The sequence below is a fragment of the Lampropedia puyangensis genome, assembly GCF_004833285.1.
In the GTDB taxonomy this organism is placed as follows: Bacteria; Pseudomonadota; Gammaproteobacteria; order Burkholderiales; family Burkholderiaceae_C; genus Lampropedia; species Lampropedia puyangensis.
The window spans coordinates 1-57,671 of sequence record NZ_STFG01000020.1 but is presented as its reverse complement, the minus strand read 5'-3'; the positions used below and the strand labels follow the sequence as shown (position 1 = coordinate 57,671).

Sequence of the window (57,671 nt, the reverse complement as noted above, 5' to 3'; positions counted from 1 at the left end):
ACTTGGCGCGGCCTTCTGGTTTCAGGGTGGCTTTGTCAAAGTCGAAGAATGCATCAGCAGAAACAGTGATTTTTTCTGTTTTCACAACTGGTTCTGGTGCTGGAGCTGGTGCTGGAGCTGGTGCTGGTTCAGCTTTTTGAGCAACCAAGGCGCCATCGCAACCTTCAGCTGCTGTAGCAGGTGTCCAGAAAGCATCACGCCAGCACAATTCGTTAGTGCCGTTTTTCCAAACCAGCTCGCCAGAGCCGTTTTGCCAGTTGTCGACAACATTGCCACCATCGGCAGCTTTAATTTGAGCGCTAGCGGCTGTTGCAATTGCAGCAGAGGCAAACAAAACCGCCACTTTGTTGAGTTTCTTCATGGTTCTCCTCTTGGGGAAAGGGCCGCAGCCGCGCTGCGATAAAAAGGGACGTCGCTGATGGCGTGCATCAAAAACGTTGAAGCCGATTGTGCCATAGCCATGGGGTCAGGCGCCACTGTCACAGCGTCACAAATCCAAACATTGCCACATTCCTTCTCTGGATGTTGCGATATAGCTACAGCGCGTCCCACGGCATACAATATCTGCTTTTGTTTGCTGGGGCCTTGTGACAGGCTTTCGATCCTATGACCGAATTCGCTAAAGAAACCCTACCGATTAGCCTTGAGGAGGAGATGCGCCGCAGCTATCTCGATTACGCCATGAGCGTGATTGTGGGGCGGGCGCTGCCGGATGCGCGTGATGGGCTCAAGCCTGTGCATCGCAGAGCCTTGTTCGCCATGCGTGAATTGGGCAATGACTGGAACAAGGCCTATAAGAAGTCTGCCCGTATTGTGGGTGATGTGATTGGTAAGTACCACCCGCACGGTGATACAGCTGTGTACGACACGATTGTGCGTATGGCGCAGCCTTTTTCATTGCGGCACATGTTGGTTGACGGGCAAGGTAACTTCGGCTCAGTCGATGGCGATAACGCTGCGGCTATGCGATACACCGAAGTACGTCTGACCAAGATCGCGCATGAACTGCTTACCGATATCGACAAGGAAACGGTTGATTTCGGCCCTAACTACGACGGCAGTGAGCAGGAGCCTTTGGTTTTGCCTGCGCGTTTCCCGAACCTGTTGGTTAACGGCTCGGGTGGTATTGCGGTGGGGATGGCGACAAATATTCCACCGCATAACCTGTCAGAGACCATCAACGCTTGTTTGCATCTGCTGAACAATCCAGAGGCAAGCGTGGATGACTTGATGGAATTCATTCCTGCGCCTGATTTCCCCACTGGCGGGATTATTTATGGCATGAATGGCGTAAAAGACGGTTACCGCACAGGGCGTGGCCGGGTGGTGATGCGTGCCAAGGTGCACTTTGAAGATATTGATCGTGGCCAGCGCCAGGCGATCATCGTTGACGAACTGCCCTACCAAGTCAACAAGAAGACCTTGCAAGAGCGCATGGCTGAGCTGGTGCACGAGAAAAAGATTGAAGGCATCAGTCATATTCAGGATGAGTCGGACAAGTCCGGCATGCGCTTGGTGATTGAACTCAAGCGCGGAGAAGTTGGCGAGGTCGTGCTTAATAACCTCTACAAACAGACCCAGCTGCAAGACACTTTTGGCGTCAATATGGTGGCCTTGATTGATGGCCAGCCACGATTGTGCAACTTGAAAGATTTGCTGCAGGTGTTCTTGCAACACCGCCGCGAAGTGGTGACACGCCGCACAATTTTTGAGCTGCGCAAAGCGCGTGACCGTGGCCATGTGCTGGAAGGCCTGGCTGTAGCGTTGGCCAATATTGATGATTTCATTCGAATCATTCGCGAGTCGCCCACGCCGCCAGTGGCCAAGGCAGAGCTGATGACCCGCGGCTGGGACAGCCAAGTGGTCAAGCAAATGCTCACGCGTGCCCGTGAGGATGGTGGTGTGGTCAATGCCGATGACTACCGGCCTGAAACGTTGGGCAAGCAATATGGGTTGGGCAAAGACGGGCTTTATCGCCTCTCGGATACCCAGGCATCAGAAATTCTGGCGATGCGTCTCTCGCGCTTGACCGGATTGGAGCAAGACAAGATCGTGGCCGAATACAAGGAGGTCATGGCGCAAATTGAAGACTTGCTGGATATTCTGGGCAAGCCTGCGCGTGTCTCGACCATCATCAGTGAAGAGCTGGTCTCGATCAAAACCGAGTACGGTGAAACCAAACTGGGGGCACGCCGAAGCGAGCTCGAATATAGCGCGCAAGATTTGTCGACCGAGGACTTGATTACCCCAACGGATATGGTCGTCACGCTCAGCCACACTGGCTATATCAAGAGCCAGCCATTGTCCGAGTACCGCTCACAAAAACGTGGCGGCCGTGGCAAGCAAGCGGCTGCGACTAAAGAGGACGACTGGATCGATCAGCTCTTCATTGCCAATACGCATGATTACATTCTGTGCTTCTCTGACCGTGGTCGCCTGTACTGGCTTAAGGTCTGGGAAGTGCCAGAAGGCTCGCGTGGCTCGCGGGGGCGCCCTATCGTCAATATGTTCCCGCTGGAAAATGGCGAGAAGATCACCGTCGTTTTGCCATTGACTGGCGAAGCCCGCACCTTCCCGGCCGACCAGTATGTGTTCATGGCAACCGCCAAAGGCACGGTTAAAAAGACCGCGCTGGACGAATTCAATAATCCGCGCAAAAAAGGCATTATTGCCGTCAACTTGGACGAGGGCGACTTCCTGATTGGCGCGGCGCTGACCGATGGCAAACACGATGTGATGCTGTTCTCTGACAACGGTAAAGCTGTACGTTTTGACGAGAACGATGTGCGTCCTTTGGGCCGCAATGCGCGCGGTGTGCGCGGCATGAACTTGGAAGAGACCCAAAGTGTGATCGCCATGCTCGTGGCTGAGGCTGAGGGCGATCCGTCGGCGCAAAGCGTGTTGACTGCTACCGAAAACGGCTATGGCAAACGCACGGCGATTGCCGAGTACACGCGCCACGGCCGCGGCACCAAAGGCATGATTGCGATTCAGCAGTCGGAGCGCAATGGCAAGGTGGTTGCTGCTACCTTGGTGGGCCCGGAAGACGAGATCATGCTGATCACGGATACCGGTGTGTTGGTGCGCACTCGTGTGGCTGAAATCCGTGAGCTCGGCCGTGCCACACAAGGCGTGACGTTGATTGCGCTGGATGAGGGCGCCAAGCTCATAGGCCTACAACGCATTGTGGAGAACGATGCGAATGAGGGGGGTGAAGATGGCGGTGTCGCAGAGGATGTAGCTGCGACTGAGAATGGTGCTGCGCCAGCGCAGGACGATTCACCCAAGCCAAGCGATGATGGGGCTCAGGTGCAATGAGTTTGTTAGCGCAAGCTCGGCAGCATGTCTGCCGAGTCGGTGGTGCCGAGTTGGTTGTTTATGAGCTTGGGCAGTCACAGGCACAGCCGTTGTTGCTTTTGCACGGCGGAATGGGGAGCTCCCATGATTGGGACTCTGTTGTAGATGCACTGGCGCAGTCTTTTCGTTTGTTGCTTCTTGATTTTCGTGGCCACGGTAGATCGTCCATGGGGGCGCTGCCGCTGAGTTATGCGCAGCACGCGGCCGATGTGGTTGCTGTCCTTGACCATTTGAAGCTCGCTAGCGTGAATATTCTGGGGTTTAGCGATGGCGGTATTACCGGGTATCGCTTGGCTTTGCAGTGCCCTGTGCGTGTGCAGGCGCTGGCCACAGTCGGGGCGCAATGGCGTTTGTTGGATGGTGATCCGTCGATTCCTTTTTTGCAGGGGTTAACGCGTCAGCGTTGGGAGCAGTTGTTCCCGCATGCGCTGTCTAGCTATGAGCAAGAGAATCCACAGCCAGATTTTGATGCGCTGCTTGGCGCAGTGAAGGCGCTTTGGCTCGATAGAACAGCAGATGGATACCCGAGTGAGGCGGTCAGAGGCATTCAGGCGCCACTTTTGCTGATTCGGGGAGATAACGATCCGCTTTTGAGTCTGGCTGAGGTGAGTGCATTGCAAGATGCGTTGCCGCATGCGCACTTGTGGAATCAGGCTTTTTCAGGGCATGCAGTCCATGATGATGCAGCAGAGGCATTTTTGAAGATGGTGGTTGATTTTTTCTGTGCGCCATCACGGCGGCGCACAAACTAGTGTTTTTTCGATTCCAGTTTTGTGGGTTTTTCATGACCATTCCTCGCCCTTTTAATTTTTCTGCCGGCCCAGCCGTGCTGCCCGAAGAAGTGCTGCAAACCGCCGCTGCTGACATGCTCGATTGGCATGGCAGTGGCATGAGTGTGATGGAGATGAGCCATCGTGGTGCGGAGTTCATCTCGATTTACGAAAAAGCAGAGCGTGATTTGCGTGCTTTGCTGGCGGTACCAGCTAACTACCAGATTCTGTTTATGCAAGGTGGTGGCATTGGAGAGAATGCCATCGTCCCCTTGAATATCTCCCGCGGAGGGGTCGCGGATTTTGTGTTAACAGGCAGTTGGACAGAGAAATCTTTTAAGGAGGCGGGTAAATATGCCACTGCCCATGTGGCAGCGACTGCCAAGGCCAGCGGCTTTACTGAGATCCCGGACCCGGCGAGTTGGAGCTTGTCCAAAGATGCGGTGTATCTGCATATCTGCAGCAATGAAACCATTCATGGCATTGAGTACCAGACGTTGCCGGATTTGAAGGCTTTAGGCTCGAGTGCTGATTTGGTGATCGATTGCTCGTCTCATATCGCGTCTCGTCCCATCGATTGGAGCAAAGTAGCCTTGGCTTTTGCTGGTGCGCAGAAAAACCTCGGACCTTCCGGTTTGACCATTGTTATCGTGCGAGAGGATTTGATTGGCCACACACTGGATATTTGCCCAAGCGCATTCAATTACGAGTTGGTCGCGAAGAACCAGTCTATGTACAACACCCCACCCACTTGGGGTATCTATGTGGCGGGCTTGGTGTTTGACTGGGTCTTGCGCCAGCAAGAAGGCGGACTGACTGGTCTTGCCGCTGTTGAGGCGCGCAATATTCGCAAGGCGAAAAAACTCTACGATTATTTGGATAGCAGCAGCTTCTACAGCAATAAGGTTGCGGCCACAGCACGCTCACGCATGAATGTGCCATTTTTCTTGGCTGATGAGAGCCGCAATGCAGACTTTCTGTCTGGTGCCAAGGCACGAGGCCTGCTGCAGCTCAAGGGTCACAAGTCTGTTGGCGGTATGCGTGCCAGTATCTATAACGCCATGCCTGAGGCAGGTGTGGATGCGTTGATTGCTTATCTGCGTGAGTTTGAGAAGACGGCTGCTTGATCGGCGATAACTGCTGCTGGCTGGTTGATGGGTACTGGTGTTGGTGCTGGCTAGCTGGCAGCGGTTGGTTTCGATGTTTTCTTCTGGATTGAATACTTTCTTCGAATGTGCGCCCCATGACAAATAAACCCAATGAACCTGTTGCCACCCCTGAATTGTTGGCATTGCGCGATCGCATTGATGCCCTGGATCGGCACCTGTTGGATACCTTGAATCAGCGTGCCCGTGTGGCGCAAGAAGTAGGGGAACTGAAGAAAAAAGAGGGTACTACTTTTTTCCGTCCAGATAGAGTTGCACAAGTCATTGAGAAAATGCAGCGAGCCAATCAAGGGCCTCTGAAAAATGGGCATGTTGCGGCAGTCTGGCGTGAAATCATGTCTGCATGTCTGGCGCTTGAATCGCCTCAACGTGTGGCGGTTCTTGGGCCTGCTGGTACTTTTTGCGAACAGGCTGCGGTTGAGTATTTTGGTGGCGCTGCAGACATTGTGTATTGCAACAGTTTTGATGAGGTGTTTCACGCCACCATGTCAGGCAACGCGCAGTTTGGGGTGGTTGGGCTGGAGAATTCAAATGAAGGCGTAGTCACGCGCTCGCTCGATTTGCTGCTGCAGTCGCCTGTGCACATGGTCGGTGAGGTGATTTTGCAGGTGCGGCACAATTTACTGCGCCTGAACAACAGTATCGATGGCATTGAGGCCGTGTTGGCTCACCCCCAAGCTTTGGCGCAATGCCATGCATGGCTGGCCAAGCATTTACCCCATGCTGAGCGCCGCCCAGTGGCCAGTAACGCTGAAGGGGCGCGCTTGGCTGCGACCAATCCGGCATGGGCAGGACTTGCCAGTGAGCGTGCGGCTACGCAGTTCGGTTTGCATATTGTGGCTCCGGCCATTCAAGACGATGCGTACAACCGCACCCGTTTTGGCATCATCACACTGCCAGAGACCATGGCGATGCCTGAGCCAACTGGGCGTGATGCCACCAGTTTGGTGATTGCAGTACCCAACCGCCCAGGTGCTGTGCATGAGTTGCTCACACCGCTGAAAAAGCACAATGTGTCGATGACACGCTTTGAATCGCGTCCAGCACGTACCGGGCAGTGGGAGTATTACTTTTACATTGACTTGGACGGGCACCCAACACAGGCGCATGTGGCCGCCGCGTTGGCTGAGCTGCGTAGCTTGAGTGCCTTCTTCAAGCTCTTGGGTGCGTACCCACTCAAAGCCTGAGTTTGTAAACCTTCCTTGTTGTGTGATGAAGGCGTGTTGTGTGCGACGCGCGAAGTGATCGAGAAATGACGAAAACATACAATCAAATGGGCCTCATTGGTTGTGGCCTGATGGGTGGTTCACTGGCTTTGGCATTAAAGCGTGCGAAGCTGGTCAAATCGGTCGTTGGCTACAGCAAGTCGCCTTCCACTACGGCGCGGGCGAAGGCGTTGGGGGTCATTGATCAAGAGGCCAAGTCAGCCATGCAGGCGTGTGCCGGGTCCGATTTGATTGTGATTGCCGTTCCTGTGTCGGCTACGAGCGAGACTTTTAAAAGTATCCGCCAGTTTGTGCAATCGAACGTACTGACTATGGATGTGGGCTCCACCAAGCAAGACGTGGTGCAGAACGCCGAGAAATATTTGGGCTGGAACGGCCAGTATTTCGTTCCAGCGCATCCCATTACAGGCAAAGAAGTTTCGGGCGTTGAGCATTCTGAGGCCGCGCTTTACCAAGATGCCAATGTAGTGCTTACACCTACGCCTGCCACCGATCTCGACAAGGTGCAGGAGGCGCAGGCGTTATGGACAGCCGTGGGAGGGCGCGTACACGTGATGCCTCCTTGTGAGCATGATGCGCTTTTGGCTGGAATCAGCCATGCGCCGCATTTGGTGGCGTTTTCATTCATGAATAGTTTGCTTTCACAGGAAAGTTACGCCTCGTTCATGAAGTTGGCTGGCCCGGGGTTTAGAGATTTTTCGCGTATCGCGGGTGGTGATCCTGTACTTTGGCGCGATGTGTTATTGGCCAATCGGACCGAAGTTATGGGGCAGTTGCGCCAGTTGGTGCTGTCCATGCAAGCGTTTCAAAAAGCGCTGCATGCACAAGACGGTGATGCCCTGGAGGCATTGATTGTCAAAGCCAGCAAGGCGCGTAACGCCTGGCGCCCATAAACCTGTGCCGCACAGGCAATCGAGATATTGGCGTGGCGTATGCCATTGCGGTGCGTTCCGCGCCGCAACGCATGCTTCTTGTATTGCGTCACTCTCCTCTTGATCATTTTGAAAGACTGCATGTATTCCATCCCGTTTCTTGACCTTCCTGCTCTTGAGAGTGCCAGCGGTAGCGTATTGTTGCCAGGCTCCAAAAGCATTTCAAACCGTGTGCTGTTGTTGGCTGCGTTGTGCGAAGGTCAAACCACGGTGCTGCATGACGTGTTGTCTTCAGACGATACCGACGCCATGCTGACTGCATTGCGTAGCTTGGGCTGTGCAATTGAACATAAGCAAAACACCGTAACCATCAAAGGGCTGGATCGCCATGGTTTGCCTGAGCAAGCATTGCTGCATTTAGGCAATGCGGGAACAGCGATTCGCCCATTGACTGCCGCATTGGCTTTGTTGGCGGCCCCAGGACAGCGTTTTGAGCTCACAGGGGTTGCGCGTATGCAAGAGCGCCCCATCGGCGATTTGGTGGATGCATTGCGACAGCTTGGCTGTGATATTTCTTATCAAAAAACGCAAGGCTATCCGCCGTTGGTACTGCAGGCTGCTAACCGCGCGGAGCTAGAGCGCAATACATGCATTCGCATACGTGGCGATGTTTCCAGTCAATTCTTGACTGCCATGCTGATGGCATTGCCTTTGATTGCGCAGCAGCGCGATTATGTGATTGAGGTGGTGGGGGAGTTGATCTCCAAGCCTTACATCGCCATCACCCTGAACTTGCTGCAGCGCTTTGGCATCAACGTATGTAACGAGAATTGGCAGCGGTTCACCGTGACGGCAGGTTCACGTTACCAGTCTCCCGGTGTTTTGTATGTGGAAGCGGATGCCTCTTCAGCCAGTTATTTTGTTGCGCTGGGCGCGATTGCCTGTGATCCTGCGGTTGGCCACGCCATTACCATTCAAGGTGTTGGCGAAGATTCAATTCAAGGTGATATCCGTTTTATCGAGGCGGCCCGTCAAATGGGGGCTCATGTAGAAACTGGGCCGAATTGGCTTAAGGTGCAGCGTGGTAGTTGGCCGTTAAAAGCCATTGAACTGGATGCGAACCACATACCTGATGCGGCCATGACTTTGGCGGTGATGGCTTTGTATGCAGAAGGTACGACACGGATTACCAACATTGGCAGTTGGCGTGTCAAGGAAACAGACCGCATTGATGCCATGGTGGCCGAGTTGGGCAAGCTGGGCGCAACAGTAGAGAGTGGCGCAGACTGGTTGACGGTGACGCCGCCTGCGCAGGCACAGTGGCGCAGTGCTTCGATTGGCACGTATGACGACCACCGCATGGCCATGTGTTTTGCTCTGGCAGCATTCAATCCGGCTGCGGTCATGGTGCGCATAGAAGACCCGCGCTGCGTGGGGAAAACCTTTCCTGATTATTTTGAGGCGCTGTTTTCTGTGACCCGCCCGAAAGCGGGTGCTGTGCCTGTGATTTGTATTGATGGGCCCAGTGCATCAGGCAAAGGCACGTTGGCAGCTATGGTGGCAGAGCGTTTGGGGTACCACGCGCTCGATTCCGGCGCGCTGTATCGCATCGCAGGAGTGGCTGCGCGTCGCCAGGGGTTGGACATTGCGGCCGAGCACGCAGATGCCTTGGCAGATGTTGCGCGCTCGCTACAGTTGGTGTTTGATGGGGAGAAGGTGTTGCTAGAAGGCGACGATGTGACTGCCGCCATCCGTTCAGACCAAGGAAGTCGTGATGCGTCGCTGATCTCTGCCATCCCCGCTGTGCGCGATGCGCTGCTGCAGTGGCAGCGCGGCTGTGCTCATGTGCCGGGTTTGGTTGCAGACGGGCGTGACATGGGCACGGTGGTGTTTCCGCAAGCGCCACTCAAGGTGTTCTTGACCGCAAGCGCGGAGAAGCGGGCCGAGCGTCGCTATAAGCAATTGATTTCGCAAGGCTTTGACGTTACACTTACCACCCTTCGCGAAGAGCTAGAAGCGCGTGACTTGAGGGATACGACGCGTACAGTGGCGCCCCTCAAACCCGCTGCAGACGCTAAGGTGTTGGATAACTCTGACATGAGCGTGGATGCTGCGGTTGAGCAAGTGCTCCAGTGGTGGGCACAAGTGCGCAGCGTGGCTTGATACAAGCCTCGCAACACGGGCCTTTCACCTCCATGGCGTGCAACATATAGGTGAGACTGCTGAGTGCAGTTGCCTATTGATGTTCGAGGGTGCCTTTTGAGTTGCTTTCTTTGGCACACGCGAAGTTCGCCCAGCAAGCTTGATGACAAGCGTGCTGGTTTTTTCACTACCCAACTGGTGGTGGCTTGGGCCCACAAGGGCAAGAGCGCACCACACACTGCCAACTGTCGAGATAAAAACGTTCAGCAATAGGGCTGACGGAAGCCGATAGTCTGGTCAAGGAAACACATGTCTGAATCTTTTGCCGCCTTATTTGAAGAATCTCTGCAGCGTACGGAAATGCGCCCAGGTGAGGTCATTACCGCTGAAGTCGTGCGTATCGAGCACAACTTTGTGGTGGTGAACGCTGGTTTGAAGTCTGAGTCCTTCATTCCACTGGAAGAGTTCAAGAACGATCAAGGCGAAGTTGAAGTCCAAGTCGGTGACTTCGTTTCGGTGGCCATCGGCTCTATCGAAAACGGTTACGGCGACACCATCTTGTCGCGTGACACCGCCAAGCGTCTGGCCTCATGGCTGTCGCTGGAAAAAGCTTTGGAATCTGGCGAGTTCGTCACTGGTGTGACTTCTGGTCGCGTCAAAGGCGGTTTGACTGTGCTGGTCAATGGCATCCGCGCCTTCTTGCCAGGTTCTTTGGTCGACACACGTCCTGTGAAAGACCTGACTCCATACGAGAACAAGACTTTGGAATTCAAAGTCATCAAACTCGATCGCAAGCGCAACAACGTCGTGCTGTCGCACCGTGCTGTGGTGGAAGCTTCCATGGGCGAAGAACGCGCCAAGTTGCTCGAAACGCTGCACGAAGGCGCGATCGTGACTGGTGTTGTGAAAAACATCACCGAGTACGGTGCATTCGTGGACTTGGGCGGTATCGACGGTCTGTTGCACATCACCGATATGGCATGGCGCCGTGTGCGTCACCCATCCGAGGTGGTGCAAGCTGGTCAAGAGATCACAGCCAAAGTGCTCAAGTTTGACGCTGAGAAGAGCCGCGTTTCTCTGGGCCTGAAGCAAATGGGTGAAGATCCATGGGTGGGTGTGGCACGTCGCTACCCAGCCAACACACGTCTGTTCGGTAAAGTCACGAACATCGCTGACTACGGTGCATTCGTTGAGCTGGAGCCAGGTATCGAAGGTTTGGTGCACGTCTCCGAAATGGACTGGACCAACAAGAACGTTGCTCCATCCAAAATCGTTGCTTTGGGTGACGAAGTCGAAGTCATGGTGCTGGACATCGACGAAGACAAACGCCGTATCTCCTTGGGCATGAAACAAACCAAGGTTAATCCTTGGCAAGATTTCGCTCAGCAAACCAACCGTGGCGACCGCGTGAAGGGCCCAATCAAGTCCATCACTGACTTCGGTGTGTTCGTGGGCTTGGCCTCCGGTATCGACGGTTTGGTGCACTTGTCTGACCTGTCTTGGAACGAGCCTGGCGAAGCCGCTGTGCGCAACTACAAGAAAGGCCAAGAAGTCGAAGCGATCGTGTTGGCTGTGGACGTTGAGCGTGAGCGCATCTCCTTGGGTATCAAACAGCTCGACGCTGATCCATTCACAACATTCGTGTCGATCAACGACAAAGGCCAATCCGTGACAGGCAAGGTCAAGACTGTTGATGCCAAAGGCGCTGAGATCGAACTGGGTGAAGACATCATCGGTTACCTGCGCGCTTCTGACATCTCTGCCGACCGCGTGGAAGATGCCCGTAACGTGCTCAAGGAAGGCGATGAAGTCACTGCTGTGATTACCAATATCGACCGTAAGAGCCGCAACATCCAGTTGTCTATCAAGGCTAAGGATGCTGCTGACCAACAAGAAGCGCTGGACAACCTGTCTCAGCAATCCGTTGGAAATGCCGGTACGACTAGCTTGGGCGCATTGCTCAAAGCCAAGCTGGACAACGCAGAAGAGAAGTAAATCGGCATCGCTGGTATGCAGAGTTTGGGCTCTGCCAGCGTTGAAGATTCTCTGATGCACAACCCCTGCACCTTGGTGTCAGGGGTTGTTGCTTTCACAGCAAGCATTGGTTAATGCTCCATCATCGGAGTCCATCAAAGCAATGCTGACATTGTTTACTGCAATGCCATGCCATCTTTATTGATGGGACATGTGCACTCACTCCATCTCCAACCATGACACGATCTGATCTTGTTGAAGAGCTTGCGGCGCATTTCACCCAATTGAGTCAGACGGATGCTGAATATGCCGTCAAAGTCCTGTTGGAGTCGATGGGCGATGCCTTGGAGCAGGGCCATCGGATTGAAATCCGTGGTTTTGGCAGTTTTACCGTCAATCGCCGCGCGCCTCGTATTGGGCGCAATCCGCGCAATGGCGATACAGTTGAAGTCCCTGAAAAACGGGTGCTGCATTTCAAACCAGGTAAAGCCTTGCGTGAAGCAGTGGATCAAGGGTCAAAGGGCCGTTCGGAGTAAGAACACCCCTAGGGTATGATGGCAGCGCTTGGTGGTATTACCAGCCGTTGCCTTACAGTGTTTATGAAATATTTGATTTGGCTGCTACGTGCAGCCTTTTTCTTTCTGCTGTTTGCCTTTTCGCTCAATAACCAGCATCCCGTCACGGTGCATTGGTTTTTTGGCATGCAGTGGCATGGGCCCATGGTGTTGGCCATGTTGGTCGCATTTGCGCTGGGGTTGGCCATCGGCTTGGCCACAGTCATTCCGCGCTGGCGCCAGCTACGCAACCGTGAAGCGCAAATGGCCTCAGCGTTTCAGGCCAGTGCCTATACGCCAACGCAACAGGAGTAATACATGGATTTTGAATGGGCATGGTTGCTCTTGGGGTTGCCCATTGCTTTTATTTTGGGATGGTTGGCATCGCGTTTAGATTGGCGTCAAATGCGCATTCTTCAGCGTAGTGCGCCTCGGGCTTATTTCCAAGGCCTGACGTATTTGCTCAATGAGCAGCAAGACCAAGCCATTGATGTTTTTGTGCAGGCCGTGCAATCAGACCCTGATACGGTGGAGCTGCACTTTGCTTTAGGCAGTTTGTTTCGTCGGCGTGGCGAATACGACCGTGCCGTGCGCGTGCATGAGCACTTACTCGCGCGCGCTGATTTGAGCGCGGTGGACCGAGCAAGAGCGCAGTGGGAATTGGCACAGGATTTTCTTAAGGCAGGTTTGCTCGATCGGGCAGAAAACGCATTGCGACCGCTTGAGGGGACCACTTTGGAGAGCCAGGCGCAGACGGCGCTGCTGTATATCTACGAGCGCACCCATGATTGGGAGCAGGCTTTGCGTTTGACTGCACGCATGACGAATGAGCATGAGCGTGCGCAGCTTGCAGGCAAACAAATGCACTATTTGTGTGAGCAGGCCAACGAAGCCATGCGCCAACAAGCATTCGATCGTGCTGCTGCGCTTTTGGCACAGGCCAAGGCCGTTGATGCGGCTGGTGTACGGCCAGGTATTGAGCAGGTCAAGCTGTTGCTGGCCCAAGGCCAGCATCGCCAAGCGGTAGAGTGGGCGCTGCAAGTGTCTGAGAAAATGCCGCAAACCTTGCCACTTCTTGCAGGCATGTGGGACGGAACGATTTTTGATGCCCTGCAAGACGATCAATTGCTTTTGCAGCAGGTGCATACGGCATTGCGTGTGCATTATGAAACTGAAGCCAGTCTGGATGTACTGCTGGCGTTGGTGGCCATTGAACGTCACATGGGGCTGCCGCGTGCGGGTGCATGGTATGTTGAACATATTCGCAGGCACCCATCTTTGGTGGCTGCTGCTAACTGGATGGAGTTGCAGCAGCAAGATCCAGTGATCGAGCGGGCTTTGGATAAGGCCATGCAGCCATTGTTGAACTACCGCTGCTTGCACTGCGGCTTTGAGGCGCGCAATTATTTCTGGCAATGTCCCGGCTGCCAGAGTTGGGAAAGCTTCCCGACCAAACGCGTTGAAGAGCTGCATACATAGGACCTGCATTCAACGGCTCCGTGGTTCGTGTGCTTGGTATATGCATTCACCCTGCTTCCATCACACGGTTAACATGCGTTGAATCAGGTCGGGTGTGGAGTGCGCGTGGAATTTACGCATCAACCGGGCGCGGTACAACTCAACCGTGCGGTGGCTAATTCCTAATTCTTTGCCAATTACTTTGGATGTTTTGCCCTCCAGTAGGCGAGAGGCAACCTCGCGTTCACGGCCAGTTAGGTGGTGCTGTGTGACGGGGCGTTGCGCGCTGATGTCCTCGAAACTCCAGATTCCAGCTGCATGTGGATCACTGCGATCCAAGGCTTTGCCACTGACATGGCACCAAAATACTTGGCCATTGGCCCGTTTCATGATGCGGCTGTCGGCATAGTGGCCTTTGGCATTGAGGATGGGGGCAATGCGGGCACCTAAACGTTCAAACTCTTCGGCGCTGGGGTAAAGCTCTTGAAAAGAGCGTCCCATGAGTGTTTCTTTGCTGGTCATGAAAATATCGCACAGCTGTTGGTTGCAATCGATAATCGTGCGTCGCTTTGAAATGACCAAACCAACCGGGGCCATCTCGAATGCCATGCGGTACTCATCGGGTTGTGGCATAGGGGTTTTCTTTAGGAAAAACTACGTACATATTTACGTAGTATCGTAGCGTGTTGGCAGTTGCAATGGCCGCATATGAAGCCAAGTTGCCTGACGTGTACTTTTCCTGTTCCAGATCACAAGGAGATCAACTTGAACAAACTCTATCCTTCGGCTGAACAAGCCTTGAAGGGGCTGGTGGCTGATGGCCAGACCCTTGCCGTTGGTGGCTTTGGCCTCTGTGGTATTCCAGAAGCGCTGATTGATGCGTTGCGCGATAGTGGTGTGAAGAACTTGACGGTGATTTCGAACAATGCAGGAGTTGATGGTTTTGGTTTAGGCAAGTTGCTGGAGACACGCCAAATCAAAAAAATGATCTCTTCCTACGTGGGCGAGAACAAAGAGTTTGAGCGCCAGTATTTGGCTGGTGAATTGGAGCTCGAATTCACGCCGCAAGGCACTTTGGCTGAAAAGTTGCGTGCAGGTGGCGCAGGCATTCCAGCTTTCTTTACCAAAACAGGCGTAGGCACTATGGTGGCCGAAGGTAAAGAGCTGCGTGAATTTGATGGTCAAACCTATGTGATGGAGCATGCATTGGTGCCCGATGTATCGTTGGTCAAAGCGCATCGTGCAGACAAAAGCGGTAACCTGCAATTTCGATTGACGGCGCGCAACTTCAACCCTGCAGTAGCCACTGCGGGCAAGGTGTGCATTGTGGAGGTGGAGGAAGTTGTTGAGATTGGTGACATAGCGCCCGATGACATTCATCTGCCAGGCATTTATGTGAACCGCATCGTGCATAACCCCAATCCTGAAAAGCGCATCGAAAAGCGCACCATTACTGAAAAGCAAGGAGCCTGATCATGCCTTGGACACAAGACCAAATGGCCGCACGTGCGGCGCAAGAACTCGAAGACGGTTTTTATGTGAATCTCGGCATTGGCATTCCTACACTGGTGGCCAACCATACTGGTGATAAAGAGGTGTGGTTGCAATCAGAAAATGGCATGCTGGGCATTGGCCCGTTCCCAACCGATGATCAGGTCGATGCCGACTTGATCAATGCAGGCAAGCAAACTGTGACGACTTTGCCCGGCTCTTCCATTTTTGGCAGTGATCAGTCATTCGCGATGATTCGTGGCGGCAAAATCAACCTGTCGATTTTGGGCGCTATGCAAGTGTCGGAAAAAGGCGATCTGGCCAACTGGATGATTCCCGGCAAGATGGTCAAAGGCATGGGGGGCGCGATGGACCTTGTTGCAGGCGTGAAGCGCGTGATCGTGTTGATGGAGCATGTAGCCAAGAAAAAAGATGGCACAACGGATTTAAAAATCTTGCCATCGTGTACCTTGCCTTTGACTGGCGTTGGCGTGGTGGATCGCATCATCACTGATTTAGGTGTGATGGATGTGACGCCGCAAGGTTTGAAGCTCGTCGAGTTGGCCGACGGCGTGAGCTTTGAAGAAATCCAGACCAAAACAGGCGTTCCATTGCTTCAGTGAGCTTGGCTTGCATGTGCTTATAAACCGCTCTTTTGAGTGGTTTATTTATTCCAGCATAGAGTTGGCTTGGGCAGTGGCATTACGCTGCGTCCAGCCACCACCCACCGCTTTATACAAATTCACGGTTGCAATCAATCGATCGGCTTGCAGTTGCAAAACGGTTTGCTGAGCGCTGAATAGGTTGCGTTGCGCATCCAGTGCTTCAAGGTGGGAAGCGTAGCCTTCGCGGTAGCGGTTATTGGCCACGTGTGAGGCTTTTTGCAGTGCTTCTTGCTGAGCTTTGGCTTCGCTCAGCTGCGCTTGTGTTGACTGTACTGCACTGAGCTGGTCTTCGACTTCGCTAAAGGCCGTCAGTACGGCTTTTTCGTAGTTGGCGAGGGCTTGCTGGCGTTGTGCGTCGGAAGCATTCACCATGGATTGCAGTCGGCCACCATTGAAGAGCGGCGCCAGCACGCTGCCGCCCAAGTTCCAAAGGCTATACGGGTCGCCAGGCAATAAGCTGGAGCTGATCGCTCCAATCGATGCGGTCAGCTGCACCGAAGGCAACAGCCGGGCTTTGGCAGCCGCCAAACTGGCATCGCTGCCAATGAGTTGCTCTTGCGCGGCAACGAGATCTGGCCGGTGCGCGAGCAGATCTGAAGGCAGGCCTAAGGCCGGAATATGGGGCGCTTGCAATTGCTCAATAGTCAGCCCGCGAGCCACAGGCCCCGGGGCTTGGCCTGCCAGTAGATTGAGTGCATGCTCTTGTCGCGCAATGACTTGCTGCAGTTGCGGAAGGGCTTGCGCGGTGGCATGGTATTCGGCTTCGCTTTGCTGCGTGTCAAGTGTGGAGCTGTAACCGGCTTGTTCGCGTGAACGTGCCAATGTGAGCGCTTGCTTACGCACCTGCAAAGTGTCTTGCGCCAATGCCAGGCGTGCATCCAGTGCGCGCAACCCCAGATACGTGCTGACAGTGGTGGCGGTGATGCTCAGTTGTACGCTGTCTTGTGCTGCGGTGCTGGCGAGCCATTGTGCTTGTGCTGCATCGCGTTGGTTTTGAATGCGCCCCCACAGGTCCAGCTCATAGGCGGCCTGAAACTGCGGTTGTACGGCGCTACCCACAACGGGAACTCCGCGCGCAGCACTGATGCTGCGACTGTGTTGCGCGCTGCTTGAAAAATCCAGCGTCGGCCAGCGTGCGGCGTCTTGCACATCGGCCATGGCACGTGCTTCTTGTACGCGCGCGGCGGCTACGCGCAAATCCCGATTCTGGCTTAGTACTTGGTCGACCAGATGATTCAAAGTCGGGTCGTTGAAGCTCTTCCACCAGGCCGTGTGAACGGGGTCGGTGGCAGCCTCTGGGTCGTGCCTAGTCCATTGAGTTGGCACATCAACGCTCAGGCTGGTAGTGTTTGATGTGAAGTTGGCGCAGCCTTGCAGCAGCATGGCGCAGGCGATGCTACTGATTAGAAAACCGTGATGGGAGAGTCTTTGGGCCATGATCAGCCTTCCTGTGCCGGATGTGAGGTCTCGATGTGACCATGCTGATTCGTATCAACGTGGACCACCACGGACATGCCTGGGCGCAACCGTTGTGCTGTTTCTTGGTTGGGATCCACTGCAATGCGAACGGACAGCCGCTGCGGAATTTTGATGAAGTTGCCCGTGGCGTTGTCTGGTTTGATGACGCTGAATTCCGAGCCGGTTGCCGGCGAGAGTTGCTCGACCTGACCGGTCAATGCCGTGTTGTCTAGCGCATCAACTTCAAAGCGTACTGGTTGACCCGGTTGCATGTGGCTGGTTTGGGTTTCTTTGAAATTAGCCACTACCCACACTTGCGAAGGCACAACCGCCAGCAATTGCGTTCCAGGAGCGACATATTGCCCCAGCTTGACGCCGACTTCGCCTAAGTGACCATCACGCGGGGCGCGGATTTCGGTATTGTCCAAATCAATTTGCGCCAGTTCAACGGCAGCCTCGGCGGATTGCACAGCTGCTTTTAGTGCATCTTGGTTGACATGGGCAGACTGTAAGTCTTCGTTGGCCACCACTTTGCCTGCGCGGGCTTGTTCCCGTGCAGCTTGGGCGCGTTTGAGCGTGGCTTCCGCCTGTCTCAGCGCAGCCTCTGTCTGATCGCGCTCGCGTTGCGAAAGTGAGCCGTCTGCGGCTAAGGGTTCTGCACGTCGCATGTCCGCGCGTGCTCGGGCCAGTTGGGCTTGGGCGTTACCCACTTCAGCTTCTGCTGCGGCAATTTGAGCTTGTGCACTACCGGTGACGGCTTCTTTGGCGCGTTGCGTTTGCGCGGCATTGGCCAAATTGGCTTGCTGCACGGCCAGCTGCCCACGTGCTTGCTCGAGCTTTTGCTGGTAATTGCGGCAGTCAAGGCGCACCAGCACTTGGCCTGCTTTGACTGCGTCATAGTCTTGCACCAGTACTTCGGCAACGTAGCCATCAACCTTGGGTGCTACTACGGTGACTTGGCCGCGAACGTAGGCATTTTCTGTCGATTCGATCCCGGTATGAAAAGGCGGTAGGCGCCAAGCGTACAGCACCATTGCGGCGGAAATGAATGCGGCAATGAGGAACAGCCAGTGGCCGCGTGCGCGGATGAATTGGGTGATGCGGGACATAATATTTGCTCTTGATCAAACAGCGGAAGCAGAAAGGGATGGCGTGGCGCTAGGGCGTTGGCTACGTCGGAAGTCATGCCATTTGGCCGCTAAAAACAGGAAAAAACCGATGGCGGCCAGTATGGCCACAGCGTGCGATAAATCGTTGTAAGCCAGCACCATGGATTGCTGCGTAACTTGTTGCGTTAGGGTCGCAATGGCTTGATGGGAGGCCGCAGCATGGTCTGAAGTGAGTGATGATGAAGCACCTTGCAATTGCCCTAGACGCTGCACCACCAAAGGCTCTGACAGGCGCAAACCTTCGGCCAGGTGAGCGTAATGCACGCGCGCTCGGTCTTGCACGAACGTGGTCAGCATGGACTGGCCAAACAATGTGGCCAAGGACGTGGTGCCAGTCAGTACCGCAATAAAGCTGATCAGATGTTTCATGCCGCCAGCAATGACATGCATCAAACCTTGAATCAAGGCCAATGCCATGAACATGGAGCCTGCCATGGCCAATAAAAATTGTGAGGTGTATAAATCATTCGGGCGAGTGAGCACGGTGACATGGCCATCAAGCCAGGCAGCTATAAACACGACAACCAACGCAATTTCGCCGAACACGATGTAGTGTTTCTTTGGCACGGTCAGCAAGGTCAGCGCAAATCCGGCCAAGGTGCCAATGGCTATTACGGTGAATAAGCCGTGCAATTGGTCGTTGTAAAACCCCAGAGTGTTCATTAAGCCTACAGAGCCGACCGTTTGTTGTGCCTGCAAGGTGCGAAATAAAAACATGGCCCCAATAAACCGCAACATGAAGGGGCTAAAGAGCCAGTGCAAGTCAATCAGCGGGTACTTGCGGTGCCACTCATGAAACACATAGCAGCCAAAGCACAAAATAGCTACGGTCAGGCAAATCCCAATCCATGGGGTTTCTGTCCACCAGTGCGAGCTGCCCTGAGCGAAGACAACGATGAACAGTGCCATACCGCAGGCATATAGGGTAAAGCCCAGGGTGTCGCCGCGGGTGAATGCTTTCATCGTGGGCATGGGTTGCAGACGAACTACATTGATGGCCGCAAAGCACAGTAAAGACAGCGCTGCAATGACAGAAGTCACCCCGTGCCACTGGTCGTTCATCAGCAAGTCTTCGGAAATGATGCGCGATAGTGGCGCCCCTAATTGAAGGCAAGCGAATGCCAAAATGGCGCTGTACAGTGCTTTGCTCGCTGGCAGCGCCTGCAGCATATAGAGCATGGTGAGACTGCTCATGGGAGCTGCGACCAGCCCAAGCGCTGCACGAATGGCAATGGCAGAGCCCAAGTGGTTAGTGAACAGGTGGGTAACGCCCAAAATGAAGTAGATGCCGATGGCAATGTCGGCAAACCAGCGCAAACCAAACTGGTAGCGGATTTTGGTAAGCAGCAGCGTAGCGGGAATATTGGTGGCAAAGTAGGCCGCAATCAGCCAGCTGGCCTCGGCGGGGGTGGCGCCTAAGGAGCCTTGAATGCCAGGCAAATTGCTGTTCACCAAGTTCATGCCCAGCCCTTGAGTCAGTCCCAGCAGGATGGAGGTGAACACATAGCGCCATGCAATCGTCAAGTGTGTGTTTGCGGGTGAGGGCGCAGCAGTGGTTGGCGCAGCGGCTTGGGCGGCGTTGGTGGTGACTGTCGTCATGGTTATTGCCCGTGTGTGGGGCGCAGCAGTGGCATGACCAAGGTATCTACATAACGCGTGATCAGTGCATCAGTGATCATTAAGCCTTTGGTGCTGTAGCGGTGAAGAATCATTGCGGGCAGCAAGTCCTGAATCAAATCCACGTCAGCATTTGACGCGATTTCACCGCGGTGTTGCGCACGGGCGAAGACCGCGTGGATACGTTGACGGCGTTTGAGTAACCGCTCAGGGGCGACTTTTTCCATGTAAGACAGGCTGCTGCGCAAGTCGCGCATGATCTCTTGGTGAACTGCCTGCAAAACAGGGTCGTCTACGCTGTAGAGCTGTGAAAACAGCCCAATCAGATCATCGCGCAAGTTGCCGGTGTCGATCTCTTGGTGATTGCGCGCATCGTTTGCAGCCGTTAATGCGTCAATCAGCAGCTCGTCTTTGGAATTCCAGCGGCGGTAAAGCGATGCTTTACCCGCACCAACACGCTGGGCGACCGCATCCATGGTCACACCTGCAGCGCCTGACTCGGCAAAAATCTCAATCACCGCTTGCCGGATCGCGCCATCAAGGTGAGCGTCTCGGGTTCTGCCCAAGGGAGAGGGTTTGGTAGGAGAGGATGACATTTCAATACCGTTTAGTTTCGATACTCATTGGTTTCGAAATAGAATGGTATCACTAGTGGATATTTTTTGCAGATACTGCGTGCAATGTGCTGCAAGTAGGAAACTGCAGATGCTCTGCAAGGAGGGGGGCAAATGCTTTGGCGGTTTGAATAGAGCAAGAAGGTAGGGTCAATTAAATATCCGATGGAGTTGTAATCACCGCATTGGTCGCTTTTATCTTGGTTCGCGAACATTACCCCACGTTCCGAGATTGGCTGTTTTCATGAGGGGCGATGCCTCTGCGGTGATAGACAATTCTTCTGCAGCAGCAATCAAAGCTGGACCTAATGCTTGCATCCTCTCCATTGATAAACGAGAGGAGGGGCCAGCCACCACAATCACGCCTGTTGTTGGACCTCCTTGCCGCGCCACTGGCGCAGCCATCGAGCTCATGCCTAATGCATAGGTGTCTTGGATCAAACTAAAGCCACGCGCGCGATGTTCATCTAACATTTTAAGAAGCGCTTTAATGCTGGTTGGAGCATTCGGACCATAGTTTTTGACGTCACCCAACCCTTGGTGCGTCACCAACGCAATCGCATCATCCTCCGGCAAGCTCATTAGCCAAGCATGTCCAGCGGCGCTGCAGGAGAGGCGCAGATCAATCCCCATATCCGGGTCATACTTCAGGCCACTTTTGGCTCCTTGTGCCTTCGCCATCAAGGTCAAGCGATCACCATCCACAACGGCCAATCGCACCAGTTCTTCTGTTAAGTCAGCCAAACGGCGAATCACCGGCTCAGCAATATCGGTTACGCCTGTTCGACTTAAAAAGCTCAATCCAATAGAGGCTAGTTTCGTCGTCAGTGCGTAGTCGCCATGCACAGGAAGTTGCCGCACGTAACCGAACTTCATTAACTCTTGCAGCGTTCTATGGCAACCGCTGCGTAGCTGCTCGAGATCGTTGGCAATTTGCACCAAGGGTGCTCCATCAGGGTGATTGGTCAAATACTCAAGAACTGCCAGTGATTTTTCTAGGGCGCTGCTCATTGTTTTCTCCGAATGTGTTGCGTTCGAGCGTATCAGGTTTTTCTTCAGGTTTTGTTATTTTCATGAATGACATTATTTTTTTGAACATCATTCAATTTTTTTATGCAATACTTCAGTTCATATTTAAAACATCGTTAATAAACAGGAGACATCGTAATGAGAAAGTCATTTGCAAAAAACATGCTGCGCACCCTTAGCTTGGTGGTGGGGGGCGTCATTCTGACCACCGCATCATTAGGAGTGAATGCGCAAGACGTCAAACAGCGCAACTTGCGTTTTGCCTACAGCGTGGCACCGGACCATCCTTTTGCCGTAGGCGCCAAAAAATTCGGTGATTTGGTTGCGCAAAAAAGCGATGGAAAGATCAAAATTCAGCTGTTCGCGAACGCTATTTTGGGAAGTGACCCACAAAACCTCTCCGCAGTTCGAGGGGGCACTCTGGACTTCACCTCGCTGGCATACGGGCTGGTCGCATCTGTCGACAAAAAGCAAAGCGTCTACGACTTGCCGTTCTTATTCAACAATGCCGAAGAGGCTTACGCGATTGCAGATGGCCCGATTGGACGTCGACTGGACGAAGGCCTTGCCGAACACGGTCTGATCAGCCTGGGGTTATGGGATCTGGGCTTTCGCCACATGACCAACAGCAAGCACCCCATCACCAAGGCCGAAGATATCCAGGGCTTGAAGCTTCGCGTGATTGCGTCACCAATTTACGTCGATCTGTTCAATACGTTAGGGGCAAACCCAGTTCCCATGACTTTTGGCGAGCTGTACGGCGCGCTTGAGTCACGCACTGTCGATGGCCAAGACAATCCTATTGGCGTCATCGCTGCATCGCGATTACAAGAGGTACAAAAATACCTGTCACTCACACGCCATTTGTACACAGGCATGCCTTTGCTGATGAGCAAAAAAACATGGGATGGCATGTCAGATACAGAGCGCGCCATCATCCGTGATGCCGCTCAAGAAGCGAAAATTTTTCAACGTGAGACCTCACAAGCAGCAGAAGCCAAGACGCTCGAAGCCCTCAAAGACGAGTTGAAAGTCAATGCTGTCTCTGACGAAGAAATTGAACGTTTGCGTGAAAAAGTCAAACCCGTTGTGGCCAAACACTCACAAGAAGTCGGCGCTGAACTCTACAACGAAGTCGTAGAAGAGCTGACACGCATTCGGAGCGGAAAGTAATCTATGGCGATATTGGGCAAAGCAGCTCTCACTATGTGGTGGGAGGTTGAGGAAAATGGTTTTGATGAGTTCTGCCACTGGCATGCTCATGAGCATTTTCCAGAGCGCCTAGGGATACCCGGTTTCCAGCGGGCTACCCGCTGGCGCCAAACGGGGCAAGGCTGTGGAACGTTTGTGATGTATGAGCTGGAAGGCCATTCTGTTTTGTCATCGCCGGATTACTTGGCTCGGTTGAATTCCCCTACGCCATGGTCCGTCAAGATGATGCCTTTGCATCACAAAATGGTGCGCAGCCAGTGTGAGGTGATTGCCACGGCAGGCACCACCACAGCCAATCATGCCCTCACGATTCGGCTCTCACTGCAAAATGCACCACTCAACGCCCCTTTGCTTGCGTATTTGGAAGCACTGATTCAGACGTTGCCAAGTCGCAAAGGCTTCACCGGGGCACATCTTCTGCAGCATCGCAGCCCAGAGATTGAGCGCACCGCAGAGGAAAAAATACGCGGGAAAGATGCAGTCGCTGAGTGGGTGCTGGTGGTCACCGGATATGCGCTTGATGCGCTACACACTTTAGTGGATGGTGAATTAGCACCATCAAAACTAAAAGCCTTAGGTGCTGAGCACAGCCAGTACGACTGCTACGAGCTCGCAGTCTCAGCAACACCTAAAGATATGCAGCAAGTAGGCCGCGCTGCAACACCGTCCCTCATTTCGGTAGCGAACACATAAAGCATGACTGCAATCACAAAAAGTGATTGCAGTCCTTTATCGCGCTGTCACAGATCGCGGAACCTTGGTCATGTCTCATCCACTCTGCCTTGCGCATTTAACTGTTCTTGAGCTTTCTCCTCCCGAAGTTATCGAAACAGCTGCAGCTGCAGGCTTTGAACAAGTTGGCTTACGCTTAGCGCCTGCGCTACAAGGTCAATATGTTTTTCCGATGCTCAACCAAGCGCCTCTCATGCGAGAGACCTTGGCCCGCATGCGCGACTTGAACATTAAGGTCAATGACGTTGAAATCATTGGTTTGCATGCCCAAAGTTGCGCTCAAGACTACCTCTCATTTTTTGAGGCAGCGGCGCAGCTCGGTGCTCGCTATGTTTTGGTTGCAGGCGACAGCACCGATGAGTCTGCCTTGGCGCAGCGATTGGCTGAATTTTCCCAACTCGCTCTTCCATTCGGCTTAAGAATGGGACTGGAATTCATGCCGTGGCGAGGCGTCAACTCCTTGGCATCTGCCAAACGCGTCCTTCAGGCGGCAGGGCCAGGGCCTGGCTTGATCGTCGATGCCATTCATTGGGATCGTGCGCAAGAAACGCTAGCGTCAATGCGCACCATTGCCCCTGAGCAATGGTGCTATTTTCAGATCTGTGATGCACCTGCAAAGCGCCCTGCGAGCATGGAGGGCATCATGTTCCAAGCTCGCGAAGCGCGATTAATCCCCGGCGAAGGCGGTCTCAACTTAACAGCCATGCTGCAAAGCCTACCCGCTGGCGTACCGATTTCTATTGAAGCCCCTTTGCAAGATCCACGCTCGCCACTTGAAAAAGCAACTGCATTGCGCGTGGCCACGCAACGGCTGATTGCGCAGGCTGAATTGGCATGACAACAAACGCGAGCTTCGACGTGATCGTTGTCGGATCAGGCGTCGCAGGATTATCTACCGCCTTGTTTTGCGCGCTTAAAGGCATGCGTGTCTTGGTGCTGGAACAAAGTCAATGGATTGGTGGCACCAGCGCCCTATCCGCAGGCGCTGTCTGGATACCAGGCAGTCAGTACGACGAAAGCATTCACGCACGCAACGACGGCAGCGCCTCAATGCAAACTGCCGCTCAATATTTAGAGGCAGCAACGCATGCACAGAGCCCTGCTGCTTTACGCGATGCTTTTCTCCACCAAGGCCCACAAGCCATTAAAGAGCTGACAACCCACACGGCTGTGCAGTTTCGCGCTTTCGCCTATCACCCAGATTACTGCGGAGACTTGCCTGGTGCCAGCACACACGGGCGTGCCTTGGAATGCCCTCCATTTGACGGACGTTTATTACAAGAGGACTTTCTTCGACTAAGACCGCCTATTCCAGAATTCACGGTGCTCAACGGCATGATGGTTGACCGCACCGACATCGGACACTTATTGCAAATGGGGCGATCCTGGGCATCACTTCGCTATGCGACTGGTTTGCTCGTCAGATATGCCAAAGACCGTCTGCGTTTTACCCGCGGAACGCGCTTGGTCATGGGCAACGCATTAGTGGCCCGGCTCGTTTATTCGCTACAACAGCAAAAAGTCCCGATATGGACCAACTGCACCGCCAAAGGCCTACTGACAAAACAAGGCGATGTACACGGCTTGCGAATTCAAAAAGAAGCGAACGAAATAACTTTATCCGCCACCAAGGCCGTTGTGATGGCTGGCGGAGGTTTCAACGACCATCCAGATTGGCGAGCAACATCGCTCCCACCATGCGTTCGCTACACGCCCCGCAGTCAAACATCATCGGGAGCGCTTCTTTATGAAACCTTGCGGCTAGGCGCTCGTTTAGGAAGTAATCAGGAAAGCAATGCATGCTGGGCCCCTGTCTCGATCCATACAAGGCGTGATCAAAGCTTGGCTGTTTTCCCGCATTTCGTACTTGATCGCGGCAAGCCAGGTACGTTGATTGTCAATGCACAAGGCAAACGATTTGCCAATGAATGCGTGTCATACCACCAATTGGGTCAAGCCATGCTCAGCCAAAGCGAAGGGCATGCTTGGTTGATTACCGATCGCCAAGCCATTCAAAAGTACGGTTTAGGCCTCGTTCGCCCAGGTGGTCGGGGCTTGAAAAAATTCATACAAGCCGGCTATCTCATACATGCATCCACCTTGGATGACCTAGCAAAGCAAGCAGGCATTGCACTGTCCCATTTAAAAGACTCTATCCAGCGATACAACGCCCTAGCCAGCACTGGTGTCGACGAGGATTTTGCTCGAGGCAGTACACCCTATCAACGAAATTTGGGTGATGCCTCCGTACAACCCAACCCGAACTTACGACCACTGGATGACGGAGCATTTTTTGCCATCCATCTTTACACCGCAGATATTGCAGGTAGTCGTGGGCTTGTCACTGATGCCTATGGTCGCGTTCTACGTGATCAGGCTCCGATTGCCGGCTTGCATGCAGTGGGAAATGACATGCATTCGATCATGGGCTCGCACTATCCGGGGCCAGGTATTAATTTGGGGCCAGCCATCGCTTTTGCTTTCGCAGCCTCTCAGCAGATATATGAATCAAAATCAAAAAGGAGATGACTAGATGATAAGTTACTTCATCAAAAAAATATGCCAGCTATTTTCCATTTTCATGGTGCTGTGCTTAGCGGCCATGGTGATTATGGTGTTTGGCAATGTGGTGCTACGGTACGGATTCAATTCTGGCTTCACCGTCACGGAAGAGCTCTCGCGATGGCTCTTTGTCTGGATGACTTTTCTGGGGGCCTTTGTGGCACTCACCCAAAGAAGGCATTTGGGTACCAACCTCCTCTTAAACCGACTGCCACTTGGTGGCCGCAAATTTTGCTTTGCTGTTTCCCGGCTTTTGATGCTTTTTGTATGCGTACTCATTGTCATGGGCGGATGGGAGCAAATGCTTCTGAACCTCAACGCCAAGAGTGCAGTTTTGGAAGCTTCGACCGCCATCTTTTACGCCAGCGGTGTTCTTTTTGGCGCACTCGCATGTGTTGTCCTTCTGCATGAGCTTTGGCTGCTCATCACAGGCAACGCCAATCACATGCTCACGACCTCTGCCATTGAATCCGAATAAACCGCACCCGCCGGAGTAAACCATGACCTTGACCATTTTTTTAGTAACACTGCTGGGCGCCATGGCGCTTGGTGTTCCGATCGCATTCTCTTTACTGCTCAGCGGTGCCGCCCTCATGTGGCACTTGAACATGTTTGACCCGCAGATCTTGGCGCAAAACGTGATTGAAGGGGCCAATAGCTTTCCACTTTTAGCGGTACCGTTTTTCATGCTTGCTGGTGAAATCATGAATGCGGGCGGCCTCTCCAAACGGATCGTCGGCTTCGCCATGACGCTTGTTGGGCATGTACGCGGCGGCCTCGGGTATGTCGGCATTATGACTGGCATCATCATGGCTGCCCTGTCTGGCTCAGCCGTTGCGGATGCCGCTGCACTGTCGGCCTTACTCTTACCCATGATGCATCAAGCCGGTTACAACCCTGCTCGCTCTGCAGGTTTGCTCTCATCGGCCGCCATCATCGCCCCTGTGCTGCCACCAAGCATTGGCTTTGTTCTATTTGGTGTTGCCGCCAATCTTTCCATATCACGCCTTTTCATGGCCGGTATTGCACCGGGCTTGATGCTTGGTGTGGCCATTACTATTACTTGGTGGTGGTTGGTACGTCACGACAAACTAGAAGCACAACCACGCGCTTCATTTGCCGACGTAGTGAAAGCTGCAAAAGACGCTATTTTTGCTTTGGGCTTACCAGTCATCGTGGTGTTTGGTTTAAAACTGGGCATCTTCACGCCTACAGAAGCTGCGGTGGCCGCTGCGGTATATGCTTTATTGATATCAACCTTGGTATACCGCGAGCTGCGCTTGTCACAGCTTTACACGCTATTCCTTTCAGCAGCCCAAACGACCGCCATTGTGATGCTTCTGGTAGCAGCCGCCATGGTGTCTGCTTGGATGATCACCGTGGCCAACTTGCCTGCCGAGCTGATTGAATTGTTGCAACCTCTGCTCGATCGCCCTGTGCTGCTGTTGATTGTCATGATGCTGATCACCATGCTGGTGGGAACAGCGATGGACATGATCCCCACGATTCTTATCTTGACCCCCGTCTTTATGCCATTGGTCAAAGCTGCTGGAATCGACCCGATCTACTTCGGCGTGCTCTTCATGATCAATAACTCCATCAGCCTGATGACACCGCCGGTTGGTACTGTTTTGTCAACAGTTGCAGGTGTCGGCAGAGTCAATATGGACCAGGTCATCCGCGGCGTCTGGCCATTCATGCTCGCACAATTTGGCGTGATGTTCCTTTTGGTGGCGTTTCCAAGCTTGGTATTGGTGCCAGCTCGCTGGTTTTATTGAACTGCGATTTACAAAGCAGGCTTATGTGCAATTGTATTGGCCCGTGCGCAATGTACTGGGCCAGTTCAACGTCAGGGGCGACTGATGGAGCTTTCAACGAAGTTGAATTTCATGAGAATCAAGTAAATGAGAAGGCCTGGCAGAGCAAGTATGGTCGTGAATAGGTAGAAATTAATAAATCCAAAATTTTCAATAAGACTTCCCGCTGATGTGCCTGTCAGGAGCCGTCCTGCGATAGAGGCTGCTGCTGATAGCAATGCGTATTGCGATGCTGTAAATGCCAGATTACACATGGCAGAGAAGTAAGCAACGATGGCGACACCTCCGATGCCACTGGCAAAATTTTCAAATCCCATCGTGAAGGCCAGCATGAGGTTGCTATGCCCGATATGTGCCAATACAGCGAAAGAAAGATTGGACACGGCCATCAGGATCAGACTGATAAGCACGGAATGTTTTAGGCCAACTCTCCTGTACAGAAGGCCTCCAACAAAAATGCCAAATAAAGTGGCGATAAACCCAAACAAAATGTCATAGGTGGCAATTTCGGTGTTGCTAAATTGCAGCTCCTCTAGGAGCAGTCGAACACTGAGATTGGCGAGGGTATCGCCAATTTTGTGCAGGAGAACAAATAGCAAGACCAAGATCGCGCCTCGCCGCATGAAAAAATCACGCAAAGGATCAAAGACTGCAGATGCGATGGATGCCAGCTTGCTTTTTTTCTGATTAATCGTATTGCTTCGGTATGGTTCGCCAAGCCATAGTGTGACAAAAAGGGCAGGGAGAACGAATATCGAACAACCGATGTAGGCCACAGTCCAACTGGCGTGCTCTGCGATGATCAGGGCAAGCGCTCCTGCTGTGGCTGCGCCAATCCGCCAGCCATACTGCGACATACCAGATCCCGCGCCAAGTTGAGCGATGCTTAAACTTTCAATGCGATACGCATCAATGACGATGTCTAGTGTTGCGCCTGCTACTCCGGTCATGACGGCATAAATGGCCACTGTTCTGAGATTGGTTGCGGGATCAGTAGAACCCAAAAGGCAGAGAGAAACGACAAGCATCGCTGCGGAAAACCAAAGCCATGATCGGCGTTGGCCGAATCGAGCGATGACTGGCAGACGAAACCGGTCCACTGCAGGAGCCCAGAGGAATTTCAGGTTGTAAGCCAGAAACGCCAGGGAAAATGCCATGACACTTTGCTTGCTGATGCCGTGCTGGGCAAGCCTTGTGGTCAGTGTTGCGCCAATCATGGCTGCAGGAAAACCTGAGGTGATGCCAAGAAGCAAGGCGGCAAGTGGCGCTTTTTCTAAATAAGGACGAAGAGAATCCAAAAGAGTGCGCGCAGTGACGGAAGAGGTCATTTTTAAGCTTAATGAGGCCTATCTGGGATGCCCCTTCAATTGGTTTGAGGAAGGGGCGACTGAATAGCAGGACTTAGAACGTGTTGCGGATCTCCACCCAGTCGAGCAAGACACAAAAAAAGAGGGAGTGCCAGGCGCCTGTTGCTGCCAATTTGCCTGTATACGTAAATTGGCATCGCGCATCCTTTTGGGCTCCAACGCGGTCTGCGTGGAGATACTCAATACGTGCTTAGGTGCCACCCACAAACGGGTTGCTGGCGCGTTCGCGCGCAAAAGTGCTATTGGGCCCATGGCCCGGCACAAATTCGGTTTCATTACCCAACGGCCATAGCTTTTGCACAATGCTGTCTATCAGCTGCTGGTGGTTACCGCGTGGGAAATCAGTTCGGCCAATGCTGCCGGCAAACAGCACATCGCCTACAAAAGCCAAATGTTGGTTAGGCGCATGAAAAATCACATGGCCTGGCGTATGTCCTGGGGTGTGGTAGACATTCAAGGTCTCTTGCCCGATTTGTACGCTGTCGCCTTCGTCAAGCCAGCGCGTGGGGGAGAACGACTGCGCGGGAGGAAATCCATATGCACGGCTTTGTTCTGGCAGGCCGTCAATCAAGAACTGGTCTTCAGGATGTGGGCCAATGATGGGCAACGCCAGTGTTTGGGCCAACTCGCCTGCCGCTCCTGCATGGTCGATATGCGCATGCGTGAGCCAGATGGCTTTAAGCGTGACGCCCAGCTGTTTGGCAACGGAGAGAATTTTTGGCAAATCGCCACCGGGATCAATGACGGCAGCGTCTTTGGTCGTGTCGCACCATACGATGGAGCAGTTTTGCTGAAACGCGGTAACGGGGACAGTCGTGTACTGGAGCATAGGCAGGCCCAAGAAGGCAGGTCAAAACAACCAAAGCATTGTAGTGTGCGGCATGGTGAGACTTCATTTGACTGGAATAGGAACGACCCCATTGCACCTGTGCCGCCAGACCGCACGGCCATACGCTGCAGGAATGCAAAGATGGCATAGAATCGGGCGCATCTCTTGTTCAGGGTGGGGCGGTTTGCCTTCTGTTATATAGAGGCCAAGTGATTGATGCACTTGGCTTTTTTGTTGTTCACTTTGCCGGTGAGGCTGTACGTTCAGGAAGACAGTTTCTGCACGTACTCTTCTAGATTTTTTTGCACTTTTTGTTATGGCTGTTTACACCGAGGTTTCACCCCAAGAGGCACAGGGCCTGATGGATCAACTGCATTTGGGAAGCGTAACGGCACTGCAAGGCATTCAAGGTGGAATTGAGAACACCAACTACTTTGTCACCACTTCACAAGGGACGTTTGTTCTGACCTTGTTTGAGCGTTTGACACAAGAGCAATTGCCTTTTTATTTGCACCTGACCCGGCATCTGGCCAGTAAAGGAATTCCTGTACCTGCGCCTAAGCAAGATAGCCAAGGGCAGCTGCTCTTTACACTCAAGGGAAAACCGGCTGCGGTCGTGGACAAACTCGAAGGAAGCAGCCAGTTGGCGCCCCAAGTTCCGCACTGTGCGCAGCTGGGCCAAGCCTTAGCGCGTATGCACATGGCGGGGCAAGATTTTGAGATGTCCCAACCGAATTTACGGGGACTGGCGTGGTGGAATGAGACCGTGCCAGTGGTGCTTGGCTACATCCCCGCCACCTTGCAAACGCTGCTGCAAGTCGAGTTGGCGCACCAAAACGCGGTGGCGTCCAGCTCAGCGTATGCGCAACTGCCCTGCGGTCCTGTTCATGCCGATTTGTTCCGTGACAACGCTATGTTTGTGGGCGAGCGTTTGAGTGGCGTGTTTGACTTTTATTTTGCTGGGGTCGATACGTGGTTGTTTGATCTGAGCGTTGTGATCAATGACTGGTGCATTGATTTAGCAACTGGTCAATTGGATGAGGCACGCTTGGCAGCATTGCTGGAATCGTACCAATCGGTGCGGCCGTTGACGCAGCATGAGCGAGCCTTGCTGCCTGATATGTTGCGTGCTGCGGCATTGCGCTTCTGGATTTCGCGCCTGTGGGATTTTTATTTGCCGCGCGAAGCCAGCATGCTGCTGCCCCATGATCCGACCCATTTTGAACGCGTACTCAAAGCTCGTATTGCCAAGCCGGTGCAACTGCGTTGAGACCACAGCAGTTCTTGCGATCTGAGCGGGCAAGCTGCTCGCAGGTTGCCCGCTGGTGATTGCGGCACCCAATAAAGTACAACCGTTGCTGCAAGGCGCGATTGCTGCGGCATGCAGCACCAAGTTTTGCTGATTTAGAGACGCAAATGGTGCTTTTCAAGAAAAACGCGCTCTTCCAGTGTTGAAAGCAGCAGCGCCAAACCAACCCCAACCACGGCCCCTAATACCGTGTCGTAAATGCGGGCAATAGCCATGTCTGCGGCGCCCGTGTTAGATGCCAGTGCAGTCATCAAAAGCGCCATCGGTGTCACGGCCATTTGGCCTAGACCGTAGTTGTAGCCCATGAATAGCTCTGTCAGAATCTGTAAGAGAGCAACTGCTGCCAACAAGCCCCAAAAATTAGGATGCAGGGCCAGGATGGCCCACGCAATCCCTGCACCAACGATGGTGCCCAGCGTACGTTGCCAGCCGCGGTGGACGGTGCTGGGCAAATGCGCGCCTTGAATGACGGCTACGGCGCCAATCGATGCCCATGCTGGATGGGCTAGCCCTGCAGCTTGGGCGATCATTGCGGCAATCCATGTGCACAGGGAGACGGCCAGAAAGGCTCGGATTGAATAACGAGGCGTGGCTGGCAGAGAACCTTGTGCAGTAGTGGTATGCGGCAGGCTTTGGCGCCAGTGCTCTGTGGTCCAGCACACGGCAATGGCACTGACGACGCCAAACGCAGCTGCCCCTGCGCGTGCCATGGCATCAGACCAATCTGAGGCAGGGGTAAGTGCTGCGCTGGCTGCAAATATGAAGATGACAACGCCTGGCAAGCCCAGTTGGGCGCGGTGAACCAGCGCGGCCAAGCATCCTGAGATGAGGGCGAAAGTCAGTAGCATGCTTGTGGTGCTAAGTGGTGCCAAACCAATCATTGACAGCAGCCAGATCGGCAGAACCAGAAGCAGGCCAGCGGTCATCACTACTCGATGGCGCTGGTGGCTAGGAGCCGTGCGTCCGTAAAGCGCGGCCAATGCGCCAAGTCCACCATATGCGGCGAGATGCGACCATGCGCAAAGATGCAATGCGCCGGCAGCCAGAACCACGGTAATGGCGGCTTGCAAGCCTGCCAACAATGCATTGTGCAGGGATGCGGGCCGTTGCAGCACCAAACTCTCAGTCAGCCGCGCAGGCGATGCCACTTGCTGCAGCGCGCGGAACAAGGTGACATGGTTGGACTTCTCCTGTGTCATATGTTTTCCTTGTGATTCATGGCTTGTATGCGCGCTTCAATTAGGTCGATGTACTGCAGCATGGCTGCAGCGGCATCCGAATCTAGGTCAATAAGCAAGGCATCTTCAATGCTTGCCAAGTGCTTGCGAATAGTGGCAACTGTGGTTCGGCCTGCCGCTGTCAGGTACAGCTGTTTGATACGCCGATCTGTGGGGTGAGGCTGGCGCTCAACAAGGCCCTGGGCGACCAGCGCATCAAGCAGGCGAACCAGGCTTGAGCCTTCAATGCCCACTGAGGCTGCCAAAGCGCTTTGCGATAAGCCATCGCCCAAGCGGTAAAGGTGCATCAGCGGCGTCCAGACTGCATCGCTAAGACCTTGCTCTGCAAGGCGTACGTCGAGGGTATGACGCCATCGCCTGCCTAATCCAACGAGCTTGAACCCAATTTGACGATGTGCAGATTGTGCGGGTGGTGTATGCATAATATTAATTTTATACAAATGATTTGAATCAAAACTATTTGTATAGAGGCCATATGGCTTGAACTTGCATTTTGGACTGCCAGTCTTGCAGGGAAGGGCTTGCTCTTGTATGTGCTGCCCAGTGCAGGCGCTGCCATGTTTGCCGAGGGCGTATCTTGTTAGACTAAGCCAATGGTTTATGGCTGGTTGATCTTTGCGTTATGAAGCAGAGATGAGCGAGCAGCCTGGGCCTTGCAACGCACTTTTGCCGCCATGCAGCGGGATGATCTGGATTTGCGTGGCGATGCGCTCTTTGAGCGCATGAACGTGCGAGATCACGCCAATGAGCTTGCCCTCTTGCTGCAAGCTGGCAAGAGTTTCTAGGGCCGTATCGAGTGCGTCCTCATCCAAGGTGCCAAAGCCTTCATCGAGAAACAGAGAATCAATGCGTACGTTTTGGCTCGCCATGCGCGAGAGGCCCAATGCGAGAGCGAGACTGACCAGAAAACTCTCACCTCCCGATAGGGTTTTGGTATTGCGCACTTCGGCGTTTTGGAACGTGTCGATCACATTCAGCGCTAATGGTTGCTGGGTATCGCGCACCAGCAAGTAGCGCTCGCTCAAGGTGCGCAATTGTGCATTCGCATGGCGCACCATGATTTCGAAGGTCAAGCCTTGGGCGAAATTGCGGTATTTTTTTCCGTCTGCGGAGCCGATCAACGCGTGCAGGTGATCCCACCTCTGGCATTCACGTTGCTGGGCAGCAATGGCCTCAAGTTGCTGTGCTTGCTCTTGTTGCAATTGGGCGTGATTGCTCAAACGGTGTTTGATGGCGGCCATGGTTTCCTGCGCTTGTTGCAGCACACCCAAGTCGTGTGTTTTTTGTGCAAGCAGTGCTTCTTCTTGCGCGTTGGATGGCGGTTGCATTTGCAAGTTGGCCAACTGCGCTTCAGTGGCGCGCTGCTGTGCAACCAGTGCGGCCCATGCCAGTTCCAGCGCTTTGGCCTGATCGGCCAGCGCAGTGCGCTCTTGCAATGGCAGCAAGGTGTCGCAAAACTGGTCTTCATTGGCAAAGCCTTGGGCTGACAGCCGCGTTGCAAATTGCGTTTGTGCTGTGTGCAGATCGGCCTCTAACGCGTGTATGCGGGTTTGAAGATCGGCAATGCGGGCCTGCACTTGTGCGAGGATTTGCTCTGCTGCTTGCCGTTGTTGGTTGGCAAATTCCAAGGATTTTTGTGCCTGAGCCAAAGCCGCTTGCAGCTTCGTTTCTACAGTGTCAGCTGGCTGCCCATCGAGCAGTTGCTGGCGCTGTTGCTTTTGCTGTGCCAAGTTATTTTTTGCTAGGGCGTATTGCGTTTGCGCGGCTTGGTATTCGATTTCAAGTGCTTGCACTTGGCTGGTTTGCTGCGCGAGTGCTTGCGTTTGCGCTGTTAGTTCGGTTTCTAGGCTGCGCAAGGTGTTTTGGCGCATGACCCATTGGTCACGCCGTTGCGTCAATATCTGCGCGGTATTTTGCGTGCCCCAGTCTGCCAGTGCGAAGGGTTGCAGCTGCATGTCTAAACGGTGTCGCAGTGTGGTCAGTGCCTGCGCCGACTGCTCAGTATTTTGGCTCTGGGCGGCCAGTGCCGACATGGCTTGGGTTTGCTCATGTTGGCTGGCTTGGGTTTGGTGCTGGACTTGCTGCCACGTTGCGCGAGCCGCCTCTAGAGACTGTTGTGCGTCATGCACTTGCGCGTCGAACAATTGCACTTGGCTGATGGTCTGGTCCAGCAGCTTGCACTCTGATTGGTTGGTTGCGAGTGTTGATTGCAACCAATTTTGTTGTTGTTTAACGCGGTCTTGCTCTGATGTGTTATCTGCCGTGGCGGCTGCCTGCACTTCTTCTGGAATACAACGGCAGCAGTCGTTCCACTGCAGCGCGTAGGCTTGCTGCACTTCGTCAAGTTGCTGGAGGCAGCGCTGCAGCGCTGTATGGGCTAAGTCCCAGCCTGTTTGTGCTTTGGCCACATTCAGACGGAGTGCATCGTGCTGTTGTTGCAGTATGTGGAGCGCTGATTGCACGGCGGCCATGGCTTGCTGCGTGCTTACGGAATCGCTTTGCGGGACTTGCGCGGCATAGGGGTGATCCAGCGCTCCGCACAGCGGGCATGGGGAGCCGTCCTGCAAGCTATGGCGGTGCTTTTGCAGGCTTTGAATGCGCAATTCCAGTTCATGCTGGCGCTGCAATAGCTGCAGCTCACGCTGTTTGGGGCTGATGTCCTTTTCCAGTTGGCGCAAGTGTTCTGTGTCATGGTCGCGCTGCTGGGTTAGCACTTGCAGTTGTTCTTGTTGGGTCTGCCATTGCTGGTGTAGGCGCAACCATTGTTGCCCCAGCTCCAGGCCTTTGTGCAAGGTGTGCTGCGCTGCGCGGAGATCGATTGCGCGCTGGTGCAGGTGGTGCTGGTTTTGCCCTTGCAGCAGCTTGCCGCGCTGTGCTTGAACATGCGTTAAATGCAGCTGCGCTGCTTGCACCAGGTGGTGCTGGTGCGCTTCGTTTTGTACGTCTGTGGCGTGGGTTTGCTGTGCAGTTTGTGCAGTTCGCTCAAGGTTTTGAAGCACTTGGGTTTGCTGTGCGTGCGCCGCTTGTGCTTCGGTGAACTGGTGCAGTTGTTCTTGCAAGGCGCTGAGCTGCTCAACCAATGCGGCATCGTTTGCATGGTGCGCTTGGGTTTGCACAAGCATGCGGTGCTGCTCGTACCGTTGATTTTGCTTGGCTTTGTCTTGGTGCTGTTGCAGCAACAAGGCGTCCAGTTGTTTTTGTATGGCTGCGACTGTGTTGGCTTGTTCTTGCAGGGATTGCTGCTGGTTGGCAATGTGCCAGTCCATTTCACGCGCCTGGCGCAAGGGCACTTGTGCCTTGTTCCAAAGGTTTTGCGCGGTTTGCAGTTGTGCCAGCGCCGATTGCTCTTGTTCCTGTGCTTGTGTGCAGGCTAGTTGCCGCTGCGGGGCGCTTTGCTGCAGGTTTTCAAGCGCTTTGGTGTCACTTTGCAGGTTGCGGCGCAGGGCCAACAGATGCTCGTGCGCAGGCGCTAATTCTTGCGCACGCAACGCGGCCTGCAGGCGCGCGAGGGTTGGGGCGAAGGCGACTTGACGGGCCTGTAGTGCCTGTGCCTGCTGGTCGTGTTGTTGTAGCTCGGTTTGCAGCTTACGCACTTGTGCATGCCAGCGCAGTGCTTCGTCTGTGAGCTGCAGTTGCGCTTGCAGCATTTGGGCATGTTCTGTACTTTCATCGAGCGCTTGCTGTTTCGTGCGCAGTTCTTCTGCACTGAGTACGGCGATACCTTGCAATGCAGCTTGTAGCGATTGCAGTTGTTGGTGTGCGCTGCGGTGGCGTTCATGCACCAGGATAGAGATGTCGCTGTAAATGGAAGTGCCGGTAATTTGCTCCAGCAAGGGTGAGCGGTCATCAGCACCAGCCTGCAAGAAAGCGGCGAAGCCGCCTTGAGCCAGCAGCATGGCGCGGGTGAAGCGCTCAAAGTCCATGCCGGTCAGGCGTTCAACGTGCTCGGCCACGCCACGCAAGGTTGCGTCGATGATTTCTCCGCTATCGGCACGCACCAATTCGTGTTTGGGGTTTTGCAGCTCGCCTGAAGCTTTCTTGCGCGAACGGTGTTGGCTCCAGCGGCATCGCCAACGGCCATTGGCCGTTTCAAATGTCACTTCTGCAAAGCATTCGGCACTATGGCGAGACAAAATATCGTTGCTGCTTTTTGAGAGCTTACCCAAACGGGGTGTTTGGCCATACAAAGCCAGGCAGATGGCATCAAGTAAGGTGGACTTGCCGGCTCCGGTTGGGCCGGTAATTGCAAACAGGCCATCGGCGGTGTAGGCCGCATCGGTCAGGTCAACCCGCCATTGCCCGGCCAGTGAATTGAGGTTTTTCAGCTCGATTGCCAGAATGCGCATTAGTCGGCCTGTGTGTCTTCTTGTTCGAGTGTGCGCAGCACTTCTTGGTAGCTGAGTACCAGTTCATGGCGTTGCTCTGCTGGCACGTTGTGTGCATCCAGACAGCGTTCAAATACCTGTTGCGGGCTGAGGTCTTCTAAGCTTTCGTGTGCTTGGGAAGAGGTCAACAGCTGCTGCACAATGCGTTGATTGCGTATGCGCAGCACTTCTATCTGCGTGCCTTGCAGCATGCCGTCGATGCGTTCGCGCAGGTCAGTGATGATGTCTTGCCCACTGTATGTGACTTCCAGCCACGCCTTGGGCGAGGCGCTGACCACGTCTTGTAATTGCTGTGCGATTGTTGCCCAATCTCCTTGGATGCGCACCAGCGATTGGAAGCAGGGGACTTCCAGTTGGGTGATGGCTGGAGGTATTGCAGCGCTGGCAGTATCGACTGGCGTAGCCACTATTTCGGTGGGCCACTGCAGAATGCAGACGCTCTTACGCTGCGCAGCTTCACCAAACCCCATAGGGATGGGGGAGCCGCTGTAGCGAATGCAGGGGTTGCCGCCAACGATTTGGGCGACGTGCAAATGCCCCAGTGCGACATAGTCCAAGCTGGTCGGGAAAATACTCGCGCCAACGTGGGCAAGTGAGCCTACATACAGTTCACGCACACCATCACCATCGACTGTTTGCCCACCAGCTGTGAATAGGTGTCCCATCCCGATGATGGGCAATGTGCGTGCCGCAGTGAGGCCGTTTGCATTTTGCTTGCTCTGTATTTGTGTACTGACTCTTTCTTGCGCCAGAATGCCTTCACGAAGCGTTTGTGCATGTGCCGCCACGGTGGCGTAATGCTGCCGAATGCCTTCTAGCAACTGGCGTTCTTTGTCCTGCAGGCTTTCACCCGCCTGGGATGTGCGCAGATCGCGGTCACGCAGATAGGGAACGGCGCACACAATCAGTTCAGGGCGCTGCTGTGCATCGTGCAAAACCACAACCTCATCTTCAGGTTGTGCTTGGGCTTGTCCAATGACGTGCACTTGCAGCGCCCGCAGCAAGGATTTTGGCGCATCGAGAAAGCTGGGCGAGTCGTGGTTACCAGCAATGATGACGACATGCCGGCACACTGAAGAGGCGGCCATGCGGCATAGAAAACGGTAATACAACTCTTGCGCGCGGTTGCTGGGTGTACTGGTGTCAAACACATCACCTGCAATGAGCAACACTTCAATGCTTTCGTGCTCAATGGTTTGTGCCACCCAATCTAAAAACGCTTCAAATTCATCGTAGCGCTTGCGGCCAAAAAGCTGGCGTCCTAGGTGCCAGTCAGAAGTGTGCAGAATTCTCAAGGGTGTGTTTCAACGTAGCGTGGGCTGAGAACGTGAATACGTTCTAAAGTTGGGCATTGCCTATCATGATTTGGACATCCCGTGGCCAGGCGAAGGTGGTGTCTTGTTCTGCAAAAGAGCGGGTTTGCCCGCTTTGCAATAGCCAGACACGAATGCGGTTGCTGGCTTCATCCAAGGCAATGGCAACTGCCTCCACACCCCCTTGGTGGGCACGATTGCCTGTAATGAAAAATACGCTGCCTTCAACAGACAATGGGCCGCTGACTTGAAGATTCTGCATTGCAGCGGCATAACCGTCTTTGCCCAGCAAACTGGTCAAGCGCGCAGTAATGGCTGATTGCTCCAGAAAAGGCGCTTGGTGAGGGTATTGGCCCAGCGCCTCATTCAGCGCAAGCCAATCAATGGCGAGCGGATCATGATGGGGCGCTGGCGCTACCGGTTGACTGCCTTCCTCCGCCGTTTCGGGCTGTGACTGGCAGGCGCTGAGTAGCCATGGCGCTGCAACCAAGGCCCCCAGTGTCTGCAAGGCATGGCGGCGCGGAACTTTGGAATGGGGCGGTTGGGAAGGATGCAGGTGCATGAGGCGCCTTTGATTAAACGTTTTGCTCACCACGCGTGTTGTCACGCAATCGGTCAAACTCTTTGTGTTCGTAGGCGATGTAAGCCTCCATCATGCTGCGGTAGATGGCTTCGATCACATCGGGCTGACCGCCTTCTTGGGCTGCACGTTCGCGTACACGCGCTACGATAAATTCAATCCTGTCTTCATCGCGTACTTGCGCTTGGGTTGCTTTGATGCGTGCCGCTTGGGTCATGTAGCCGCCGCGCTCTACCAGCAAGGGCACCAAAATATCATCTAGTGCGTCAACGTGCTGGCGTACCTCTGTCATGTCTTTGCAATGCACGGTTTTGCCAATGGCTTGTTCGCATGCTTGTATGGGGGCAGTGGGGGCGTTCGTGCTCATGAGTCAAATCCTTCTTCAACCAATTCGGCTGCGCGCAGCAGTGCACGCGCCTTGTGTTCTGTTTCGCGCCACTCCATTTCTGGGATGGAGTCGGCAACCACACCTGCTGCGGCCTGTACATACAACGTCTGGTTCTTGATCACCCCAGTGCGGATGGCAATGGCGACATCCATATCTCCTGCGTAGCTAAGGTAGCCACAGGCGCCACCATACAGGCCGCGTTTGACAGGTTCAAGCTCGTCAATCAATTCCATGGCATGGACCTTGGGTGCACCAGAGAGCGTGCCGGCTGGGAAACTGGCTTTGAGTACGTCCATCGCGCCTAGGCCGGGCTGCAAAATGCCTTCCACGTTGCTGACAATGTGCATGACATGGCTGTAACGCTCGACGGCAAAAGCTTCAGTGACTTTGACACTGCCAATTTCTGCAATGCGACCAATGTCGTTGCGGGCCAGGTCAATCAACATGACATGTTCTGCGCGTTCTTTCGGGTCAGCAACCAGTTCCTGCTCTGTGGCCTTGTCCAGTTCCTGCGTAGCGCCGCGTGGACGTGTACCGGCCAAAGGGCGGATGGTGATTTTTTGCCCTTCATCGGTGCGCTCCTGACGCGCCAGAATCTCAGGGCTTGCGCCCACAACAAACAAGTCGCTCCCAGCTTGACCAGGCTGTGCATCGGCACCGGTGAAGTTGTAGTAGTACATGTAGGGGCTGGGGTTGAGCGAGCGCAGCGCGCGATACAGTGAGAGCGGGCTTTGTGTGTAAGTGCGCTCAATGCGCTGGCCTACTTGCACTTGCATGAATTCACCGGCCGCAATCATGTCTTTTGCGCGTTCAACGGCTTGCAGGTAATCGGCCTTGGCGAAGTGGCGCACGGGCTGGTGGCTTTCGCTGGCGTTGATGGCGGGAGCCACCACGCTGGTATTGAGGCGTTCGCGCAATTCACGCAGGCGGCGCTTGGCGCGACTGTAGGCTTCTGGCTGGCTGGGATCAGCGTACACCAGCAGGTACAGGCGGCCCGACAGGTTATCGATGACGGCCACTTCTTCAGTTTGCAGCAACAAAATATCTGGTAAACCTAGATCGTCAGGCGGGCAGCTGTTATCGAGTTTGCGCTCAATGTAGCGCACGGTGTCATAACCGAAGTAGCCAGCCAGGCCGCCAGCAAAGCGTGGCATGCCAGGCCGCAAGGCAACTTTGAAGCGCTGTTGGTACTGCGCAATGAAGTCCAGCGGATTGTCGTGGGAGGTCTCAACAACTTGGCCATCGGTGAGCACTTCGGTTTTGGCATGAACGCCAAAGCCACTGCTGCGTAGCAACGTACGTGCTGGTAGACCAATGAAGCTGTAGCGCCCAAAACGTTCACCACCAACGACAGATTCCAGCAAGAAGCTGTTTTTGCCGCCGTCTTGTGTATGGGCTAACTTCAGGTAGAGGGACAGTGGCGTTTCGAGGTCGGCAAAGGCCTCAGCCATCAAAGGAATGCGGTTGTAGCCTTCGCGGGCAAGGCTTTGAAATTCCAGTTCGCTGATCACGGTCGTTACTCTGTATGGTTGTCGCCAAATACGAAGGGTGTTGTGTTTGACGAATGGGTCTTGAGTGGCCTAGGTTACCCCAACGTATCAAGATGGGGCTTTAGGCCATGAGAGGTCGTTTTGCCGAAGGCACAGTCAGCGCAGATCGTACCTGGCACGCACGCCCAAAAGCGCGGGAGGAGTGATTCAATAGACTGGCTTACGCCAGGGCCAAGCTCCTTGGCGATGGCGGCCTGCGCGCGGGGCGCATGAGTGACTCAAGAACAACATAGCGTTAGTGTAGCAAATTGCATGTTGTGCGGAGACTGTGCTGTGCCGATCTTTGCAGCGTTGTTTGGCTTAGTTCGCCATCGGTGTTGACGGCAAGGATTCGGGCACTTCTTGCTGCAGGGCTTTCTGCGGAATAGGCACGGTATCGGTTAGGTCTGGTGCGCCGGGGTTGAGTGAATCTTCGGTTGCCAGGGTGGGGACTGCAGGTGCCGGCGCAGAGGCGGTGGTGGGGGCTTCAGGCAAGATGGCTGGAGTTGCTTGACTGCTGACCACACTGGCTGTGGCTTCTTCTGGCATGCTGCTCATGGCAACCAGATGGTTTTCCACTAAGTCAAAAAAACGCTTGTACAGATCGGGTTTGGTAAGTGTGACGCTGCCGATTTTGATCAACGATTCATCTTCAGACATCACAGGGACAGAGAATGAGCCTAGGATGCCTACGCCAACGGAGGCTGAAGAATTGGTTTTGCGCAGCCCGTACAGCTGCTGAACCGCACTGACGAAAATCGTGCTGGATTGGCCAGGGTTGGCCACACAGGTGATGTGAAACTCCACCTCGTAATGCTGGTCGCGGTTTTGCTGGAAATTTTTGCGCGCTGAAAGGCGTGTTGGGGCGACCTCGGTCATCAGATAGGCCTGGCTCAGCAATGCACGCCGGGCTGCCTCGCAACTGCGCTCAGGGCTACTGCCATAGGTTCGCGAGAACGTGTCCGACTCGCTGAAAGCGGCCTCTGCAACGCTGCTTGGCAGTGAAGGGGATGTTTTGCTGGTCAACGCACAGCCAGCCAGCCCTAAAGTCAGGGCAGCAATGGCTAGAAAACGGAACGAATGCATGGGTAGCAGCATGGCAATGGTGGCTCAAATGAACTGCGCAACGCAGAGGCAAAACCAGAAAAAGCAGGCCGATTCGAGGCCTGCGCTCTAAGTGCTTATCCTATCCGATCGCGGCTCAGGCTAGCGTTTGCTGGCTTGAACGACGCAGTATGGGGGACTTGGAATGGCTGTCTGGGGCAATGGTTCCTCTTTGGATGGCACATTTGTGAGGAGTTGCGACAGAAGGTACTTGGGATGTAGAGGCGTTTTGCGCCTTGAGAGGTATGGGCTGACGTGCATGTCTGCCTTGGCACTGGCGCGTTGTATGTCAGGTCAAAGCTGCTTTGACAGATTTGGCGGCAATAGTGCCGGAGCCTTGCCAGTATCATTGGGCGCAACACATGGGGGTGTTCGTTGCCTGTTTGGCACGTGTGCTTTGTGTACGCTTTTTCTCGCGCATGTTTTGCGTGAGCAGATTTTCTCCTATTCATTGAAACAGGAATTTGTTGCCATGAAAACCAAATCTTTCTTAGAAGCCGCTGATGTGGACCGCATGCTGGATGCGGCTGTTGCCGAGGCTACAACCAATAATTGGGCCGTGACGATTGCGATTGTGGACGAGGGTGGCCATCTGCTGGCTTTGCGCCGCTTGGATGGTTGTGCCCCGATTGGTGCGCACATCTGTGTTGAAAAAGCGCGCTCTTCTGCATTGGGTCGCCGCGAAACCAAAGGCTATGAAGAGATGATTAACAACGGCCGTACCGCTTTTTTGAGTGCGCCTGCACAAGGTTTCTTGGAAGGTGGCGTGCCTGTGGTGGTGGATGGTCATGTGGTGGGCGCTGTTGGCGTTTCCGGCGTCAAGTCCGATCAGGACGCCCAAGTGGCCAAGGCAGGGATTGCCGCGCTGTAATGGTTTTCCATTAGCACGGACAAGGCAGCACGGATGTGCTGCCTTTCTTTTTGCTATGGCAGTGCCAATACATCACTTATTTGCATTAAATTAAATTAAAAAAAATCGCTTTTTGAAATGCATTGCAGGGATGAAGATGCAGACGTAGTTCCCCTTTACCACTTCAATCGAGGACCGCGATATGAATCTCTCCAAGCCCCTTTCTCTCGGACTAGGACTGGCAATGGCTGCGCTTTGCTGTACGGTGTCGGCACAAGACAGTGGAACCTTGCAAAAAATCAAAGACAACGGCTTTATCCAGATTGGTGCGCGTGATAGCCAAATCCCGTTTTCGTACAAAATTGATGCCAGTGGCGATCCGATTGGATTTACCAACGATATCTGTTTGCAAATTGTTGAAGCGGTGAAGACCAAGCTGGGGTTACCCAAACTTGAAGTGCGTTACACCATGTTGAATTCCACCAATCGAATCCCATTGCTGCAAAACGGCACGGTCGATCTCGATTGCGCAACCACTACCAACAGCACCCAACGCCAGCAGCAAGTGGACTTCGCGCCAAGCCACTTTGCGACCAGCATCACCGCGGCTGTCAAAAAGAGCTCGGGGATCACATCGCTTGCCGACCTCAATGGGAAAACGGTAGCTACCGTTTCGGGTAGCACCTCGATTCAGTTGTTGCGCGCTGCACGCAAGAACAGCGATTTCGATGTCAAAGAATTGGCTGTCAAAGACACTTCAGATGGCTTTATTCTTCTGTCCACAGGTCGCGCAGACGCATATGTATTGGACGATGTGCAATTGGCGGGCATGATCGCCACTGCGCCAAACCCAGCCGAATACACCATCTTGACGCATGAATCGTTGCGCCAGGAGCCCTACGGAATCATGTTGCGCAAGAACGATCCAGAGTTCAAAGCGTTGGTTGACGAAACTGTCTCTGGTCTTATGAAGTCCGGTGCTATCGAGCAGATTTATTCCAAATGGTTCGAGTCACCTATTCCTCCCAGAAACGCCAATTTGCACTTTCCTATGACGGACGCGGTCCGCGCCCTCTACAACAATCCGAATAACAAAGGTATTTAAACCATGTCTTCGCCATACCCAAACGGGTTGCCTTTTTCTGATGCATTGATGCGTGAAGTGCGCGCGCGGTTTTTGGGGATCGAACACGATCACCAAGGACGCGAGCGTCTTTACTTTGACAATGCAGGAGGCTCCTTGCGTCTCAAAGCTGCGATTGAACGCTTTGCACAGGTCGATGCCATACCGGACAACGCAGAGCGTAGCCATGCTGCTGCCGTTGACTTGCAAACGATCCAAACCAAAGGCAGTGCAGACCTGCGCACGGTACTCAATGCCCGTGGCGGTAGTGTGTATGCATCGCTGACGGCTTCCGGCGCTATGTTTGATATGGTGCGTGCCATTGCAGACCACGTGCCTGGAACCAACATGGTGACCACTGTGCTGGAGCATCCATCTGCCTTTGATGCGATGGCGCTGTATGCCCAGCGTTTGGGCAGGGGGCTTCGTGTGGCTCCAAGCAATAGGGTTACAGGCGGCATTGATGTCGATGCTATCGTTTCGCTGATTGACCAAGAAACCAGCGTGCTCAGTGTGATTTATGCCTCGAACATATCGGGGGCCAAAGTCGACATGGAGGCCGTGGTCAAGCGTGCGCGCGAGATTAAGCCTGACTTGTATATTGTTGTAGATGCTGTGCAGCATGCGCCCCATGGTCTGATCGACTTAGAGAAAACGCCTGTGGATGGCATCAACCTCGCGCCCTACAAGTTCTTTGGCTGCCGTGGTTCGGGTTTCTCTTGGCTCTCCGAACGTGCTGCTGCATTACCGCACCACAAGCTGGCAGGCAAGCCCGAAACGTATTGGGACTTGGGCAGCAGCGCACCATGGCAGTTCGCGGTGTTGAGCGAGATCGTGGATTATGTGTGCTGGGTTGGCAGCCATTTCAACGATAGCACCGATCGTCGCACGCAGTTTGTTGCAGGGATTACGCACATTGAACTGCAGGAAAGGGCGTTACTGGCCACCTTGCTCAACGGTACTGAAAGCGTAGAGGGGCTGCGCAATATGCCGGGAGTGCATGTGTTTTTAGACTCCCCTGATCTCAGCAAGCGCGACCTGATTTTGGCGATGGGCTTTGAGCATTTGGATTGTGCACAAGCGGTCATTGAATATGGCAAACGCGGCGTTACGGTGTACGAGCGAGTAGCCAGCAGCATTTATTCCAAGCGCATGCTGGAATCGTTTGGGCTTGAAGGGGCGGTGCGGGTCTCGCCTTTGCATTGCCATACGCAAGCTGAGATGGAAAAGTTCTTGCTGGTGACGCAACAGATTGCGAAGGCCTTTGCACCTGCTTAAGGTCGCGACTGCCACCCTAAGCACGTTCTTACACTATTGCGAAATCGTGCCACATTCACCTTGCTGCTTGATGTGAGCGAGCACTGAGAACAGGCGACTTCCCATACGTATGGAGTGTCGCCTGTTCACTAAGGGTTGTGTGTGTTTGTGGATGCTGACGCGGCCCACTGCGCGCCACGTACTTCGATGTGCACTTGGTCGAAGACCGTGCGACCATCTGCGCTGCGCAATTCAAATGTGTAGCTGCCTGGCTGGGGCGGCCAGTACCAGAAGCGGGTATTGCGTAAGCCTGTGACACGGGTGTTGTTGACCCACCAGTGGCTAGTCTCAGCGGTGGCTGTCGATGCAATGCGCAGCATTTGGTTTGCGGGTGGAATATCAGGGTCCAGAGCCAAAATGGTTCCATCCAACGGTTGACTGATGCGAGGCGTTGCGCTGCCGCTGGCAGTCGCAGGGGGCGTTGTCAGTTCGGCGGGGTCTGATGGCCCCAGAACGAAGACGCTTTGCTCGGTGCCAGGGATAAACCATTCATCACGGCCAGACTCGACCAAACGCGGCTGTGCGGAAGTGGCCGTTGTCGCCACGGTTGAAGACGCGTGCTCTCGTTCGGAGTCACTTTGGACATACTGCACGGCAAGTCGCACCAGACCATGAGGGGGGCGCGGCGTTGGGGCTGGATCGATTTGATGCATCAAAGCAGCAATGCTAGCCCAGACTGGGGCTGCGCCTGAAATGCCACTGACATCCTGCATGGGCGAGCCATCGGCATTGCCCACCCATACGCCAATGGTGAAGTTGGGCGTGTAACCGATGGCCCAGTTGTCACGCATGTCCTTGCTGGTGCCTGTTTTTACCGCACTCCAGAAACGCGTAGCCAGTTGGCTGTCTGTACCAAATGTGAGCATGCGAGCATGCCGATCAGAGAGCATGTCACCCACAAGGAAAGCGACGTTTTCTGGCCAAACGCGTTCTGCTGGTGCGTTTGGTGTTTCTTGGGCGGAAGGGGTGTTTGGCGAAGCTTCGGTTGTGTGTGTGTACGTCGCTTCGCAAGCCGCCATTGGCAAAACTGCGGTAGGCGTTTGTCAGTTGCAATAAAGAAACGTCTACGCCCCCCAAGGCCAAACTGTAGCCATAGTATCCCGAAGGTTCTGGCAGCGAGAAGCCTAGCAAGCGCAACTGGGCGGAGAAGGCTTCGGGGGAGACCATCAGCAAGGTGCGAACGGCAGGAATGTTGAGCGAGCTGCCCAGCGCTTGCCGCACAGAAACCCAGCCTTTGTAGCCTTGGTCGTAATTCTCTGGTGCGTAAATGCCGTATTGCGTGGGGATTTTTGCAGGTGAATCGTTCAGTAAAGATGCCGCTGTCAAGCGGTGCTCTGCCAGCGCTTGTGCATACAGAAATGGCTTTAGCGTAGAGCCAGGCTGGCGCATTGCCAGCACGGAGTCCACTTGGTCTGCTTGGCTTAAAGCCTGACCAGAAGAGCCTACCCATGCCAAAACGTTGCCGGTGGCGTTGTCGAGGACTATGGCAGCCCCATCTTGCACATTACGCCCTTGCAGGGCATTCAGGTGCAGCTGCAAGCTGTGCAATGCATGGGTCTGAATGCGTGCATCCAAGGTGCTGGGCAATTGTTCGGGGAGCTGCGTGTTGGGGTGTGCCGCACTCCATTGGCGCATGGCATAGCGGGCAAAGTGTGGTGCGATGCCGCTTTCGGCATCGTAATGGCGGTTGCGCAACGCCGCTTCCGTGAAGAGGGCTACGGCTTTACAGTCGTTGCCCCATGGCGATTGGGCTTGTTGTAGCACCTGGCAGGCCCTTTCACTGAGGCGCGCAACCGATGCGTTGGGCGCACGCAGCAAGGCTGCGGCAATGGCCGCTTCGCGCATGTCCAGACCGTGCGCGGCTTTGTTGAAGAGACTGCGCGAGAGCGCATCAATGCCGATGATCTCGCCGCGAAACGGCACCAGATTCAAGTAGGCTTCCAGAATTTGGGCTTTGCTCCATGTATCTTCCAGTTCTCGGGAGAGCCAGAGCTGGCGCCATTTTTGTCCCCAGCTTCGACCACCTGCGCGTGCGCGAAGGTTTTCATGGAGCAGACCTGCCAATTGCATGGTAATGGTGGATGCCCCACGCGTGCGTTCGTTCCATAAGTTGCCCCAAGCTGCTGCGCCCACGGCACCCCAATCGACACCGCTGTGCTCGTAAAAGTGCTTGTCCTCGGTCAGTAAAACGGCATGCAGCAGGGCGGGCGAAACATCGGCCAAGGCGACCCAATCTCCACGGCGGGCGTTGAAGTCAGTGCGAATACGCTGGATGCGTGTGCCGGTGCGGTCCAGCAACCAGCGTGCACTGCTTTGCCATGTTTGCTGAACCTGGACAAAGCTGGGCAGCTCTGCGTTTCCATCGGTCTGTATATTCAGGATGTCGGCTTCCTGGCCCGCAGCAGTGGCCACCTGCTGTGCTGTTGGTATCTGCACTTGAGCTTGCGCCGTGCCTAGGCACGCCAGCAGTAGGTACGCGGCCAGCGTGGTTGGTGACCAAGATGGCCAGGCCGCATGCTTTCGCCTTTTGGGCGAAACAGGCGTCAGACCTTCAGGCTTCACTAAAATTGCCGAAAACACTGTCAACGCGCCATGTCTCCAATGGTGATGGTGGTGTTCGGTGTCTCGCCAAACACTTGGGGCATATACAGTGCTTCAGCCCGGGTTGGGGGCAGGTAGAACGTGCCGGGTTGGTTCATGCGTACGGTGTATTGGTAGCGGGTGGCGCCTTTGGGCAGCCCATAGAAATACACACGCATTGCGTCCATCTTGCGCTCTTCCCACGCCACGCTCCAGTTGGATGACGTGCTGCTATCGCTTTGACTGTCTGCTGCAATACGCGCATCGCGGCCCAGACCAGTGCCCAAGATGGTGCTGCCTGTGGGTATGGGGTCAGTCAGTGCGGTCATGCCAACTTGGGCGTTGCTATGCACAGTCAGTGTCACACGGTAAATGTCCCCTTGCTGCCACTGGCCCGCTTGCGCTTGCTGCACTGGGGTGATGGTTTTCTCTACGCGCAGACCAGAAGACACCGGTGCTTGAATAGGCACAGCGGCAAGGGCACTGATCGTTACCCAAGGTTTACCGCTGCCTTGCTGTTCAATGTGCAGACGCGATGCGCTGTCCGCGTCGCCCAAGCGAGCAATGGCGTCAGGCCAAGCAAAGTCCATGCGCAGTTTGTCGGTGCTGGTGTTCACGGGCTGGCTGGCGGAGCTTCCTGTCGCGGCAGGCTGGTCTGGCCACTGGGCTTGCTGTTGCTGGCCTGCCAATTGCGCATTCAGGCTGCCGGCTACTACTTCAGATTCGTGCAGGCGCGCAAAATTGCGCAAGGCCAACTGGCCCCATGTGTTGGCCGTGGTGGTGCCCCATGCGCCGTTTTTCTGGCGTGCCAGCAACCCGCTTGCTAAGCCGCCCATGTCGTCTTTCCAGCTTGGCAGGTCGGCGGTTAACAGGAGCAGGCGTGCGGCATTGCTGTCGCCGTTTTGCATCATCCACCACCAGTCGTCACTGCGCTCGGTGGTAAAGAGCACTGCGCCCCCAGTTTGGATGATACGGCTGCGCAGCTCTTGTTCTACCTCTTGCATGCGCGCGTCGTGCTGGGCGATGTTTGGTAAGGTTTTGAGAACTTGCAACCAATCGAGCAGGGCATGTGTGGGCAAGCGCTGCGGGGCAATTTGCATGGTTTCAAGCATGCTGGTATTGGCCACTCCATGGGCGCTGAGTGCAGAAACCACAAACAGGCGGTCAACGGTGCGGTCTTTGCGGACGATTTCGTTTTTGCGTTCGAGTCGACCTTCCACCACATTGGTGAGGGCATCCAGCATGGTTTTGCGTGAATCCTCGTCAAGGCGCATGGCGCTTTCGCCCAGTGTTTGCATTGCCGCATCGACGGCGAGCAAGTGTGCTGTCAGGTAAATGCTGCCAGAGTCCGGGTAGCGAGGCGGGAAGAAGGATGCCAGACCATCTTGATCCAAGTAGCTGGATACATCGTCATGCACGGCTTGAAACAAGTCCTTGTCCATCAGGCCAATGGCTTTGCCATACCGTTGTTCGAGGCACCCGTAGGGGTACCACTGCCACCAGCGTTTCAGGCCCGGTAGCAGGTCGCCGCCGAGAGAGGCTTGTGCATCAATTTGCAAATGGCCACGACCCTCAATCGCATCTTGAGGCATGCCAATTTGCAGATCTACGGGTTCAGTGATTTGGCGCAGGCTGGCTTGACGCACTGTGACTGGAACAGCGGGCAACAGCGTTTGAGTGAGGCTGAGGCTATCGCTCAGCGCATTGTTGCTGGCGCTCGCTTGCAGCGTCCATTGCATTGTCTCTTGCGGATCCTGGCTTTGCAGCAGGGGGGCAGTGACGCGCCATTGCACGGTTTGTGCGCTACCCGCAGGGATGTCCACGGTGGTGGGGTTGAGTGTGTTGTTGCCATAGTGCCCGGTCACTTGCACTTGCATGGTTTGTGGGGTGCTGTTGCGTACAGTAAAGCGTGCGTCGTATTGGTCGCCCTCACGCACTACTGGGGGAAGCCCACTGATGAGTTGCAGGTCTTGTGCGACCACCAGCTCGTTGCTACCTGTGCCAAAGTATTGCAAACCAGCGTCAACGACTGCCGCTGCATGAAACGTCGTGAAGCTGTCGTTGAGCGGTACTTTCACTTGGGCTTTGCCATTGGCATCGAGTTGTATACGCGGCTGCCAACTCACCAAAGTATCAAACAGTTCGCGCGTGGCCCCATCGGCCCCACTGCCGCCGCCGCCACCAGCAGGGGCGGATTTACGGCCATAGTGGCGGCGACCCAGGACTTCCATTTGGGCTGTGGAGGTTTGCACGGCCCAGCTGCGGGTCTGCATCATGGCGGCCAACAAGTCCCAGGTGGTATTTGGGGATAGTTCCAGCAAGGCTTTGTCGACAACCGCCAAAGCAACTTCAGCATGGGCTGCGGGCTTGCCGTTGGGCAAGGTGGCTTCAATCGAGAGCGTGGCTTGCTCGCGCGTGGCGTAGCGGGGCTTGTCAGCACTGAGTTTGACTTGGATGCGGTGGCCTTCGTGGCCGACCTTGATGGCAGCGACGCCCAGTCGGTGGCTCGGTTTGCTCAAGTCCACCATGGCTGTTGGGGCTACGGCTTCGCCCGTGTCGTTACGCCATGCATTCCACCACACGACTGGGGAGCGAAAGCCCCAGGTGAAGAAGCTGTACCACGGTACTTCGCGCAAACGTCCGCGTACGGCCAAAACGCTGACGTACATGTTCGGTGCCCATGCGTCGCCGACTTTAAGGGTGAAGCTAGGGTCTTGACCGCTGAGCTCGACCAGGTGCGTTTCCAGAATGCCCTCCCGTTCGACGGCAATCAATGCCTGGGCTTTGCGGTAGGGCATGCGCACTTGAAAGCGGGCGGTCTCGCCAGGTTCATAGCTAGGTTTTTCTGGCAGCACATCCATGCGGTCAGAGGCTTCGCCGTCGAACCACATTTCACCCTCACGCGTGACCCACACTTGCGTGGCTGTCGAAAATGCACGGCCTGCGCTGTCTTGAATTTGGGCGACCAACTCAATTTGGCCAGGCTCTTGCAGATTGGCTGTGCAGTCAAAGCGGCCACTGCTATCGCTTTGGCCTGTACATACAGTGCCCAGATCTTTGGTTTCGTAGTGGTGCTCGTATTTGTAGAAGCCGCCAACCATGCGTTTGCGGGTGGTCAACGTTGTGTGTGCCAGGGCCTTGACCTGCACTTGGGTGTTGGCCTGTGGCTTGCCATCGGGGTTGAGTGTGATGGTACGCACAGGCAGTGGTTTTTTGACGGAGATCCAACTGTCGGTGGCAATGCCTACAACCGCATCGCTAGGCCACCAAGGCCGCACACTGGTGATGGTCTGCATCTCCCCGTTAGGGTCTTCAAATGTGGCCTCAACCCGCAAATCGGCAAGCCCGTTGCCTTGGTCGTTGACGGCAGAGGCCAAACCAGCAACAGTAACGGTGGCATTGCCTTGCTGGTTCAGTTGCAACGCTTTTTTGTCCAGCAACAGGCGTTTGCGTTGCGTGTCCAGCGTCGCAGCGGCATCACTGCCTTCGCTGTCGGCGGAGTCACTTTGTGCGTTGTGTTGTGGCGCATCAAAACTGTAGTTGGGGTAATGTTCAAAGCGTAGGCTACGGGGCTCCAGCATGGCTGAGACTTGGACGGGCCAGTTGGCTGCAGCACCGCCACTGACATAGCCCAGTTGCACATTCATGTCGACGCTGTCGGTTGCGATCAAATGCGGACTGCCTACTGGCACGATACTGCCTTCGAATACTGGAAGGCGGAACTCTTCGACCCGGAAGTTGGTGGTGCTGTAGCTGTTGTCGTAGCGATCCCCTTGTAGGGTAATGCTGTATTGCCCTAGTGCGGCGGCCTTGGGGAGCTTGAGTTCGGAGGTGGCGCTGGCAGCGCCTTCTGCAGAGGTGCTCCATTGCAGTGCCTGCTCGTATTTTTTCCCGCTGCCAATATGCTGCACCACGAGGGTATGGGGCAAATCAGCCTGTGTGGGGGAGCCAAAACCTTGGAGTGTCTCAGTGCGCAGAAAGTGCTTCATGGAGACGGTTTCTCCAGCGCGCAGCAAGGTTCTATCCAATACGGTGTGCGCTACGGATTCCTGGCTGCTGTTGTAGAACGAGGCAGTGGGCACGTTGAAACGCCATGGTTCAATGCCACGGCTCCAGTCGCTCCAGACCAAGCCTAGATCTTTGCCATCGGCAGATCGCGCGGAGACCATGTAGGCACGGGCATTCCAATAAAAGCCTTCGCGGCGGCACTCGCTAGGTTGGCCCGCTACATCGTCAAAGCGCGCAATGCCTTCTGAGTCTGTGGTGGCATTGGCAACGACATCGCCATTGCAGCGGCTGATCTGGACTTTGGCGTTGGCTACGGGCTGGCCGCTGTCCAGCGAGGTAACCCATGCCAAGGCATTTTCTGCGCCCAGTTTGAAGTGCACTGCCAGGTTGGTCACGAGCACGCTGGTGCGTGCGTACAGCACGCGTTTGCTGGCGTATTCTGGATTGAGCAGCGATTCTCCCAAGGCAGGGGAGGCCACCTCTACCACTTGGAAACCCGATTGTAGAGGAATGCCGACCACTTCGGTGGATGCCCGGTTTTGATTGTCTGTGCTAGCGGGAATGGTTTGGGTTTGAGTGCCCTGCACATGGGCCAGCAATGAAATGGCGCGGGTCTCGACATACGAAGGTTCACGCTCGTCTGGATCGTTGCTGTTGATAGTTGGCAAGTTGTTAATGCCCAGACTTTGAGCCTGAGCGCGGTCAACATAACCGCCAGGGCTCAAGCGTTCTGTACGGAACATCCATTCAATGATGTCGGCATCAGACTGCACCGGCAAAATGGTAATGGGCAGTGGCGCTTCTACCTTGCGCAAAGTGATGGGTAAGAGGGCATCTTCATGGTAGCCTTCCGCGAAGCGTTCAATCACTGCAAAATCGCCGGAAGGGAACTTCGCCAGCGCAGGTGCTGGCGCCATTGAAATTTCTAATGGATAGGCCGCTGCGTTGTCTAGGGGGCGTCCTGCATCGTCTTTGAGCTCTTTGGGAACTGTGAGGGTGAGCTTGGCTTGCTCGGGGAACGGGCCATCAAAGCGCAGCCAGTTGAAGGAGCGGCCTTCGTATGCGGCGGGATTGTTTTTCCATTGCGCAACCGTGGTGTCATCACCCTCGCCGTAGCCCCACTCATCGCGGGACTGCACGACGGGTTGCCATTGTTGATCTGCGCTGCGCAGGGTGAATTGTTCAATCCAGCGCATGTCAACGTCAGCACTCAATCGTACCGTGACGGGAAGGACTGGAATACAGGGCTTGCTGGCTTGCTCACGTTCGCATGAGAACGTGGCCTGAAAGGGGCTGCGTACCTCAAACTCAAAAGTGTCCTGCTCTTCGGTCTTTAAGCCATTGGGAGCAGCAATTCCCTTGCCCCACACGAGCGAGAGTTCGCTGCCTGCGGTCAAACGGCGCTGGCACGTGAGCGCGATAGAGGGCGTATTGCTATCTTCCTCATAGCTGGATTGATAGCCTGATGCCAGGTTGTCCAGCAGCGATTGGTGTTCTTTCTCATCGAGGATGCGCACGGGGATCCGCTCGCCCACGTCTTTGCTTTGGCACCAAGCGCGCGATGCAATTGTGGCGGTGTCAACAGGGCTATTGAGAAACAGTAGAAAGTGTTGCTGTTCGTCAATTTTGCCGTCCCACGTATAGGGGAGAATGCGTTCAACACTGGGGCCACCCGTGTTGAAGGTTTGGCTTTTCGCGGGGGAGATGCTGGTGCCATCCAGATCTTTGAAGGAAGCACTGGACTGCACTTCACAGCGCTGTCCACCGGCGATCGCGTGGTTGAAATCAAAGACCCAGCGGCGCTCATCCAGCCAGCGCCCTTGGCCCGCCGCTTCGTTGCCATTGCAACGAACTACGACTGGTGCCGTTGCTGTGGGTTGACCTACCGGTACGGCCGCTTGTTGCATGGTGACAACCACCTGCACGGCATCAGAAACCCGGCCTGATGGGGTGATGGATTGAATCGTCGCAGCATGCGCAAAGCTCAACGATGCTGCTGACAGACCCAGCGCCAGACAGCGCAAATGGTGTGCGAGTGGTAAAGCCATGGTCTCCCTTTGAATGAATTTATTTGGCCAATGCGCGCAAGGCTTGCTTAATGCCATCGCTTACGCCAACATCAGCGGCCAGCCCTTTGAGGGCTTGTTGGGCTTCTTTGTCTGAGTAACCTAATGCCAGCAACGCTTGCAAAATATCGCCATGCTGGCTTGGCCCAGCGGTTAATGCGCTGGCACTGGAGAGTTCGCCAATTTTCCCTTTGAGCTCAAGCAATAGTCTTTCTGCGGTTTTTTTGCCAATCCCGGGAATGCGGGTGAGCAGTCCAAGTTCTTGCTGTGCAATGGCGTTGGCTAAATCGGCCACGGTCATGCCCGAGAGGATGCTCAGCGCCGTTTTGGGGCCGAGGCCAGAGACTTTAATGAGTTCGCGAAAGCAACTGCGCTCTTCTGCTGTGCCAAACCCGTAGAGCAGATGGGCATCTTCACGCACGATCAGATGGGTGAGCACGCTGCAGGATTCTCCCAGTGCGGGCAGGTTGTAGAACGTGTTCATGGACACCAATACTTCGTAGCCGACGCCGTGGCAGTCAATGAGGACCAGAGGCGGGGCCTTCTCTACCAGTTTGCCGCTGAGTTTTCCTATCATGGAGATTCCAAGAGTTGCGATAATGTGCTTATGCATTGAGCGCAGCTGAGAGACTTTCTCTGCTGTACTAACCGTTATGCCGTTTGGGCCAGCGAATTATTGCGCCAGAGTCGCCCTTTGGCATTATTTTTGCGCCGCTATTGCCTATTGTTACGAGATAAGTTGGGCAAGTTTGTGCAGCGCTTTCTAGATTCTCTCGATTGGATTTTTGATTTGTCAGTGATTTTGCGCCATTCTTTTATTCCCGTGAGCAATTCACGCTTGGCCAATTTAGTCGGCCCCATGGAGATGCATATCCGCACCATTGAGGCCGCGACGCAAACCAGCATCTCTCGACGCGAGGAGTCGTTCAAAATTGAGGGCGCCAAACGCCCTGCTGAACGCGCCTTGGAGGTGCTGCAGGCACTGTATGAGATGGCGCACAAAACCATTTCGGCTGACCATGTGCAGTTGATGCTGGCAGGCGATGGCCCTGTGGATGAGTCTGCCGATGGATCTGCGCGGTTATCCACACGTCGCAGTGATCTGCGCGCTCGCACACCCAACCAGACGGTGTACTTGAACCACATTGCCAGCCATGACATCACTTTTGGTATTGGCCCTGCGGGAACCGGCAAGACCTACCTGGCCGTGGCGTGTGCGGTGGATGCCTTGGAGCGCAATCAGGTTCAGCGTATCGTGCTGACGCGCCCTGCTGTCGAGGCTGGTGAGCGGCTTGGATTTTTGCCGGGCGATCTGACGCAGAAGGTTGACCCATACCTGCGGCCGTTGTATGACGCGCTTTACGAGCTGATGGGCTTTGATCGTGTGCAGAAGGCATTTGAACGCAATGCCCTAGAGATCGCTCCGTTGGCATTCATGCGTGGGCGCACGCTCAACAATGCATTTGTTATTTTGGATGAGGCGCAAAATACAACGCCAGAGCAAATGAAAATGTTCCTCACCCGCATTGGGTTTGGTGCCAAAGCTGTCGTCACGGGAGATGTCAGTCAGATTGACTTGCCTAAAGGAGCCGCGAGCGGACTTTTAGATGCACGGCACATTCTCAAGCGTGTCAAAGGCATCGCATTCACTGAGTTTGATAGCGGAGATGTTGTGCGCCATCCGTTGGTAGCAAGGATTGTGGATGCCTACGATGCGGTGACTCCCGCCACACGCTCGTCTCGGCCAGTTGGCGCTGCAACGCGTAAAAAGCATCCAGATGGCGAGACTCCCAATGTGTGAGCGGCGTCAACCTGTTCGAGCGGGACTTGCTACGCTGTGTGTTGCAGTAGCCATAGTTTCATTGGGGTGCTCCGGAATGGCGTCTGAGAAACCAACGCTGGCACTGCAGCCTGATGTTGTTCATTCGCAAGGAGCGAAGGTGCGGCAGGCGCCAACTCCCGGTATTGGTTCGGTGTCAAGCACCGTTGCCCATTACCAGTGCCAAGCATCAGCGGGAGCGCAAATGGTGTTGGCCCGCTATCAAGAGGCCTCTGCAGGGCGCGCCTCCAGTCTCAGACTTCAGTGGGATGGTCAATCGCTCGAATTTGAGCGAAGCCTTCAGGCGGCGAGCGTTCTGTATGTATCCAGCGGAGCACAAGAGAATTACCGCTGGATAGTCGATGCAAGTGGGGCTGCGGCGTTGCGTGTGCGGGCGGCGCACCGCAATGCCATTGAACAAGAGGTGCTCACCCAATGTCGCCCTATGGCACAACAACAAGGATAAACACAAATGACATTGCCTACGTTGACCCTTTCTTTGCAGTATGGCCGATTTCCTGACGCGGCCAAGCACCGTTTGGTTCTCAAACGCCATAAAGTTGAGCGTTGGATTCGCCATGCGTTGGCAGCCGATGGGGAGGTCACGGTTCGCATCGTTGATGCGCAGGAAGGGCAAACGCTCAATCGGGAGTATCGCCATAAAGACTATGCAACCAATGTGTTGACATTTGACTATGCAGTTGAGCCTATCGTGATGGCTGATTTGGTGCTTTGCGCTCCAGTGGTAGAGCGTGAGGCGATCGAGCAAGGCAAAACGCTGGAGGAGCACTACGCCCACTTATTAGTGCACGGTACTTTGCATGCACAAGGGTGGGATCATGAAACCAGTGAAGCAGATGCGCAAGAAATGGAAGCGGAAGAAACTCTGATCATGCAAGGCTTGGGTTTTGCCAATCCTTATCAAGCCTAGGGTGGCATTGAATAGGTACGCACAACCTTGAACATTGAGGCAGCCGATGATTAGGGAAGACAACGCTGTTGATGCACTCAACGCAGATTTGCACTGCCACTCTACTGCTTCTGACGGAGTGCTGACACCTGCTGAATTGGCCGTGAGAGCTAAAACCAATGGTGTGCAGTTGTGGTCGTTGACGGACCATGACACCCTGGCTGGCCAAGCGCAGGCCGCTGAAGTGGCTGCAGATTTGCGATTGCCCTATGTGCATGGAGTTGAACTCTCTGTTTTATTTGCTGGACGCACGCTACATGTTGTTGCATTGCGGTTTGATCCCAGCAATACCGCTTTTCAATCACTGGTAGATGCCAACCGCGCGTTGCGCGATGATCGGGCGCAGCAAATGGCGTATCGACTGGAGCAGGCAGGCTTTCAAAACGCGTTTGAAGGCGCATTGCAAATGGCTGGCTCAAGAGCGAATTTAACGCGCCCACATTTCGCACGCTATTTGGTTGAGAGCGGACAGGCTCAATCGGTGCAAGACGTGTTTGAGCATTATCTGGGAGATGGAAAACGTTGCTATGTGCCTACTGAATGGGTTGCCATGAGCATGGCAATTTCTGCTGTGCGTGAGGCAGGCGGCGTGGCGGTGTTAGCGCATCCTTTGGCATACCATCTGCGTGATTGGGAGTTGGACATACTTGCGCTTCACTTCAAACAGTTAGGAGGCGAAGCTATTGAGGTGGTTTCTGGCGCACGTCTATCAGAGGCAGAAATGCAGAGACTGGCTGCTTTAGCGTCTTCCTTGCAACTAATGGGCTCCCGAGGGAGCGATTTCCATCTTCCGATTGAGGGTTCAGGGGATTTGGGCCATCTGCCACCACTACCAAAACAGGCGCTTCCGGTATGGAATGCATGGAAAGAATAAGAAACTCGAAAATTTTCCCATCGATTTGATTTTTGTTGATTGGAATGGCGGTATAGTTGCGCCCTTCGCGAGTTCGGTGCTTTGTTCTTTATGGGATGGGGAGCTGGACGGTGATAGCAAGTTGGAAGATGATTTTG

At 54.5% G+C, this 57,671-nt stretch carries 47 protein-coding genes (1 of these 47 running past the window's edge); 26 read left to right on the top strand and 21 right to left on the bottom strand.

Annotated elements, in window-relative coordinates; all coding sequences use genetic code 11:
- Nucleotides 1-361, bottom strand: the 5' portion of a protein-coding gene (gene ompA, locus E9531_RS14340; RefSeq protein ID WP_136574457.1) for an outer membrane protein OmpA. It extends 296 nt beyond the left edge of the window; only the first 361 of its 657 coding nucleotides appear in the window; it begins with the start codon at nucleotides 359-361; its stop codon lies beyond the left edge, outside the window.
- 245 nt (nucleotides 362-606) lie between these two features.
- On the opposite strand from ompA, the gene gyrA reads away from it, so the two are divergent.
- The 10 genes from gyrA (at nucleotide 607) to E9531_RS14290 (ending at nucleotide 13,540) form a co-directional block, all read left to right on the top strand.
- Nucleotides 607-3,318 carry a DNA gyrase subunit A gene (gene gyrA, locus E9531_RS14335; RefSeq protein ID WP_136574456.1) on the top strand — a complete coding sequence of 904 codons (2,712 nt, stop codon included), beginning with the start codon at nucleotides 607-609 and terminating at the stop codon, nucleotides 3,316-3,318.
- The gene (locus tag E9531_RS14330) at nucleotides 3,315-4,109 is read left to right on the top strand and encodes an alpha/beta fold hydrolase (RefSeq protein WP_136574455.1); all 795 of its coding nucleotides are present in this window, start codon (nucleotides 3,315-3,317) and stop codon (nucleotides 4,107-4,109) included. The genes gyrA and E9531_RS14330 overlap by 4 nt, the downstream gene beginning before the upstream one ends.
- A 38-nt stretch (nucleotides 4,110-4,147) precedes the next feature.
- Nucleotides 4,148-5,254 carry a 3-phosphoserine/phosphohydroxythreonine transaminase gene (gene serC / locus E9531_RS14325; RefSeq protein ID WP_136574464.1) on the top strand — a complete coding sequence of 369 codons (1,107 nt, stop codon included), beginning with the start codon at nucleotides 4,148-4,150 and terminating at the stop codon, nucleotides 5,252-5,254.
- Nucleotides 5,255-5,370: 116 nt separating this feature from the next.
- On the top strand, nucleotides 5,371-6,480 hold the full coding sequence (gene pheA, locus E9531_RS14320) for a prephenate dehydratase (RefSeq protein ID WP_136574454.1): 1,110 nt from the start codon (nucleotides 5,371-5,373) through the stop codon (nucleotides 6,478-6,480).
- A 65-nt stretch (nucleotides 6,481-6,545) separates the two neighbouring features.
- On the top strand, nucleotides 6,546-7,412 hold the full coding sequence (locus E9531_RS14315) for a prephenate dehydrogenase (RefSeq protein WP_136574453.1): 867 nt from the start codon (nucleotides 6,546-6,548) through the stop codon (nucleotides 7,410-7,412).
- 120 nt (nucleotides 7,413-7,532) lie between these two features.
- Nucleotides 7,533-9,554 carry a bifunctional 3-phosphoshikimate 1-carboxyvinyltransferase/cytidylate kinase gene (locus E9531_RS14310; RefSeq protein ID WP_136574452.1) on the top strand — a complete coding sequence of 674 codons (2,022 nt, stop codon included), beginning with the start codon at nucleotides 7,533-7,535 and terminating at the stop codon, nucleotides 9,552-9,554.
- A gap of 288 nt (nucleotides 9,555-9,842) precedes the next feature.
- Nucleotides 9,843-11,528, top strand: a complete 1,686-nt coding sequence (rpsA, locus tag E9531_RS14305; RefSeq protein ID WP_136574451.1) for a 30S ribosomal protein S1 — start codon at nucleotides 9,843-9,845, stop codon at nucleotides 11,526-11,528.
- 179 nt (nucleotides 11,529-11,707) lie between these two features.
- Nucleotides 11,708-12,043, top strand: a complete 336-nt coding sequence (locus E9531_RS14300) for an integration host factor subunit beta (protein WP_342210866.1) — start codon at nucleotides 11,708-11,710, stop codon at nucleotides 12,041-12,043.
- Between the two features lie 63 nt (nucleotides 12,044-12,106).
- Nucleotides 12,107-12,376 (top strand): lipopolysaccharide assembly protein LapA domain-containing protein, encoded by a 270-nt coding sequence (locus E9531_RS14295; RefSeq protein ID WP_136574449.1) that lies wholly within the window; start codon nucleotides 12,107-12,109, stop codon nucleotides 12,374-12,376.
- A gap of 3 nt (nucleotides 12,377-12,379) precedes the next feature.
- Nucleotides 12,380-13,540, top strand: coding sequence for a tetratricopeptide repeat protein (locus tag E9531_RS14290; RefSeq protein ID WP_136574448.1), 1,161 nt, complete (start codon nucleotides 12,380-12,382; stop codon nucleotides 13,538-13,540).
- 60 nt (nucleotides 13,541-13,600) lie between these two features.
- Here E9531_RS14290 and E9531_RS14285 read toward each other — a convergent pair whose 3' ends face one another.
- Nucleotides 13,601-14,152: a PAS and helix-turn-helix domain-containing protein gene (locus tag E9531_RS14285; RefSeq protein ID WP_136574447.1), complete on the bottom strand. Its 552-nt coding sequence runs from the start codon at nucleotides 14,150-14,152 to the stop codon at nucleotides 13,601-13,603.
- Between the two features lie 132 nt (nucleotides 14,153-14,284).
- On the opposite strand from E9531_RS14285, the gene E9531_RS14280 reads away from it, so the two are divergent.
- Both E9531_RS14280 and E9531_RS14275 read left to right on the top strand, forming a co-directional pair.
- Nucleotides 14,285-14,992, top strand: coding sequence for a CoA transferase subunit A (locus E9531_RS14280; protein ID WP_136574446.1), 708 nt, complete (start codon nucleotides 14,285-14,287; stop codon nucleotides 14,990-14,992).
- Between the two features lie 2 nt (nucleotides 14,993-14,994).
- Nucleotides 14,995-15,633, top strand: a complete 639-nt coding sequence (locus tag E9531_RS14275) for a 3-oxoacid CoA-transferase subunit B (RefSeq protein ID WP_136574445.1) — start codon at nucleotides 14,995-14,997, stop codon at nucleotides 15,631-15,633.
- A gap of 45 nt (nucleotides 15,634-15,678) precedes the next feature.
- Here the strand turns inward: E9531_RS14275 and E9531_RS14270 are convergent, their stop codons facing one another.
- From E9531_RS14270 to E9531_RS14250, 5 genes are all read right to left on the bottom strand, one after another.
- On the bottom strand, nucleotides 15,679-17,112 hold the full coding sequence (locus tag E9531_RS14270) for an efflux transporter outer membrane subunit (protein ID WP_136574444.1): 1,434 nt from the start codon (nucleotides 17,110-17,112) through the stop codon (nucleotides 15,679-15,681).
- Nucleotides 17,113-17,114: 2 nt separating this feature from the next.
- A complete protein-coding gene (locus E9531_RS14265) occupies nucleotides 17,115-18,242 on the bottom strand; it encodes an HlyD family secretion protein (RefSeq protein ID WP_136574443.1) in 1,128 nt (375 codons plus the stop codon).
- Nucleotides 18,243-18,257: 15 nt separating this feature from the next.
- Nucleotides 18,258-19,901 carry an MFS transporter gene (locus E9531_RS17525; protein WP_158291801.1) on the bottom strand — a complete coding sequence of 548 codons (1,644 nt, stop codon included), beginning with the start codon at nucleotides 19,899-19,901 and terminating at the stop codon, nucleotides 18,258-18,260.
- Nucleotides 19,902-19,903: 2 nt separating this feature from the next.
- Nucleotides 19,904-20,515, bottom strand: a complete 612-nt coding sequence (locus E9531_RS14255; RefSeq protein WP_136574442.1) for a TetR/AcrR family transcriptional regulator — start codon at nucleotides 20,513-20,515, stop codon at nucleotides 19,904-19,906.
- Between the two features lie 213 nt (nucleotides 20,516-20,728).
- Complete coding sequence (locus tag E9531_RS14250) at nucleotides 20,729-21,544, bottom strand: IclR family transcriptional regulator (protein ID WP_136574441.1); 816 nt, start codon at nucleotides 21,542-21,544, stop codon at nucleotides 20,729-20,731.
- Between the two features lie 156 nt (nucleotides 21,545-21,700).
- Here E9531_RS14250 and E9531_RS14245 point away from each other — a divergent pair, with 156 nt between their 5' ends.
- The 6 genes from E9531_RS14245 (at nucleotide 21,701) to E9531_RS14220 (ending at nucleotide 27,846) form a co-directional block, all read left to right on the top strand.
- Entirely contained in the window at nucleotides 21,701-22,735 is a 1,035-nt protein-coding gene (locus tag E9531_RS14245) for a TRAP transporter substrate-binding protein (protein WP_244610128.1), read from the top strand.
- A gap of 33 nt (nucleotides 22,736-22,768) precedes the next feature.
- Nucleotides 22,769-23,467: a hypothetical protein gene (locus E9531_RS14240; RefSeq protein ID WP_136574440.1), complete on the top strand. Its 699-nt coding sequence runs from the start codon at nucleotides 22,769-22,771 to the stop codon at nucleotides 23,465-23,467.
- Nucleotides 23,468-23,537: 70 nt separating this feature from the next.
- Nucleotides 23,538-24,344, top strand: coding sequence for a sugar phosphate isomerase/epimerase family protein (locus tag E9531_RS14235; RefSeq protein ID WP_136574439.1), 807 nt, complete (start codon nucleotides 23,538-23,540; stop codon nucleotides 24,342-24,344).
- Entirely contained in the window at nucleotides 24,341-26,035 is a 1,695-nt protein-coding gene (locus E9531_RS14230) for an FAD-dependent oxidoreductase (protein ID WP_136574438.1), read from the top strand. Before E9531_RS14235 ends, E9531_RS14230 begins: the two co-directional genes overlap by 4 nt.
- Before the next feature lie 4 nt (nucleotides 26,036-26,039).
- Nucleotides 26,040-26,546 carry a TRAP transporter small permease gene (locus tag E9531_RS14225; RefSeq protein WP_136574437.1) on the top strand — a complete coding sequence of 169 codons (507 nt, stop codon included), beginning with the start codon at nucleotides 26,040-26,042 and terminating at the stop codon, nucleotides 26,544-26,546.
- A gap of 22 nt (nucleotides 26,547-26,568) precedes the next feature.
- Nucleotides 26,569-27,846: a TRAP transporter large permease subunit gene (locus E9531_RS14220; protein WP_136574436.1), complete on the top strand. Its 1,278-nt coding sequence runs from the start codon at nucleotides 26,569-26,571 to the stop codon at nucleotides 27,844-27,846.
- Between the two features lie 71 nt (nucleotides 27,847-27,917).
- Here the strand turns inward: E9531_RS14220 and E9531_RS14215 are convergent, their stop codons facing one another.
- The gene (locus E9531_RS14215) at nucleotides 27,918-29,213 is read right to left on the bottom strand and encodes an AmpG family muropeptide MFS transporter (RefSeq protein WP_136574435.1); all 1,296 of its coding nucleotides are present in this window, start codon (nucleotides 29,211-29,213) and stop codon (nucleotides 27,918-27,920) included.
- Nucleotides 29,214-29,442: 229 nt separating this feature from the next.
- Nucleotides 29,443-30,081 carry an MBL fold metallo-hydrolase gene (locus E9531_RS14210; RefSeq protein WP_136574434.1) on the bottom strand — a complete coding sequence of 213 codons (639 nt, stop codon included), beginning with the start codon at nucleotides 30,079-30,081 and terminating at the stop codon, nucleotides 29,443-29,445.
- Nucleotides 30,082-30,397: 316 nt separating this feature from the next.
- Between E9531_RS14210 and E9531_RS14205 the strand changes: the two genes are divergently transcribed.
- Nucleotides 30,398-31,351, top strand: coding sequence for a homoserine kinase (locus tag E9531_RS14205; protein WP_136574433.1), 954 nt, complete (start codon nucleotides 30,398-30,400; stop codon nucleotides 31,349-31,351).
- A gap of 134 nt (nucleotides 31,352-31,485) precedes the next feature.
- Here the strand turns inward: E9531_RS14205 and E9531_RS14200 are convergent, their stop codons facing one another.
- The 8 genes from E9531_RS14200 to E9531_RS14165 form a co-directional block, all read right to left on the bottom strand.
- The gene (locus E9531_RS14200; RefSeq protein WP_136574432.1) at nucleotides 31,486-32,589 is read right to left on the bottom strand and encodes an FUSC family protein; all 1,104 of its coding nucleotides are present in this window, start codon (nucleotides 32,587-32,589) and stop codon (nucleotides 31,486-31,488) included.
- Nucleotides 32,586-33,050 (bottom strand): MarR family winged helix-turn-helix transcriptional regulator, encoded by a 465-nt coding sequence (locus E9531_RS14195; RefSeq protein WP_136574431.1) that lies wholly within the window; start codon nucleotides 33,048-33,050, stop codon nucleotides 32,586-32,588. The genes E9531_RS14200 and E9531_RS14195 overlap by 4 nt, the downstream gene beginning before the upstream one ends.
- Nucleotides 33,051-33,248: 198 nt before the next feature.
- The gene (locus E9531_RS14190; protein ID WP_136574430.1) at nucleotides 33,249-36,974 is read right to left on the bottom strand and encodes an AAA family ATPase; all 3,726 of its coding nucleotides are present in this window, start codon (nucleotides 36,972-36,974) and stop codon (nucleotides 33,249-33,251) included.
- Nucleotides 36,974-38,308 carry an exonuclease SbcCD subunit D C-terminal domain-containing protein gene (locus E9531_RS14185; RefSeq protein WP_136574429.1) on the bottom strand — a complete coding sequence of 445 codons (1,335 nt, stop codon included), beginning with the start codon at nucleotides 38,306-38,308 and terminating at the stop codon, nucleotides 36,974-36,976. The genes E9531_RS14190 and E9531_RS14185 overlap by 1 nt, the downstream gene beginning before the upstream one ends.
- A gap of 43 nt (nucleotides 38,309-38,351) precedes the next feature.
- Complete coding sequence (locus E9531_RS14180; protein WP_136574428.1) at nucleotides 38,352-38,888, bottom strand: hypothetical protein; 537 nt, start codon at nucleotides 38,886-38,888, stop codon at nucleotides 38,352-38,354.
- Nucleotides 38,889-38,901: 13 nt separating this feature from the next.
- Nucleotides 38,902-39,273: a chorismate mutase gene (locus E9531_RS14175; protein ID WP_136574427.1), complete on the bottom strand. Its 372-nt coding sequence runs from the start codon at nucleotides 39,271-39,273 to the stop codon at nucleotides 38,902-38,904.
- Entirely contained in the window at nucleotides 39,270-40,805 is a 1,536-nt protein-coding gene (locus tag E9531_RS14170; RefSeq protein ID WP_136574426.1) for an anthranilate synthase component I family protein, read from the bottom strand. Before E9531_RS14170 ends, E9531_RS14175 begins: the two co-directional genes overlap by 4 nt.
- Nucleotides 40,806-41,144: 339 nt before the next feature.
- Nucleotides 41,145-41,921: a DUF2242 domain-containing protein gene (locus E9531_RS14165; RefSeq protein WP_136574425.1), complete on the bottom strand. Its 777-nt coding sequence runs from the start codon at nucleotides 41,919-41,921 to the stop codon at nucleotides 41,145-41,147.
- Nucleotides 41,922-42,399: 478 nt separating this feature from the next.
- Between E9531_RS14165 and E9531_RS14160 the strand changes: the two genes are divergently transcribed.
- The 3 genes from E9531_RS14160 to E9531_RS14150 all read left to right on the top strand — a co-directional run bounded on the left by E9531_RS14160 (nucleotide 42,400) and on the right by E9531_RS14150 (nucleotide 45,178).
- Nucleotides 42,400-42,798: a heme-binding protein gene (locus E9531_RS14160; protein WP_136574424.1), complete on the top strand. Its 399-nt coding sequence runs from the start codon at nucleotides 42,400-42,402 to the stop codon at nucleotides 42,796-42,798.
- A gap of 181 nt (nucleotides 42,799-42,979) precedes the next feature.
- Nucleotides 42,980-43,882 (top strand): transporter substrate-binding domain-containing protein, encoded by a 903-nt coding sequence (locus tag E9531_RS14155; RefSeq protein WP_136574423.1) that lies wholly within the window; start codon nucleotides 42,980-42,982, stop codon nucleotides 43,880-43,882.
- A 3-nt stretch (nucleotides 43,883-43,885) separates the two neighbouring features.
- Entirely contained in the window at nucleotides 43,886-45,178 is a 1,293-nt protein-coding gene (locus E9531_RS14150) for an aminotransferase class V-fold PLP-dependent enzyme (RefSeq protein WP_136574422.1), read from the top strand.
- Between the two features lie 128 nt (nucleotides 45,179-45,306).
- Here E9531_RS14150 and E9531_RS17835 read toward each other — a convergent pair whose 3' ends face one another.
- Genes E9531_RS17835 through ruvA form a run of 4 tightly spaced genes read right to left on the bottom strand, consistent with a single transcriptional unit; the run spans nucleotide 45,307 to nucleotide 54,448 of the window.
- On the bottom strand, nucleotides 45,307-46,083 hold the full coding sequence (locus tag E9531_RS17835) for a penicillin-binding protein 1C (protein WP_244610127.1): 777 nt from the start codon (nucleotides 46,081-46,083) through the stop codon (nucleotides 45,307-45,309).
- Nucleotides 46,084-46,108: 25 nt separating this feature from the next.
- Nucleotides 46,109-47,797: a transglycosylase domain-containing protein gene (locus E9531_RS17830; RefSeq protein WP_244610126.1), complete on the bottom strand. Its 1,689-nt coding sequence runs from the start codon at nucleotides 47,795-47,797 to the stop codon at nucleotides 46,109-46,111.
- A 2-nt stretch (nucleotides 47,798-47,799) separates the two neighbouring features.
- Complete coding sequence (locus E9531_RS14140; protein WP_158291800.1) at nucleotides 47,800-53,853, bottom strand: alpha-2-macroglobulin family protein; 6,054 nt, start codon at nucleotides 53,851-53,853, stop codon at nucleotides 47,800-47,802.
- A 19-nt stretch (nucleotides 53,854-53,872) separates the two neighbouring features.
- Nucleotides 53,873-54,448, bottom strand: coding sequence for a Holliday junction branch migration protein RuvA (gene ruvA, locus E9531_RS14135; RefSeq protein ID WP_136574420.1), 576 nt, complete (start codon nucleotides 54,446-54,448; stop codon nucleotides 53,873-53,875).
- 219 nt (nucleotides 54,449-54,667) lie between these two features.
- Here ruvA and E9531_RS14130 point away from each other — a divergent pair, with 219 nt between their 5' ends.
- From E9531_RS14130 to E9531_RS14115, 4 genes are all read left to right on the top strand, one after another.
- Nucleotides 54,668-55,672: a PhoH family protein gene (locus E9531_RS14130; protein WP_136574461.1), complete on the top strand. Its 1,005-nt coding sequence runs from the start codon at nucleotides 54,668-54,670 to the stop codon at nucleotides 55,670-55,672.
- 76 nt (nucleotides 55,673-55,748) lie between these two features.
- A complete protein-coding gene (locus E9531_RS14125; protein ID WP_136574419.1) occupies nucleotides 55,749-56,156 on the top strand; it encodes a hypothetical protein in 408 nt (135 codons plus the stop codon).
- A 6-nt stretch (nucleotides 56,157-56,162) separates the two neighbouring features.
- A complete protein-coding gene (gene ybeY, locus E9531_RS14120; protein ID WP_136574418.1) occupies nucleotides 56,163-56,621 on the top strand; it encodes an rRNA maturation RNase YbeY in 459 nt (152 codons plus the stop codon).
- Between the two features lie 46 nt (nucleotides 56,622-56,667).
- Entirely contained in the window at nucleotides 56,668-57,534 is an 867-nt protein-coding gene (locus tag E9531_RS14115; protein ID WP_136574417.1) for a PHP domain-containing protein, read from the top strand.
- Nucleotides 57,535-57,671 lie beyond the last annotated feature (137 nt).

What these genes read in the sequence shown, in the direction of transcription:
- gyrA (WP_136574456.1), top strand. Translation starts at nt 607, where the DNA reads ATGACCGAATTCGCTAAAGAAACCCTACCGATTAGCCTTGAGGAGGAG.
- E9531_RS14330 (WP_136574455.1), top strand. Translation starts at nt 3,315, where the DNA reads ATGAGTTTGTTAGCGCAAGCTCGGCAGCATGTCTGCCGAGTCGGTGGT.
- pheA (WP_136574454.1), top strand. Translation starts at nt 5,371, where the DNA reads ATGACAAATAAACCCAATGAACCTGTTGCCACCCCTGAATTGTTGGCA.
- E9531_RS14315 (WP_136574453.1), top strand. Translation starts at nt 6,546, where the DNA reads ATGACGAAAACATACAATCAAATGGGCCTCATTGGTTGTGGCCTGATG.
- E9531_RS14310 (WP_136574452.1), top strand. Translation starts at nt 7,533, where the DNA reads ATGTATTCCATCCCGTTTCTTGACCTTCCTGCTCTTGAGAGTGCCAGC.
- rpsA (WP_136574451.1), top strand. Translation starts at nt 9,843, where the DNA reads ATGTCTGAATCTTTTGCCGCCTTATTTGAAGAATCTCTGCAGCGTACG.
- E9531_RS14295 (WP_136574449.1), top strand. Translation starts at nt 12,107, where the DNA reads ATGAAATATTTGATTTGGCTGCTACGTGCAGCCTTTTTCTTTCTGCTG.
- E9531_RS14290 (WP_136574448.1), top strand. Translation starts at nt 12,380, where the DNA reads ATGGATTTTGAATGGGCATGGTTGCTCTTGGGGTTGCCCATTGCTTTT.
- E9531_RS14285 (WP_136574447.1), bottom strand. Translation starts at nt 14,152, where the DNA reads ATGCCACAACCCGATGAGTACCGCATGGCATTCGAGATGGCCCCGGTT.
- E9531_RS14275 (WP_136574445.1), top strand. Translation starts at nt 14,995, where the DNA reads ATGCCTTGGACACAAGACCAAATGGCCGCACGTGCGGCGCAAGAACTC.
- E9531_RS14270 (WP_136574444.1), bottom strand. Translation starts at nt 17,112, where the DNA reads ATGGCCCAAAGACTCTCCCATCACGGTTTTCTAATCAGTAGCATCGCC.
- E9531_RS14265 (WP_136574443.1), bottom strand. Translation starts at nt 18,242, where the DNA reads ATGTCCCGCATCACCCAATTCATCCGCGCACGCGGCCACTGGCTGTTC.
- E9531_RS17525 (WP_158291801.1), bottom strand. Translation starts at nt 19,901, where the DNA reads ATGACGACAGTCACCACCAACGCCGCCCAAGCCGCTGCGCCAACCACT.
- E9531_RS14255 (WP_136574442.1), bottom strand. Translation starts at nt 20,515, where the DNA reads ATGTCATCCTCTCCTACCAAACCCTCTCCCTTGGGCAGAACCCGAGAC.
- E9531_RS14250 (WP_136574441.1), bottom strand. Translation starts at nt 21,544, where the DNA reads ATGAGCAGCGCCCTAGAAAAATCACTGGCAGTTCTTGAGTATTTGACC.
- E9531_RS14245 (WP_244610128.1), top strand. Translation starts at nt 21,701, where the DNA reads ATGAGAAAGTCATTTGCAAAAAACATGCTGCGCACCCTTAGCTTGGTG.
- E9531_RS14240 (WP_136574440.1), top strand. Translation starts at nt 22,769, where the DNA reads ATGTGGTGGGAGGTTGAGGAAAATGGTTTTGATGAGTTCTGCCACTGG.
- E9531_RS14235 (WP_136574439.1), top strand. Translation starts at nt 23,538, where the DNA reads ATGTCTCATCCACTCTGCCTTGCGCATTTAACTGTTCTTGAGCTTTCT.
- E9531_RS14230 (WP_136574438.1), top strand. Translation starts at nt 24,341, where the DNA reads ATGACAACAAACGCGAGCTTCGACGTGATCGTTGTCGGATCAGGCGTC.
- E9531_RS14225 (WP_136574437.1), top strand. Translation starts at nt 26,040, where the DNA reads ATGATAAGTTACTTCATCAAAAAAATATGCCAGCTATTTTCCATTTTC.
- E9531_RS14220 (WP_136574436.1), top strand. Translation starts at nt 26,569, where the DNA reads ATGACCTTGACCATTTTTTTAGTAACACTGCTGGGCGCCATGGCGCTT.
- E9531_RS14215 (WP_136574435.1), bottom strand. Translation starts at nt 29,213, where the DNA reads ATGACCTCTTCCGTCACTGCGCGCACTCTTTTGGATTCTCTTCGTCCT.
- E9531_RS14210 (WP_136574434.1), bottom strand. Translation starts at nt 30,081, where the DNA reads ATGCTCCAGTACACGACTGTCCCCGTTACCGCGTTTCAGCAAAACTGC.
- E9531_RS14205 (WP_136574433.1), top strand. Translation starts at nt 30,398, where the DNA reads ATGGCTGTTTACACCGAGGTTTCACCCCAAGAGGCACAGGGCCTGATG.
- E9531_RS14200 (WP_136574432.1), bottom strand. Translation starts at nt 32,589, where the DNA reads ATGACACAGGAGAAGTCCAACCATGTCACCTTGTTCCGCGCGCTGCAG.
- E9531_RS14195 (WP_136574431.1), bottom strand. Translation starts at nt 33,050, where the DNA reads ATGCATACACCACCCGCACAATCTGCACATCGTCAAATTGGGTTCAAG.
- E9531_RS14190 (WP_136574430.1), bottom strand. Translation starts at nt 36,974, where the DNA reads ATGCGCATTCTGGCAATCGAGCTGAAAAACCTCAATTCACTGGCCGGG.
- E9531_RS14180 (WP_136574428.1), bottom strand. Translation starts at nt 38,888, where the DNA reads ATGCACCTGCATCCTTCCCAACCGCCCCATTCCAAAGTTCCGCGCCGC.
- E9531_RS14175 (WP_136574427.1), bottom strand. Translation starts at nt 39,273, where the DNA reads ATGAGCACGAACGCCCCCACTGCCCCCATACAAGCATGCGAACAAGCC.
- E9531_RS14165 (WP_136574425.1), bottom strand. Translation starts at nt 41,921, where the DNA reads ATGCTGCTACCCATGCATTCGTTCCGTTTTCTAGCCATTGCTGCCCTG.
- E9531_RS14160 (WP_136574424.1), top strand. Translation starts at nt 42,400, where the DNA reads ATGAAAACCAAATCTTTCTTAGAAGCCGCTGATGTGGACCGCATGCTG.
- E9531_RS14155 (WP_136574423.1), top strand. Translation starts at nt 42,980, where the DNA reads ATGAATCTCTCCAAGCCCCTTTCTCTCGGACTAGGACTGGCAATGGCT.
- E9531_RS14150 (WP_136574422.1), top strand. Translation starts at nt 43,886, where the DNA reads ATGTCTTCGCCATACCCAAACGGGTTGCCTTTTTCTGATGCATTGATG.
- E9531_RS17835 (WP_244610127.1), bottom strand. Translation starts at nt 46,083, where the DNA reads ATGCTCACATTTGGTACAGACAGCCAACTGGCTACGCGTTTCTGGAGT.
- E9531_RS14140 (WP_158291800.1), bottom strand. Translation starts at nt 53,853, where the DNA reads ATGGCTTTACCACTCGCACACCATTTGCGCTGTCTGGCGCTGGGTCTG.
- ruvA (WP_136574420.1), bottom strand. Translation starts at nt 54,448, where the DNA reads ATGATAGGAAAACTCAGCGGCAAACTGGTAGAGAAGGCCCCGCCTCTG.
- E9531_RS14125 (WP_136574419.1), top strand. Translation starts at nt 55,749, where the DNA reads ATGGCGTCTGAGAAACCAACGCTGGCACTGCAGCCTGATGTTGTTCAT.
- ybeY (WP_136574418.1), top strand. Translation starts at nt 56,163, where the DNA reads ATGACATTGCCTACGTTGACCCTTTCTTTGCAGTATGGCCGATTTCCT.
- E9531_RS14115 (WP_136574417.1), top strand. Translation starts at nt 56,668, where the DNA reads ATGATTAGGGAAGACAACGCTGTTGATGCACTCAACGCAGATTTGCAC.